General features: G+C 72.3%; 39 protein-coding genes. 22 read left to right on the top strand and 17 right to left on the bottom strand.

What is annotated here, in order from left to right; genetic code table 11:
• The 3 genes from GV126_RS37340 to GV126_RS21940 form a co-directional block, all read left to right on the top strand.
• A partial coding sequence (locus GV126_RS37340; RefSeq protein WP_328707346.1) for an SH3 domain-containing protein occupies positions 1-589 on the top strand: 589 nt, incomplete at its 5' end.
• Positions 586-1947, top strand: a complete 1362-nt coding sequence (locus GV126_RS21945; protein WP_159673969.1) for an FtsW/RodA/SpoVE family cell cycle protein — start codon at positions 586-588, stop codon at positions 1945-1947. The genes GV126_RS37340 and GV126_RS21945, both read left to right, overlap by 4 nt.
• Positions 1948-1996: 49 nt before the next feature.
• Positions 1997-3466, top strand: coding sequence for a penicillin-binding transpeptidase domain-containing protein (locus tag GV126_RS21940; RefSeq protein ID WP_159669528.1), 1470 nt, complete (start codon positions 1997-1999; stop codon positions 3464-3466).
• 169 nt (positions 3467-3635) lie between these two features.
• Here the strand turns inward: GV126_RS21940 and GV126_RS21935 are convergent, their stop codons facing one another.
• Both GV126_RS21935 and GV126_RS21930 read right to left on the bottom strand, forming a co-directional pair.
• The gene (locus GV126_RS21935) at positions 3636-4391 is read right to left on the bottom strand and encodes a hypothetical protein (RefSeq protein WP_236570064.1); all 756 of its coding nucleotides are present in this window, start codon (positions 4389-4391) and stop codon (positions 3636-3638) included.
• Positions 4392-4714: 323 nt separating this feature from the next.
• Positions 4715-5827: a ferritin-like domain-containing protein gene (locus tag GV126_RS21930; protein WP_159669522.1), complete on the bottom strand. Its 1113-nt coding sequence runs from the start codon at positions 5825-5827 to the stop codon at positions 4715-4717.
• 215 nt (positions 5828-6042) lie between these two features.
• On the opposite strand from GV126_RS21930, the gene GV126_RS21925 reads away from it, so the two are divergent.
• The 4 genes from GV126_RS21925 (at position 6043) to GV126_RS21910 (ending at position 9378) form a co-directional block, all read left to right on the top strand.
• A complete protein-coding gene (locus tag GV126_RS21925) occupies positions 6043-6981 on the top strand; it encodes an AurF N-oxygenase family protein (RefSeq protein WP_159669519.1) in 939 nt (312 codons plus the stop codon).
• A gap of 91 nt (positions 6982-7072) precedes the next feature.
• Entirely contained in the window at positions 7073-7717 is a 645-nt protein-coding gene (locus GV126_RS21920; protein ID WP_159669515.1) for a TetR/AcrR family transcriptional regulator, read from the top strand.
• Between the two features lie 55 nt (positions 7718-7772).
• Entirely contained in the window at positions 7773-8099 is a 327-nt protein-coding gene (locus tag GV126_RS21915) for a DUF8847 domain-containing protein (protein ID WP_159669512.1), read from the top strand.
• 115 nt (positions 8100-8214) lie between these two features.
• Positions 8215-9378, top strand: coding sequence for a C40 family peptidase (locus tag GV126_RS21910; protein ID WP_159669509.1), 1164 nt, complete (start codon positions 8215-8217; stop codon positions 9376-9378).
• Positions 9379-9423: 45 nt separating this feature from the next.
• On the opposite strand, the gene GV126_RS21905 is transcribed toward GV126_RS21910, so the two are convergent.
• Genes GV126_RS21905 through GV126_RS21885 form a run of 5 tightly spaced genes read right to left on the bottom strand, consistent with a single transcriptional unit; the run spans position 9424 to position 15291 of the window.
• A complete protein-coding gene (locus tag GV126_RS21905; protein WP_159669506.1) occupies positions 9424-10689 on the bottom strand; it encodes a styrene monooxygenase/indole monooxygenase family protein in 1266 nt (421 codons plus the stop codon).
• 40 nt (positions 10690-10729) lie between these two features.
• Positions 10730-11368, bottom strand: a complete 639-nt coding sequence (locus tag GV126_RS21900) for a GTP-binding protein (protein WP_159669503.1) — start codon at positions 11366-11368, stop codon at positions 10730-10732.
• On the bottom strand, positions 11349-11786 hold the full coding sequence (locus GV126_RS21895) for a DUF742 domain-containing protein (RefSeq protein WP_159669500.1): 438 nt from the start codon (positions 11784-11786) through the stop codon (positions 11349-11351). The genes GV126_RS21900 and GV126_RS21895 overlap by 20 nt, the downstream gene beginning before the upstream one ends.
• An 8-nt stretch (positions 11787-11794) precedes the next feature.
• A complete protein-coding gene (locus GV126_RS21890; RefSeq protein WP_028420329.1) occupies positions 11795-12298 on the bottom strand; it encodes a roadblock/LC7 domain-containing protein in 504 nt (167 codons plus the stop codon).
• On the bottom strand, positions 12295-15291 hold the full coding sequence (locus tag GV126_RS21885) for a sensor histidine kinase (RefSeq protein WP_159669497.1): 2997 nt from the start codon (positions 15289-15291) through the stop codon (positions 12295-12297). The genes GV126_RS21890 and GV126_RS21885 overlap by 4 nt, the downstream gene beginning before the upstream one ends.
• Positions 15292-15696: 405 nt before the next feature.
• Between GV126_RS21885 and GV126_RS21880 the strand changes: the two genes are divergently transcribed.
• A complete protein-coding gene (locus tag GV126_RS21880) occupies positions 15697-16485 on the top strand; it encodes a protein phosphatase 2C domain-containing protein (protein ID WP_159669494.1) in 789 nt (262 codons plus the stop codon).
• Positions 16486-16582: 97 nt separating this feature from the next.
• Here GV126_RS21880 and GV126_RS21875 read toward each other — a convergent pair whose 3' ends face one another.
• The gene (locus GV126_RS21875) at positions 16583-17077 is read right to left on the bottom strand and encodes a MarR family winged helix-turn-helix transcriptional regulator (protein ID WP_159669491.1); all 495 of its coding nucleotides are present in this window, start codon (positions 17075-17077) and stop codon (positions 16583-16585) included.
• A 279-nt stretch (positions 17078-17356) separates the two neighbouring features.
• Between GV126_RS21875 and GV126_RS21870 the strand changes: the two genes are divergently transcribed.
• A complete protein-coding gene (locus GV126_RS21870) occupies positions 17357-18175 on the top strand; it encodes a lysozyme (protein WP_159669488.1) in 819 nt (272 codons plus the stop codon).
• Positions 18176-18441: 266 nt separating this feature from the next.
• Here GV126_RS21870 and lon read toward each other — a convergent pair whose 3' ends face one another.
• On the bottom strand, positions 18442-20865 hold the full coding sequence (gene lon, locus GV126_RS21865) for an endopeptidase La (RefSeq protein ID WP_159669485.1): 2424 nt from the start codon (positions 20863-20865) through the stop codon (positions 18442-18444).
• 188 nt (positions 20866-21053) lie between these two features.
• Here lon and GV126_RS21860 point away from each other — a divergent pair, with 188 nt between their 5' ends.
• From GV126_RS21860 to GV126_RS21830, 7 genes are all read left to right on the top strand, one after another.
• Positions 21054-21731, top strand: a complete 678-nt coding sequence (locus tag GV126_RS21860) for a spermine/spermidine synthase domain-containing protein (RefSeq protein WP_159669482.1) — start codon at positions 21054-21056, stop codon at positions 21729-21731.
• Positions 21732-21853: 122 nt separating this feature from the next.
• Positions 21854-22591 (top strand): response regulator transcription factor, encoded by a 738-nt coding sequence (locus GV126_RS21855; protein WP_028420336.1) that lies wholly within the window; start codon positions 21854-21856, stop codon positions 22589-22591.
• On the top strand, positions 22588-23694 hold the full coding sequence (locus tag GV126_RS21850) for a sensor histidine kinase (protein ID WP_159669480.1): 1107 nt from the start codon (positions 22588-22590) through the stop codon (positions 23692-23694). The genes GV126_RS21855 and GV126_RS21850 overlap by 4 nt, the downstream gene beginning before the upstream one ends.
• Before the next feature lie 291 nt (positions 23695-23985).
• On the top strand, positions 23986-27828 hold the full coding sequence (locus tag GV126_RS21845; RefSeq protein WP_159669477.1) for a multifunctional oxoglutarate decarboxylase/oxoglutarate dehydrogenase thiamine pyrophosphate-binding subunit/dihydrolipoyllysine-residue succinyltransferase subunit: 3843 nt from the start codon (positions 23986-23988) through the stop codon (positions 27826-27828).
• A gap of 112 nt (positions 27829-27940) precedes the next feature.
• Positions 27941-28120, top strand: coding sequence for a DUF6104 family protein (locus tag GV126_RS21840; RefSeq protein WP_028420339.1), 180 nt, complete (start codon positions 27941-27943; stop codon positions 28118-28120).
• Positions 28121-28353: 233 nt separating this feature from the next.
• On the top strand, positions 28354-29316 hold the full coding sequence (locus tag GV126_RS21835; protein ID WP_159669474.1) for a DUF4097 family beta strand repeat-containing protein: 963 nt from the start codon (positions 28354-28356) through the stop codon (positions 29314-29316).
• Position 29317: 1 nt separating this feature from the next.
• Positions 29318-30355 (top strand): PadR family transcriptional regulator, encoded by a 1038-nt coding sequence (locus GV126_RS21830; protein WP_159669471.1) that lies wholly within the window; start codon positions 29318-29320, stop codon positions 30353-30355.
• A gap of 99 nt (positions 30356-30454) precedes the next feature.
• Here the strand turns inward: GV126_RS21830 and GV126_RS21825 are convergent, their stop codons facing one another.
• The 4 genes from GV126_RS21825 to GV126_RS21810 all read right to left on the bottom strand — a co-directional run bounded on the left by GV126_RS21825 (position 30455) and on the right by GV126_RS21810 (position 33764).
• Positions 30455-31012, bottom strand: a complete 558-nt coding sequence (locus GV126_RS21825; RefSeq protein WP_159669468.1) for a Clp protease N-terminal domain-containing protein — start codon at positions 31010-31012, stop codon at positions 30455-30457.
• Positions 31012-31221, bottom strand: a complete 210-nt coding sequence (locus GV126_RS21820) for a helix-turn-helix domain-containing protein (RefSeq protein ID WP_003997975.1) — start codon at positions 31219-31221, stop codon at positions 31012-31014. The genes GV126_RS21825 and GV126_RS21820 overlap by 1 nt, the downstream gene beginning before the upstream one ends.
• 106 nt (positions 31222-31327) lie before the next feature.
• Complete coding sequence (locus GV126_RS21815; protein WP_159669465.1) at positions 31328-32293, bottom strand: zinc-binding dehydrogenase; 966 nt, start codon at positions 32291-32293, stop codon at positions 31328-31330.
• A 250-nt stretch (positions 32294-32543) separates the two neighbouring features.
• The gene (locus GV126_RS21810; RefSeq protein ID WP_159669462.1) at positions 32544-33764 is read right to left on the bottom strand and encodes an NAD(P)-dependent malic enzyme; all 1221 of its coding nucleotides are present in this window, start codon (positions 33762-33764) and stop codon (positions 32544-32546) included.
• 549 nt (positions 33765-34313) lie between these two features.
• Here GV126_RS21810 and GV126_RS21805 point away from each other — a divergent pair.
• Genes GV126_RS21805 through GV126_RS21795 form a run of 3 tightly spaced genes read left to right on the top strand, consistent with a single transcriptional unit; the run spans position 34314 to position 37047 of the window.
• Complete coding sequence (locus tag GV126_RS21805; RefSeq protein WP_159669459.1) at positions 34314-35273, top strand: ABC transporter substrate-binding protein; 960 nt, start codon at positions 34314-34316, stop codon at positions 35271-35273.
• A gap of 32 nt (positions 35274-35305) precedes the next feature.
• Positions 35306-36244, top strand: a complete 939-nt coding sequence (locus GV126_RS21800; RefSeq protein WP_159669456.1) for an amino acid ABC transporter permease — start codon at positions 35306-35308, stop codon at positions 36242-36244.
• 50 nt (positions 36245-36294) lie between these two features.
• Positions 36295-37047 (top strand): amino acid ABC transporter ATP-binding protein, encoded by a 753-nt coding sequence (locus GV126_RS21795; RefSeq protein WP_159673967.1) that lies wholly within the window; start codon positions 36295-36297, stop codon positions 37045-37047.
• Between the two features lie 75 nt (positions 37048-37122).
• Here the strand turns inward: GV126_RS21795 and GV126_RS21790 are convergent, their stop codons facing one another.
• A complete protein-coding gene (locus GV126_RS21790) occupies positions 37123-37896 on the bottom strand; it encodes a class I SAM-dependent methyltransferase (RefSeq protein ID WP_159669453.1) in 774 nt (257 codons plus the stop codon).
• Between the two features lie 100 nt (positions 37897-37996).
• Between GV126_RS21790 and GV126_RS21785 the strand changes: the two genes are divergently transcribed.
• Positions 37997-38647 (top strand): CGNR zinc finger domain-containing protein, encoded by a 651-nt coding sequence (locus GV126_RS21785; protein ID WP_159669450.1) that lies wholly within the window; start codon positions 37997-37999, stop codon positions 38645-38647.
• On the opposite strand, the gene sodX is transcribed toward GV126_RS21785, so the two are convergent.
• On the bottom strand, positions 38530-38964 hold the full coding sequence (sodX, locus tag GV126_RS21780) for a nickel-type superoxide dismutase maturation protease (RefSeq protein ID WP_159673965.1): 435 nt from the start codon (positions 38962-38964) through the stop codon (positions 38530-38532). The genes GV126_RS21785 and sodX overlap by 118 nt on opposite strands.
• Before the next feature lie 145 nt (positions 38965-39109).
• Between sodX and sodN the strand changes: the two genes are divergently transcribed.
• Entirely contained in the window at positions 39110-39505 is a 396-nt protein-coding gene (gene sodN, locus GV126_RS21775) for a superoxide dismutase, Ni (RefSeq protein WP_014674929.1), read from the top strand.
• Between the two features lie 384 nt (positions 39506-39889).
• On the opposite strand, the gene GV126_RS21770 is transcribed toward sodN, so the two are convergent.
• Together GV126_RS21770 and GV126_RS21765 are read right to left on the bottom strand one after the other, a co-directional pair.
• Positions 39890-41059: a family 2 encapsulin nanocompartment cargo protein polyprenyl transferase gene (locus GV126_RS21770; protein WP_159669447.1), complete on the bottom strand. Its 1170-nt coding sequence runs from the start codon at positions 41057-41059 to the stop codon at positions 39890-39892.
• 118 nt (positions 41060-41177) lie between these two features.
• Complete coding sequence (locus GV126_RS21765) at positions 41178-42584, bottom strand: family 2B encapsulin nanocompartment shell protein (protein WP_159669444.1); 1407 nt, start codon at positions 42582-42584, stop codon at positions 41178-41180.
• A gap of 199 nt (positions 42585-42783) precedes the next feature.
• Between GV126_RS21765 and GV126_RS21760 the strand changes: the two genes are divergently transcribed.
• The gene (locus tag GV126_RS21760) at positions 42784-43701 is read left to right on the top strand and encodes a 1-aminocyclopropane-1-carboxylate deaminase/D-cysteine desulfhydrase (RefSeq protein WP_236570063.1); all 918 of its coding nucleotides are present in this window, start codon (positions 42784-42786) and stop codon (positions 43699-43701) included.
• The last annotated feature ends 58 nt before the right edge of the window (positions 43702-43759 follow it).

The following is a 43759-nucleotide window of genomic DNA, read 5'->3' as shown; positions in this document are numbered from 1 at the left end:
GTCCTGGACGCCGTGGCACGCGGGGTCTGCGCACAATGGTGAAGGCCGTAACCAGCAGGACCCGCGGGCCGCCGCCTCCGGGCACCGGCCCCGACCCGCCCACCCCGGGCGCCGGGACCCCCCCGCCGACCGGCCGCTCGGCGGCCACCCGGCGACCGCGCTGCGCGCCACCCTGACCGACGGCGCCCCGCCTGCGACGGACTCCTCGGCGCCGGCCTTCCCCCCCGCCGCGCCGCTCCGGCCCCGCCTGGCGCTGCGCCGCTGCGCCCCGCCGCCGCTGGCGCCTGGCGCCGCGGTTGCCGTGCCCGCCGCCGACGACACCCCCCTGCCCGGCACCGGCGCCGAGGACCCCCGCTTCTACCGCGGCCGGGTCACCGCGCGCGGCGGGCTCGCCCTGCGCACCAGCCCCGAGCGCGGCAGCAAGGTGATCCGAGTCGTCCCGCGGGGCGAGGAGGTGTGGATCCACTGCAAGACCGACGGCGAGAACGTCGACGGCAACCACCTGTGGTACCTCCTCGTCGACGGCGCCTGGGCCTGGGGCTCGGCCCGCTACATCGACAACATCGGGCCCGCGCCCCGCTGGTGCTGACACCCGCCAGGAGCGCGGCCGCGGCGCACCCGGCCGCGCCGGCCACCGCCCGCCTCCCCCGGCGCCGGGGCGTCGAACTCGCCCTCCTCGTGCTCGCCGTGCTGCTGTCCGTGTACGGCTACTGCGCCGTCGGCCTGGCCAAGTCCGGCACGATCCCGCCCGGCGCCGCCGGTTACGGCGCCGGGCTCGGCGGACTGGCCCTGCTCGCGCACTGCGCGGTCCGGCTGCGGGCGCCGTACGCCGACCCGCTGCCGCTGCCCATCGGGGTGCTGCTCAACGGACTGGGCCTGGTGCTGATCTACCGGCTCGACCTGGAGACGCCCGGCGAGAGCGCGGCGCCGGCCCAGCTGGTGTGGTCCACGCTGGGGGTGACCCTGTTCACGCTGGTCGTGGTCGTGCTGCGCGACTACCGCTGGCTGCAGCGCTACTCCTACGTGTGGGGCGCGGCCGCGCTCGCCCTGCTCGCACTGCCGATCCTCTTCCCGCCGATCAACGGCGCCCGGATCTGGATCCGGCTGGGCGGGCTGTCCATCCAGCCCGGCGAGTTTGCCAAGGTGCTGCTGGCGGTCTTCTTCGCCGCGTATCTCGCCGACCACCGCAACGCGCTGGCGTACACCGGCCGCCGGGTGTGGCGGCTGCAATTGCCCACCGGGCGGGTGCTCGGGCCGGTGGTGGCGATCTGGCTGCTCAGCGTCGGCGTGCTGGTGCTGGAACGGGACCTGGGCACCTCGCTGCTGTTCTTCGGGCTGTTCGTGGTGATGCTGTACGTCGCCACCGGCCGCACCGGCTGGATCGCTCTCGGGCTGCTGCTGGCCGCCGCCGGGGCGGTCGCCGTGGGCTGGCTGGAGCCGCACGTGCACAGCAGGGTGCAGGAGTGGCTGCACCCGTTCGCGTCCATCGAGGCGGGCCAAGGGCCGGGGCAGGTGGCCCAGTCGCTGTTCTCGTTCGCGGCCGGCGGGGTGCTCGGCACCGGGCTGGGCCTCGGCCACTCGATCCTGGTGGGCTTCGCCGCCAAGTCGGACTTCATCCTGGCCACCGCCGGGGAGGAACTGGGCCTGGCCGGGCTGTCGGGGGTGTTCCTGCTGTACGCCCTGCTGGTGGAGCGCGGCTACCGGGCGGGCCTGGCGCTGCGGGACCCGTTCGGGCGGCTGCTGGCGGTCGGGCTGGCCTCGATCGTCGCGCTGCAGGTGTTCGTGATCGCGGGCGGGGTGACCGGGCTGATCCCGCTGACCGGCATGGCGATGCCGTTCCTCGCCCAGGGCGGCTCGTCGGTCGTGACCAACTGGGCGATCGTGGCGCTGCTGATCCGGGTGAGCCATGTGGCGCGCCGGCAGTACGACGGGAAGCCGGCACCGTGAGCATCCGACGGCCGGGGCCGGGGCCGGGGACGGGCGGGGAGGGCGCGCGGTGACCCGGTACATCCGCCGTGCCGCCGCCTTCTGCGTGCTGCTGCTGGTGGCGCTGCTGGTCAACACGGCCTGGCTGCAGGTGCTGCAGGCCCCCTCCTACGGCGGCAACCCGGCCAACCGTCGCCCCACCATCGCCCGCTACGAACGGCCGCGCGGCCAGATCCTGGTCGGCGGCCGGGCGGTCACCGGCTCCCGGGACACCGGCGAGCAGCTGCGCTACGAACGCACCTACACCGACGGCCCGTTGTACGCGCCCGTCACCGGGTTCGCCTCGCAGCGCTACGGCACGACGTTCCTGGAGCACGCCGAGGACGCGGTGCTGTCGGGGACGGACCCGCTGGTGGCCGGGCTCCCGCTGTTCGCCGCCGGCCCGCGCGCCCCGCCGGCCGGCGGCGACGTGGTCACCACCATCGACCCGGGCGCGCAACGGGCCGCCTTCGACGGGCTGGGCGGGCGCAAGGGCGCGGTCGCGGCGGTGGAGCCGACGACGGGCCGGATCCTGGCGCTGGTGTCCACACCGTCCTACGACCCGGCCGAGCTGTCCGGGAACGGTCCCGCAGTGGCGGCGGCCTGGGCGCGGCTGACCGCCGACCCGGACCAGCCGCTGCTCAACCGGGCGGTGCGGCAGACGTATCCGCCCGGTTCGACGTTCAAGGTGGTCACCGCCGCGGCGGCGCTGGAGGCGGGCGTGGTGCGGGATCTGGACGCGCGGACCTGGTCACCGGACCCCTATCGGCTGCCCGGCAGCACCACGCGCCTGGTCAACGAGGGCGAGGGCTGCCGGAACGCCTCCCTGCGCCACGCCTTCGAGTGGTCGTGCAACACGGTGTTCGCGAAGCTGGGCGTGGACGTGGGCGCCGAGGCCATGAAGGAGACGGCGGAGCGGTTCGGCTTCAACGACTCCGGGCTGCGGATCCCGTTCTGGGTGGCGCCGAGCACGTTCGACGCGAGCGCGGACCGGGCGCAGCTGGCGCTGTCGTCGATCGGGCAGTTCAACACGCGGGCCACGCCGTTGCAGATGGCGATGGTGGCGGCGGCGGTCGCGGCCGGCGGGCAGGTGCCCACGCCGTATCTGGTGGAGCGGACCGTGCGGCCCGGCGGGGGCGTGGTGTCGGCGGCCGGATCGCGGCCGCTGCGGCAGGTGATGGGCCCGGCGACCGCGGCACGGCTGCGGGAGCTGATGTGCGACGTGGTCACCGACGGCACCGGGGGCAACGCCGCGATCCCGGGGGCGATCGTGGGCGGCAAGACCGGCACCGCGCAGCACGGCGTGGGCAACTCCGGGACGCCGTACGCCTGGTTCGTCTCCTGGGCGCAGGGCGCGCGGGACCTCTCCCCCCGGGTCGCGGTGGCCGTGGTGGTGGAGGACGCCGCCGCGCGGCGCGGGGACATCAGCGGCGGCGGCACCGCGGCGCCGATCGCGCGGGCGGTGATGGAGGCGGTCCTGCGCACGCCTCCGGCGCCGTGACGCCCACCCGGTGAGACGAGGGGCCGTCGAGGGACGGCGAGGGAGCGTCGAAGGACTTCGCAGGCGCGCTCGACCGGGCCGACGCGGACGCGGACACCCCGCTGCGCACCTCGCTCCCGCCCGGGTGCGTTCCCGTCCCGCGGGACGGGAACGGGCCCCGGGCCGGCCGTCAGCCGAGCGGCTTGACGCTCTCCGTGCGGACCTGGCGGGTGAGCCTGGCGTAGGACCCCAGGTCCACCTCCGAGGCGTCCTGGTGGAGCGTCTTGGCGGTCATCACCGCCACGATGGCCCCGGTGTTGCCGTCCGCCCAGACGCACGCCGGGTAGGTGAGGGTGGTGCCCAGCTTCTCCTGGGTGAGCACCTCGCAGCTGACCGTGGGCTCGCCGCTCTGCGTGAAGTCCTTCGGACCGGCGGCCAGGGTGACCCCGTCGGCGTCGGTGGCGCCCTTGAGCATGTCGCGGCGGGCCCTGTCGGTGTTCTTGAGGCGGCCGTACATGCCGGAGATCACCAGCGCGCCCTGGGTCTGGTCGCCGCCCTGGCTGTACTGGCCGACCACCGCGTGGATGTCCTTGGCGTCCCAGGCGCCGTCCGCCTCGTCCTCGATCTTCTGGCCCTCGGAGTCGGAGAGGTCCCGGGCGAGTTCGACCCGGCCGTCGATCGGCGTTTGGGGCGGGGTCAGCTTGTTCTCCCCCCCCGGGAACCCGCTGCCGCCCGCGTTCCCGACCGGCGCGAGCCCCCCGCCGCCGATCACGATCAGGCCGACGCCCCCGCCGACGATGCCGACGATCAGCCCGACCCGCCGCTTCTTCGGCGGCGGCCCCATCGGAGGGACACCCCAGCCCTGCGGCTGCGGCGGGTACGGAGCCTGGGCGTACGGGGTGCCGTACGGGGTGCCGTGCGGAGTGTTCTGGGGACCGGCCGGCACGGGCGGCTGCTGACCGTAGGGGCCCGGCGGCGGGGGCGACTGCTGCCCGTAGGGACCCGGCGGCGGGGGTGGCTGCTGTCCGTACGGCCCGGGTGCCGGAGGCGGCGGGGCGCCGTACGGGTTCTGAGGGCTCTGCGGGTGCTGAGGGTTCTGCGGCGGCGGAGGCATGGACACGCCAGAACGGTACTGCACACGGGTGAGGCGGCGGACGGGCTCCCCGGTCCTTCGCCGGGCGGCCTGTTGCGTGGGGCTGCACGGGGGGCCGGGGGTCGATCGCTGTGAGGCCGATGGTGAGGGGGACGACGCGCCCGTCGCACGAGTGATCAGTCCCCGGCGTCTTGGCCGGCCTCGATGGCCTCCTGGACCTCCGCCACGCGCTCCTTCTCCTCCGCCGCGAAGCGTTCCGCGTCCAGCTTCTCGGCGATCTCCTCGTCCTGGGCCATGAGCAGGTCCAGGCTGGAGTCGCCCAGCTCCAGAACGCCCATGTCCACGTAGGCCTGTTGCAGCCGCTTGCCCCACAGGCCGATGTCCCTCACGCAGGGCACGATGCGGCTGAACAGCAGCCGGCGGAAGAGCTGGAGGAACTCCGAGCGCTCGCTGAGCTGTTCGGCCTCGGCGCGGGGGATGCCGAAGTTCTCCAGGACCTCCACGCCGCGAAGGCGGTCGCGCATCAGGTAGCAGCCCTCGATGACGAACTCCTCACGTTCGCGCAGTTCGGCGTCGGTGAGCTGCCGGTAGTAGTCGCGCAGGGCCATGCGGCCGAAGGCCACGTGGCGCGCCTCGTCCTGCATGACGTAGGCGAGGATCTGCCGGGGCAGCGGCTTGTTCGTGGTGTCGCGGATCATGCCGAAGGCGGCCAGGGCCAGGCCCTCGATGAGCACCTGCATGCCCAGGTAGGGCATGTCCCAGCGGCTGTCGCGCAGGGTGTCGCCGAGCAGGGACCGGAGGTTGTCGTTGATCGGGTAGACCATCCCGATCTTCTCGTGCAGGAAGCGGCCGTAGATCTCGGCGTGCCGGGCCTCGTCCATGGTCTGGGTCGCCGAGTAGAACTTGGCGTCCAGGTCGGGCGCGGACTCCACGATCCGCGCGGCGCAGATCATCGCACCCTGCTCGCCGTGCAGGAACTGGCTGAACTGCCAGGAGGCGAAGTGCCGGCGCAGCTCGCCCTTGTCCCGGTCGGTCATCCGGTCCCAGTACGGAGTGCCGTAGAGGGTCATCGCCTCCTCGGGGGTGCCGAGCGGGTCGTGCGGATCGACCTCCAGGTCCCAGTCGATGCGCTTGAGCCCGTCCCACTGCTTGTCCTTGCCCTTCTGGTACAGGGCGAGCAGGCGGTCGCGGCCGTCGTCGTACTCCCAGCTGAAGCGGGCGTCCCCGCTCGCCGGTACCTGCCAGTGCGACGCGCCGGGGTCGTTCGCGTACAGGTCGAAGGTCGGCATACTCCGCAGGCTCACACGTAGACGGCGGGTCAACAAGTCGTGCGCAAGGGATTGACGGCCTTGCTGACACGCAGTCTCATAAGAGGCGGGCGACGTGACTGACGGGTAACCAGCCGTTCCCGCCACGACCGGCCCGGCCCCGCACGCGTGCCCGCCTGCACCACACCGGCCCGCCCCCTGCACCGACCAGACCCCGTACGACGAGGTGGACAGCCATGACGACCGTGACGGAAACCGACGCGCTCGCCGGACTGCGCGACGCCCTCGGCGCGCTCAAGGACCGCGAGCAGGTCGCCGAGCGGCTGCTCGACTCCTCCGCCAAGCACTCCTTCGACCCGGACAAGGAACTGGACTGGGACGCGCCCTTCGAGGAGGGCAAGTGGTTCTGGCCGCCGGAGCTGGTGTCCCTGTACGACACACCGCTGTGGAAGCGGATGAGCGAGGAGCAGCGGATCCTGCTCTCCCAGCACGAGGCCGCCGCGCTCGCCTCGCTCGGCATCTGGTTCGAGCTGATCCTGATGCAGCTGCTCGTGCGGCACATCTACGACAAGCCCGCCACCAGCGCCCACGTGCGCTACGCCCTCACCGAGATCGAGGACGAGTGCCGCCACTCCAAGATGTTCGCCCGGGTGATATCCCGCGGCGGCACGCCCTGGTACCCGGTGAGCCGGGTGCACCAGAACCTCGGCCGGCTCTTCAAGACCATCTCCACCACGCCCGGCTCCTTCACCGCCACCCTGCTCGGCGAGGAGGTCCTGGACTGGATGCAGCGCCTGACCTTCCCCGACGAGCGGGTGCAGCCGCTGATCCGCGGGGTGACGCGCATCCACGTGGTGGAGGAGGCGCGGCACGTGCGCTACGCCCGTGAGGAGCTGCGCCGGCAGATGCTGACCGCGCCGCGGTGGTCGAAGGAGTTCACCCGGGTCACCTCCGGCGAGTTCGCGCGGGTGTTCTCGGTGGCCTTCATCAACCCCGAGGTGTACACGAACGTGGGACTGGACAAGCGGGAGGCCATGGCGCAGGTCAAGGCCAGCGCGCACCGGCGGGAGATCATGCAGACCGGCGCCAAGCGGCTCACCGACTTCCTGGACGACATCGGCGTCCTGCGGGGCGTGGGACGGCAGCTGTGGCGGTCCTCGGGGCTGCTGGCGTAGCCGGATGCCGCAGGAGGCGGGCGTGAGGTGGGGGCGGGCGGCGATCGGACCGCACGGCCGGCCGGGCCGTGCGGCGATTACGCTGCCGGTCATGAGCCCTGCCGCCCCGACCCCCGCCTACCGCCGCCTGAGCGTCGAGGAACGCCGCGCCCAGCTGCTGGAGGCGGCCCTGTCCCTCTTCGCGCACCGGGCGCCGGAGGAGGTGTCGCTGGACGACGTGGCGGAGGCCGCCGGGGTGTCGCGGCCGCTGGTGTACCGGTACTTCCCCGGCGGCAAGCAGCAGCTGTACGAGGCCGCGCTGCGCTCGGCCGCCGAGGAGCTGCGGCACTGCTTCGACGAGCCGCACGAGGGGCCGCTGCCGGCCCGGCTGGCCCGCGCCCTGGACCGCTACCTGACGTTCGTCGACTCGCACGACGCCGGGTTCACCGCGCTGCTCCAGGGCGGCAGCGTGGTGGAGACCTCCCGCACCAGCGCCATCGTGGACGGCGTGCGCCGGGCCGCCGCCGAGCACATCCTCAGCCACCTGGGCGTCAGCGACCCGGGACCGCGGCTGCGGATGACCGTGCGGATGTGGATCACGGCCGTGGAGGCCGCGTCGCTGATCTGGCTGGACGAGGACAAGCAGCCGCCCGCCGAGGAGCTGCGGGACTGGCTGGTGGAGCAGTTCACGGCCGTGCTGACGGTGACCGCGGCCCGGGACGAGCAGACCGCGGCGCTGCTGCACGCGCTGACGTGACCCCCTCGCCCGCCGGTGCCCGCGGACCCGCCGCCGGATGGCTGACACTGGGGGCGTGAAGAGCGAAGACACCCCGTTCGAGGGCGGCCCCATGGACGGGCGGGTGCTGCCCGTGCTGGTGGGCCCCACCGGGAACCCCCCGAAGACGTACCGCATCCCGGTGCCGGACGCGGCCGGCGGACCGCCCACCGTACTGGTCTACCGCCGGGTGCCGCGTGGGCACAGCAAGAGGCTCGGGCTGCCGCGCGGCTGGAAGTACACGTTCGACCCCGAGGGGCGCGGCGGCGGCCGGCCGAAGTGGCCGTGGTCCAAGCCGGAGCCCCGCACCGGCCGGGCACCCGGGAACGGGTCGGAGGGCAAGCCGACAGACACGGGCGAGTGAGCATGATGCGCCACACGGCCGACAAAAGGCGCACAGAGCCACACATAGTCCGTTCATACGTCGAATCCTCACGGTGCGGGAGCGGAGAGGCCGCTCCCGTGACGGAGGTGATGACGTGTCAGGACGCGTCCTGCGTCTGGTGTGCACGACGGCGGTGGCGGCACAGGCCGCCCTCGCGCCGGTGACCGCCACGGCCGTACCACAGCCGCAGCCGCAGCCGACCCCGCACGCCCGGCCCGCGCAGCCGGCACTGCCGACACAGTTCGGCCGGCCCGCGCCGCCGGCCGAGCCCGCGCAGCCCGGAGAGCCGGCCCGGCCCGCCCGGCTGTCCGTCGCGCAGGCGCTGACGGATCTGCGGAAGCTGTACCGGCTGGCCGCGCAGGCCACCGACACCTACAACGCCACCGCCGTGCAACTGGCCCGGCAGCGCGCCGAGGCGGTACGGCTGGCCACCGCCCTCGCCCGCGCCCGGGTCGCCCTCGACAAGAGCCTGAAGGACGCCGGCCGGCTCGCCCGGGAGCAGTACCAGGGCGGCAACGACTTCTCCCCGTACCTCAGGCTGCTGCTGGCCCGCGACCCGCAGGCCGCACTGGAGGACGGGCATCTGATCGGGCAGGTGGCCCGGCAGCGGGCGCAGACGGTGCGGCGCCTGGCCGACAACGAGAAGAAGGCGGCCTACCTGGCCCAGCGGGCGCGCGCCGCCTACGACGAGCGGCTGGCCCTCGCCCGGCGCCAGCAGCTGGCCCGCGACGACGTGCGGCGCCGGCTGGGCCAGGTGGAGAAGCTGCTCGCCGGGCTCAGCGCGCAGCAGTTGGCGGAACTCGCCGCGTTCGAGCAGGCGGGGGCCGGCCGGGCACAGGCCCGGCTGACCGCCGCCGGGGCGCTCGGCCCGGACGCCGCCCCGACCGAGGCGGGCGAGAAGGCGGTGCGCTACGCGCTGCGGCAGCTGGGCAAGCCCTACCAGTGGGGTGCGACGGGCCCGGCGGCCTACGACTGCTCGGGCCTGACCTCGCGGGCCTGGGCGCAGGCCGGCACGCCGATCCCCCGCACCAGCCAGGAACAGTGGGCCCGGCTGCCGCGGGTGCCGCTGAACCGGCTGCGCCCCGGCGACCTGGTCGTGTACTTCCCCGAGGCCACCCACGTGGCCCTCTACCTGGGCGGCGGCCGGGTGGTGCAGGCACCGCGGCCCGGGTCGCGGATCAAGGTGTCACCGCTGGCCTCCAACCCGGTGCTGGGCGCGGTGCGGCCGGATCCCGGCGGGGCGCCGCTGGAGCGGTAGGTGCCGCCGCGGCTCCCCGCCGCCGCGCTTGCCGGGCGCGGTCCGTCAGGCGGCCTCGCCCGCGCCCGTGACCTCGGCCAGGTAGGCCTGGGTCTTGTCCGGGTCGTAGAAGAAGTTCTCGAAGTCGGCGGGGTTGTTGAAGCCGTTGGCGAACCGGTCGGCGACCGGCTGGAGCTGACCGGCGGCGCCGATCAGGTTCAGGACGTGCTCCGGCGGCGGGGCGAGCATGGTGTTCGTCCACTTGGTGACGTGCTGGGCGGTGTTCCAGTAGCGGTCGAACGTCTGCTGCATCCACTCCTCGTCGAACGGCTTGTCGCCGTGCTCGAGGATCGAGGCGAGGTAGGCGGCGGCGCACTTGGACGCCGAGTTGGACCCCTGGCCGGTGATCGGGTCGTTGGCGACGACGACGTCCGCCACACCCAGGACCAGGCCGCCGCCGGGCAGCCGGCCGATCGGCTTGCGCACGGTCGGGGCGTACCGGCCGGCCAGCGTGCCGCCGGCGTCCGTCAGCTCGACCTTGCCGGCCCGGGCGTGCTCCCAGGGGACGTAGCGGGCCATCAGGTCCAAGGTGAGCGACAGGTGCTCGGCCGGGTCCTTGACGCCCTTGAAGACGTCCAGGGGGCCGCCGGGGATGCCCTCCCAGAACAGGATGTCGGCGCGGCCGGAGAGCGTGTAGGTCGGCATGATGAACAGCTCGCCGACGCCCGGGACCAGGTTGCAGCGGACCGCGTCGAACTCCGGGTGCTCCGGGCGCGGGCCCAGGCCGTGCACGTACGCCACCGCCAGCGCGCGCTGCGGCTCGCTGTACGGGGAGCGGGAGGCGTCGCGCTCGAACATCGACACCAGCTCGCCCTTGCCGGCCGAGACCAGCACGAGGTCGTAGGCGCGGGAGAAGTAGTCGAGGTCGCCGACCGCGGCGCCGTGGATGACCAGCTGGCCGCCGCGCTGGGCGAACGTCTCCATCCAGCCGGCCATCTTCACCCGCTGGTCCACCGACTGCGCGTACCCGTCGAGCCGGCCGACCCAGTCGATCGCGCGGGCCGCGGGGCCCTCGTTCCACGAGCCGGGCGCGGCGACCGAGACGCCCAGGCCCTCGATCCTGGGGGCCTGGGACTCCCAGAAGTTCAGCTGCAGGTCGCGCTCGTGCTGGAGCGCGGTGTGGAACATGCACTGCGTCGACATGACCCGGCCGGAGCGGATCTCGTCCGCGGTCCGGTTGGACATCAGGGTGACCTCGTACCCGTGCGACTGGAGGCCGAGGGCGAGCTGGAGACCGGACTGGCCGGCCCCCACGACGAGTATCTTGCGCATGCGGGTGGTGCCTCCTACGACTTCTGGACTGCTCGAAGGATCATTCGGGGGTTTCCTCGAGTGCGTGGGCCACGAGGGCCAGCAGGGTCTCGATCACCGAGATCCGGCGCCGCGCGTCCATGATCATGACAGGTATGTGCGGGGGGACGGTGAGCGCCTCCCGTACGTCCTCCGGCTCGAACAGCTCGCTGCCGTCGAAGTGGTTGACGGCGACGACGTACGGCAGGCCGCAGCTCTCGAAGTAGTCCAGGGCCGGGAAACAGTCCTTCAGCCGGCGGGTGTCGGCCATGACGACGGCGCCGATCGCGCCGCGCACCAGGTCGTCCCACATGAACCAGAACCGCTGCTGGCCCGGCGTGCCGAACAGGTACAGCACCAGATCGTCGTCGAGCGTGATCCGGCCGAAGTCCATGGCCACGGTGGTGGTCAGCTTGCCCGGCGTGGCGGTGAGGTCGTCGGTCTCCTGGCTCGCCTCGGTCATCAGCGCCTCCGTCTGCAGGGGCGTGATCTCCGAGACGGAGCTGACCAACGTGGTCTTGCCGACGCCGAAGCCGCCGGCCACCACGATCTTCGTGGCGATCGGGGCACGGCTGCGGTCCGTCTGCCAGGGCTGCAAGGTCTCGTCGGGCTCGACGAGTGGGGCGACGCCGCGGGCGGCGTCAGAGACGGCGGAGTCCACTCAGCACCCTTTCCAGCAGAGCGCGGTCCGGACGACCGGTGCCGTGACCGGTCCCGGTGCCGTACACACGGATCTTTCCCTGGTCCGCGAGGTCGCTGAGGAGCACGCGGACCACACCGAGCGGCATCTTCAGCAGCGCGGCGATCTCGGCCACCGTGCGCATGCGGCGGCACAGCTCGACGATGGCCCGCATCTCCGGCATGACCCGGGCGGACAGCGGCGCACTGGTCAGCTCCTTGCGCTCCTCGGGAGCCTCCAGCGCCGCCACGAACGTCTCCACCAGCAGGACGTGCCCGAAGCGGGTCCGGCCGCCGGTGAGCGAGTACGGGCGGACCCGGGCGGGTTTTCGGTCCCCGCCGCGGACCGGCAGCTGCTGTTTGCCCGGACGGCCCATCGGGCCGGGCAGGGGACTGCTCATCGCACTGCTCATCGGGTACTCCCGGCCGAGTCGGACTCCAGGGATTTGCGCAGCTCGCTGCGGAGTTCGGGGGTGAGGACGTGACCGGCGCGGCCGACGAACAGCGCCATGTGGTACGCCACCACGCTCATGTCGCAGTCCGCCGAGCCGTGCACGCCGAGCAGCGAGCCGTCGCTGATCGACATCACGAGCAGGCTGCCCTCTTCCATGGCGACCATGGTGTGCTTGACCGTGCCGCCGTCCATCAGCTTGGCCGCGCCGACGGTCAGGCTGCCGATGCCGGAGACGATGGTGGCGAGGTCGGCCGCCGAGCCGCGCGGGCCGCCGCGGCTCTCGCCGCGGGCCGCGCGGGCCTGTTCGACCTGGGCCTGGTCGGAGGAGAGGAGCAGCAGGCCGTCGGAGGAGACCACGGCGACGGACTCGATGCCGGGAACCTCCTCGACGAGGTTGGTCAGCAGCCAGTGCAGGTTGCGGGCCTCACTGCTCAGTCCGAAGGTAGTGGGCGCTGTCAACTGCTTGCCTCCTCGACTGTGCCCCCCGTGGCTTCATCGGCTGATGGGTGACCGGCCGGCGTGATGGGTGCCGGCCGTCGGGTCTGGGCCGTGCGTTCCGCGATCTCCGCCTCCACGTCCCGGTATCCCGCCTGCGCTCCCTTGCGGAAGCCGCCCAGGCGGCGGCGCAGCGCCTCGGCGTCCACCGACCCGGTGCGGCGACGGGGCGCCTGCGCGGGCGCGGTGATCTTCGGGGTGCGCTTGGGCAGCCCCTTGGCGGTGACCTGCTCCTCCGGCGCGCGTGCGTGCTCGGTGTCGGTCTCGGGCTCCGCCTCGGTCGCGTGTCCGGCCGGGGTCCCGTACGCGCCCGTGGCACCGCCGTCGGCGGCCTCCCGGCCCGCGGGCCGCTTCGCCTGGGACGGGAGCAGCAGCTCCATCGTCGTCTCGGCCGGGGACTCCGCGGGCACGGCCCGTTCCTCGGACGCCGGCTGTCCCTCGGACACCGGCCGTTCCTCCGGCGCCGCCCGTCCGCCGGGCACCGACGTCTCCTCGGTGGCCACCGGATTCCCGCGGGCGACCGAATCCTCGAAGGCCCTCGAACCCCCGGACGGCTCCGTTTCCCCGGACACCGCCGCTTCCCCGGTCGCGGCCCGCTCGCCGGAGACCGCGGTCTCCTCGGGCGCCCCCCGCTCGCCGGTGGCCGCCGCTTGCCCGGCCGCCTCCGACTGCCGTACCGCCTTCTCCGCCAGCGCCACGAGCGGGTCGCCGTCGTGGGCGCGGGCGTGCAGCACGTTGGAGTTGACCTCGGCGTTCGCGCCGGGCAGGGAGAACGTCTGGGTCTGGGTGCTGCCGGGGCCGGGCCCGGCCGGGGCCGGCACCGCGGAGGCGGGGGCCGCGGCCAGGACCTGCTGGGGCACCACCACGACCGCCGCGGTGCCGCCCTGCTTCTGCTCGCGCAGCTGGACGCGCACGCCGTGCCGGTGGGCCAGGCGCGCGACCACGTACAGACCGAGGCCCAGGCCGTCCTCGCCCTCCTGGTCGTAGGGGGCGTCGGGGTCGAAGTCGGCGAGGCGGGCGTTGAGGCGGGCCATGCGGTCGCCGGCCATGCCGATGCCCTCGTCCTGGACGGACAGCATGATCTCGCCGTTCTCCAGGAGCCAGCCGGAGACCTCGACCGGCTGGTCCGGCGGGGAGAACGAGGTGGCGTTCTCCATGAGTTCGGCCAGCAGGTGGGACAGGTCGTCGGCGGCGAAGCCGGCCACGTGGGCGTGCGGCGGCAGCGCGGCGATGCGGACGCGCTCGTAGCGCTCGATCTCGCTGACCGCGGCCCGCACCACGTCGACCAGCGGGACCGGCCCGGCGTGCTGCTGGACGTGCTCGGTGCCGGCCAGGACGAGCAGGTTCTCGTTGTGCCGGCGCATGACCGTGGCGAAGTGGTCGAGCTTGAACAGGGTGGCCAGGCGGTCGGGGTCCTGCTCGCGGTCCTCCAGGCCCTCGATGACGCCGAGCTGACGCTCGACCAGGCCGAGGGTGCGCAGGGCCAGGTTGACGAACGTGGAGCCGATGCTGGCGCGCAGCCGCCGCAGCTCGGCGGTGCTCTCGGCGAGTTCGGCGCGCAGTTCCTCGCGGGCGTCGGCCATCTTCTGCCGCGGGCCGACCAGGGGCTTGCGGTCGGCCTCCGGGGTGGCGACCCGCTCGGCGGGGGCGACCGCCTGCGCGTGCAGGGTGTTGACGGAGCGGACGACCTGCGCGAACTCGTCGTTGCGGCCGGTGAAGCGGATCGGCTCCTCGGCGGCGGCGTCCGCGGCGCCGGCCAGGCGGGCCGAGCCGAGGCGGAGCACGGCGAGCGGGCGGGTCAGGGTGCGGGCCAGGGCGGTGCAGACGCCGAGGGCGACCAGCAGCACGGCGCCCAGCACGGCGATGCGCAGCTCCAGCGCGGTGACGTCGTCGTCGCGGAGCTTCGCCAGGTCCTTGGTGCGGTGGTCGTACAGGGAGGACTCCGCGCCGCGCATCAGGTCGATGCGGGCGGTCAGCGCGGTGTCCAGCTTCTTGGTGCTGGTGTTCAGGTCCGAGTCGGACAGCTCCGGCCGGGCCGTGAGCCGGTCGAGGTACTTCTCGGCGGCGTCCGCCTCGGGCCCGGTGACGGTGGAGTCGTAGGAGGCGCGGACCGCCTCGGGCGCGGTCTCGCGGAACTGGGCGAGGGCCGCGTCGGAGCGGACCCGGGCCTGCTGCGCGGCGGCGCTGAGGGCGTCGCGCTGATCGGCGTCGGACTTCGACGAGCCGGCCTGCTGGGTGGGCAGGCCGGTGACCGGGTCGATGACGGTCTGCGTGGTGTGCGGCACGTTCAGGGCCGCGAGCAGCAACCCGCGAGCGGCGGCGGCCTGCTGGACAGCGGTGTCGAGGTCGGCCAGGGCGTGCGCTCCGGAGCCCGCGCGCGCCGGCATCTGCTCGGCCAGCTGTTCGGCCAGCCGGTGCAGGTCGGCGATGGTGGCGGAGTACGCCTGGTGGGCCTGCAGGGCGCTGCTCTGCCCGGTGAGGGCCGCGCGCCGCACGGCGGCGATGCCGTCGAGGTCCTTGCGCAGCCAGGCGGGCGTGTCGGTGTTCGCACGCAGTTCCTCGACCTGGCGGTCCACGCGGGTGCTGCGCTGCTCCGAGGGCGCCTGGGACTTGGGGCGGCCGGCGGCGAGATAGGAGGTGACCTCGTCGCGTTCGTCGGCCAGGGAGTGGGCGAGGGCGAGCGCGTCCTGGGTCTGCCCGGCGAGGGTGACCAGGTCCTGGGAGTCGCTCAGCTGCCCGGAGGCGCCGATCACGGCGGGGGCGCCGGCCCCGGCCACGGCTGCGGCGACGACCGCGACGGCGATGACGAGACGGTTGCGCACATGGGTGGGACGGCCCTTGCCGACGGCAGGGGCGGGGGCGGCGGAAGGGGTGCCGGGCGTCCGTTCAGGACCCCCCGCGGTGGCCGTCTGCTTGCCTGTGCGCCGAGGCCGCTTCTTCTGCACCGGTGCTCGCATTCCTGTACTCGAGTACTTCTGGGCCCGGGTGGCACTCCGTCGGCTGGTGCGACGGGCGCGTACACCCTCCCCCGGCTCCTTCACTGCGTGTGAGCAGGGGGACCTGCATCGGTTTCCGACCCTCCCAGTGCCGGTGGGCAGTGGGCCCGCATCGTCCGACCGGCCACCCGAAGGAGTGAACCTCGGAGGGGAGTTGGCGGGCAAGTTCCGGCGGCGCGTGCCCGCGGGTCGTGCGGCGGGCCGGTTGGACGCCGGGCCACAGGCTTTGGCAATATTCGCCGCCACACCTTGCCGGAGTGCGCTATTCCACCCCAAATCAGGCGCGTGACCTGCCGACAGTCGTCATTTCGAAGGCGGTCGGCGGTCTTTGGTGAACCTTGTGAAGGGGTCGTGCAGACTGGCCGAATGCGTACCGAGGTTGTTTCCGAGCCGGGCCGCGCCGACCGCGCGAACGAGGACTTCGCCGCTGTCGCGGTTCCCGCTTCCGGACAGGGCGGCTGCCTGGTCGTCCTGGACGGCGTGACGCCCCCGGCGACCGGGACGGGGTGTCTGCATTCGGTCCCGTGGTTCACGGCCCGGCTCGGCGGCTCACTGACCGAACTGACCGTTTCCGCCCCAGATCTGACGCTGCGGGAGATACTCGAGCGGGCGATCGCCCGAACCGCCGACGCACACGCGTCGACCTGTGACCTTTCTCACTCGCGGACCCCTCAGGCAACCGTGGTGCTGGCCCGCTGGTTGTCCGACGCGGTCGAGTACCTGGTCCTGTCCGACTCGGTGCTGCTGGTGGAACGCGCCGACGGCTCGGTCGCCCCCGTCCTGGACGACCGGCTGGCCCGGCTGCCCCGGTCGGCGCTCGCCACCGACGCGCTCGTCGACGCCACGCTGCGCAACAAGGAGGGCGGCTTCTTCACGGCGGCGGCCGACCCCTCGGTGGCCGGCCGGGCGGTGACGGGCACGCTGCCGCGCGACGAGGTGCGCGCCCTGGCCGCGCTGACGGACGGCGCGGCACGGTGGGTGGAGACGTTCGGCGAGGGGGACTGGGCGCAGTGCCTGGCGCTGGTGCGCAAGGAGGGCGCAGGCGGGCTGGTGGAGCGCGTACGGGCGCTGGAGACGGCGGACCACCGGGAACGGGCCCGCCTCGGCCGCGGCAAGACGCACGACGACGCGACGGTGGTGTACGCGGAGCTGTGACCGCTCGGGCGCCGGGCCCCGGCGCACCGGGCCGGGTGAACGCCGGGCGGGTCTGCTTGCCGTCCGGCGGTGACGGCGGGCCGGGCGAATCGCGCGGCTACTTGTCCATGACCGCGTTCAGCTCGTGCAGGAGCCTGGCCAGCTCGGCGACCTCGTGGCGGTCCCAGTGGGCGAGCTGGCTGACGTAGCGGCGCCGGCGGGCCTCGCGCACCTGGCCCACCCGGCGGCGTCCCTCGTCGGTGAGCGCCACCAGCCAGGCGCGCCCGTCCGCGGGGTCGGGCTCGCGGCCCACCAGGCCCAGCTCCTCCAGGGCGCGCAGCTGACGGGACATGGTGGCCTTGCCGACGCCGATGTATCCGGCGAGCGCGGTGGCGCGCTGGCTGCCGCACTCCTCCAGCCGGATGAGCAGCCCGTAGGCGGCGGGCTCCAGGTCCGGGTGGACCTCGCGGGCCATCTCCCCCTGGTTGGCGCGGGCACGCCGCAGCAGCACCGTCAGCTCCCGCTCCAGGGCCAGGAACGGCCGGTCCGCACCGCTCGGCGCCGTCTGGCCGGACGCGGCGTCACGCCCGGCGTCTTTTGCCTCTTCCTGCACGTCAGCCCCTGCCCGAAGTTTCCCGATGCTGAAAGTTTCCGCCCGTCGCCCCCATCGCCGCAGCTCCGTCAGTATTTCGCAGGCGTAGACCAACGGCAGCCCCCGCCCCCTCTTCCCAGGCGTCGGTCTACGTGCGTAGCGTCTTACCCGGTGTCAATGGCATGCTCACGTCAGCACGGTTCCCGGCGGGTCTTCCTTGATCCGCTCTGCCTCCGTGCGACCGTGGATCATGCCCGCGTTTTCCCCCACCGAGCATCACCCAACTTTCGGAGGCACGTCATGCCCGTGCACAGATCCGGAACGGCCCGCGTACGTCGGCTGACCGTCGCGGGAGCCCTGCTCGCAGCCTTCTCGTTCGCGTTCACCGTTCCGTCCTCGGCCGACACCACCCCCGCCCGCGGCTCCGCCTACATGGGCATGGGCGTCCTGGCGCACGACGGCCGCAGCGGCACGCCCACCACCAGCGACGCCACCCAGACGGAGGGCGTCGACGTCTCCGGCTACCAGGGCAACGTCGCCTGGTCCACGCTGTGGAGCAGCGGCGTCAAGTGGGCCTACACGAAGGCGACCGAGGGCACGTACTACACGAACCCCTACTTCACCCAGCAGTACAACGGCTCGTACAACGTCGGCATGATCCGCGGCGCGTACCACTTCGCGACCCCGGACACCACCAGCGGCGCCACCCAGGCCAACTACTTCGTCGACCACGGCGGCGGCTGGTCGCGCGACGGCAAGACCCTGCCCGGGGCCCTCGACATCGAGTGGAACCCCTACGGCGACGCCTGCTACGGCAAGTCCGCCAGCGCGATGGTCAGCTGGATCGCCGACTTCCTCAACACCTACAAGGCCCGCACGGGCCGGGACGCCGTCATCTACACGGCCACCAGCTGGTGGACCCAGTGCACCGGCAACTACGGCGGCTTCGCCTCCAACAACCCCCTGTGGATCGCCCGCTACGCCTCGACGGTCGGCACCCTGCCGGCGGGCTGGAGCTACTACACGATGTGGCAGTACACCTCCTCCGGCCCGACCGTCGGCGACCACGACAAGTTCAACGGCGCACTGGACCGGGTGCAGGCGCTCGCCAACGGCTGAGCACCACCCCACCGGCCGGGGGCCCGGGGGTCGCCCCCCGGACCAGCACAGCAACGGCGCACCGGACCGGGTGCAGGCGCTCGCCAACGGCTGAGCACCACCCCACCGGCCGGGGGCCCGGGGGTCGCCCCCCGGACCAGCACAGCAACGGCGCACCGGACCGGGTGCAGACGCTCGCCGACGGCTGAGTCCCTCCCTGACCGTGCGCGGCGAAGGCCCGGGCCTCCCTCACGGGGCCCGGGCCTTCCTTCATCCGGCCGCGTCCGTCACGCCGCGACCGGAACCTCCGGCTCCGCGCCGCTCGTCGCGGGCGCGAGGGCCAGCTCCAGGACCTGGCGGACGTCGGTGACGGTGTGGACGTCGAGCTTGTCCAGCACCTCCGCGGGGACGTCGTCCAGGTCGGGCTCGTTGCGCTTGGGGATGATCACCGTGGTGACGCCCGCGCGGTGCGCCGCGAGCAGCTTCTGCTTCACCCCGCCGATCGGCAGCACGCGCCCGGTCAGCGAGACCTCGCCGGTCATCGCCACGTCGGTGCGGACCAGCCGGCCGGACAGCAGCGAGGCCAGCGCGGTGGTCATGGTGATGCCGGCGCTCGGGCCGTCCTTGGGCACCGCGCCCGCCGGGAAGTGGATGTGCACGCCCCGGTCCTTCAGGTCGCCCACCGGCAGCTCCAGCTCGGCGCCGTGGCTGCGCAGGAAGCTCAGCGCGATCTGCGCGGACTCCTTCATGACGTCGCCCAGCTGCCCGGTGAGCGTCAGTCCCGCCGCGCCGGTCTCCGGGTCGGCCAGGGACGCCTCGACGTACAGCACGTCGCCGCCCGCGCCGGTCACGGCCAGTCCCGTCGCCACACCGGGCACGGACGTGCGGCGCTCGGCGGGGTCCTGGGCGGACTCGGGCACGTGGTGCGGACGCCCGATCAGGCCGCGCAGGTCGGCGTCGGTGATGGTGAACGGCAGCTCCCGCTCGCCCAGTTCGTGCTGGGCCGCCACCTTGCGCAGCAGCCGCGCGATGGACCGCTCCAGGGTGCGCACGCCCGCCTCGCGGGTGTACTCCCCGGCGAGCTTGCGCAGCGCGCTCTCGTCGATGGTGACCTCGTCCTTGTCCAGGCCGGCCCGCTCCAGCTGGCGCGGCAGCAGGTGGTCCCGGGCGATGACGATCTTCTCGTCCTCGGTGTAGCCGTCCAGCCGCACGATCTCCATGCGGTCGGCCAGCGCCTCCGGGATGGCCTCCAGCACGTTGGCGGTGGCGAGGAAGACGACGTCGGAGAGGTCCAGCTCCACCTCCAGGTAGTGGTCCCGGAAGGTGTGGTTCTGCGCCGGGTCCAGCACCTCCAGCAGGGCCGCGGCCGGGTCGCCGCGGAAGTCGGAGCCGACCTTGTCGATCTCGTCCAGCAGGACCACCGGGTTCATCGACCCGGCCTCCTTGATGGCGCGGACGATCCGGCCGGGCAGCGCGCCGACGTAGGTGCGGCGGTGACCGCGGATCTCCGCCTCGTCCCGCACACCGCCGAGGGCGACGCGGACGAACTTGCGTCCCATGGCGTGGGCGACGGACTCGCCGAGGGAGGTCTTGCCGACGCCGGGCGGGCCGACGAGCGCGAGCACGGCACCGCCGCGCCGCCCGCCGATCACGCCCAGACCGCGCTCGCTGCGCCGCTTGCGCACGGCCAGGTACTCGGTGATGCGTTCCTTGACATCCTGCAGGCCGGCGTGCTCGGCGTCCAGGATCGCCTTGGCGCCCTGGATGTCGTAGGCGTCCTCGGTCCGCTCGTTCCAGGGCATCTCCAGGACGGTGTCCAGCCAGGTGCGGATCCAGGACCCCTCCGGGGACTGGTCACTGGCCCGCTCCAGCTTGTCGACCTCCTTCAGCGCGGCCTCGCGGACCTTCTCGGGCAGGTCGGCGGCCTCGACGCGGGCCCGGTAGTCGTCGGACTCCTCGCCGTCCTTGTCGCCGTTCAGCTCGCGCAGCTCCTTGCGGACGGCCTCCAGCTGGCGGCGCAGCAGGAACTCGCGCTGCTGCTTGTCGACGCCCTCCTGGACGTCCTTGGCGATGGTCTCGGCGACCTCCTGCTCGGCGAGGTGGTCGCGCAGCTGCTGGGTGGCGAGCTTGAGGCGGGCCACCGGGTCGGGGGTCTCCAGCAGCTCGACCTTCTGCTCGGTGGTGAGGAACGGCGAGTAGCCGGAGTTGTCGGCGAGCGCGGAGACGTCGTCGATGGCCTGCACCCGGTCCACGACCTGCCAGGCGCCGCGCTTGCGCAGCCAGGCGGTGGCCAGGGCCTTGTACTCCTTGACCAGCTCCGTCACCTGGCCGGGCAGCGGATCGGGCACGTTCTCCTCGATCCGCGTGCCCTCGACCCACAGCGCCGCGCCCGGCCCGGTGGTCCCGGCGCCGATCCGCACCCGGTCGCGGCCGCGGATCAGGGCGCCCGGGTCGCCGTCGGCCAGCCGCCCGACCTGCTCGACCGTGCCGAGCACGCCGGTCTTGGCGTAGGTGCCCTCGATGCGCGGCACCAGCAGCACCCTGGGCTTGCCGGGCTCGGACCGGGCGGCGGCCTGGGCGGCCTCCACCGCGGCGCGCACCTCGGCGTCGCTCAGGTCCAGCGGGACCACCATTCCGGGCAGCACGACCTCGTCGTCGAGCGGCAGCACGGGCAGGGTGAGCGATGTGAACGGCGCGGACTCAGCAGCCATGATCTCCCCTTCGGCAGTCAAGTTGAGCTATGCCGACTCAATGCTCCGCAGTCCCGGGATGTTCCCCACCCCGTGTTCGCTCTGAGCGATCAGGGGGAGACAGTGCGCATATGACAGATAAGGGAGCTATCACCACAGGCGGGATATTCACCTGATCCGGCGGCCGGAGGTGCGGCAGGATGCGCCCCATGACCGCCTCGTACGAGACTCCTGTGGTGCTGGACCGGCGCGAGGGCCCCCATGGCGAGGTCGTGCTGCGCCGGCACGGTTCGCTGCTGCAGATCATCGCCAACGGCTGCTTCCTGATGGACACCTCCGACGGCCGGTCCGAGCGGCTGCTGGTCGACGCCGCCCTGGCGGCGCTGGACGACCGGCCCGGGCCGCGCGTGCTGATCGGCGGCCTCGGCGTCGGCTTCTCCCTCGCCCACGCCGCCCGCCAGGAGCGCTGGGGAGCGATCACCGTGGTCGAGCGGGAACGCGCGATCGTCGACTGGCACCGCGCCGGCCCGCTCGCCGACCTGACCGCCGAGGCGCTCGCCGACCCGCGCACCGAGGTCGTCGAAGCCGATCTCCTGACCTACGTCAATGAGACATCCGCCACGTTCGACGCGCTGTGCCTGGACATCGACAACGGCCCCGACTGGACCGTCACCGAGGACAACCGCGGACTGTACGCACCGGCCGGACTCGCAAGCTGCGCAAGGGTGTTGAGGCCCGGCGGAGTGCTCGCGGTGTGGTCCGCGAAGCCGTCTCCGGAATTTGAAGGAACCTTGCAGAATGTCGGGTTCCAGCAGGTGCGCACCGAAGAGATCCCCGTTGCCCGGGGCGTTCCGGACGTCGTCCACCTCGGCGTCCGACCTGGATAGCAAAGGCCCGCTGACTCCCCGTACGCTGCTGCCCTGACGCCGATCATTCAAGCGTCAATCGCAACCACGCGCAGTCAAGGAATCACCCCACGGATTCCGGAAGCACACCTCAGGGGCGGGCGATGGAGCAGACACACACCTCGCACAACGGCACGACGGCGGGTCCCGGCGCGCAGCGCCGGGTCCTGGTGGTCGAGGACGACCAGACCATCATGGACGCCATCGCCACCCGCCTGCGCGCCGAGGGATTCCTCGTGCAAACGGCGGGCGACGGCCCGGCCGCCGTCGACGTCGCGGAGGCCTGGCAGCCCGACCTGCTGATCCTCGACGTGATGCTCCCCGGCTTCGACGGCCTGGAGGTCTGCCGCCGTGTGCAGGCCCAGCGGCCGGTGCCGGTGCTGATGCTCACGGCGCGGGACGACGAGACCGACATGCTGGTCGGGCTCGGGGTCGGGGCCGACGACTACATGACCAAGCCGTTCTCGATGCGGGAGCTGGCCGCGCGCGTGCACGTGCTGCTGCGCCGGGTGGAGCGGGCCGCGCTGGCCGCGGCGACGCCGCGCAGCGGCATCCTGCGCCTGGGCGAACTGGAGATCGACCACGCCCAGCGCCGGGTGCGGGTACGCAGCCAGGACGTGCACCTGACGCCGACGGAGTTCGACCTGCTGGTGTGCCTGGCGAACACCCCGCGCGCGGTGCTCTCCCGTGAGCAGCTGCTGGCCGAGGTGTGGGACTGGGCGGACGCCTCCGGCACCCGGACCGTCGACAGCCACATCAAGGCGCTGCGGCGGAAGATCGGCGCCGAGCGGATCCGCACGGTGCACGGCGTGGGCTACGCCCTGGAGACGCCGACCCCATGAGCGACGGGCCGGCCGCACGGAGGGGCCAGGGGCAACCCTGGGGTGGCGTACGCCCGTTCTCGATCAAGACCAAGCTGGGCGCGCTGGTCGTCATCTCGGTGCTGATCACCACGGGTCTGTCGATGATCGCGGTGCACACCAAGACCGAGCTGCGCTTCATCATGGTCTTCTCGATGATCGCCACCCTTCTGATCACGCAGTTCGTGGCGCACTCGCTCACCGCGCCGCTGGACGAGATGAACGCGGTGGCGCGGTCCATCTCGCACGGTGACTACACGCGCCGGGTGCGCGAGAACCGCCGCGACGAGCTGGGCGACCTGGCCCAGACGATCAATCGCATGGCGGACGAGCTGGCCGCCCAGGACCAGCAGCGCAAGGAACTGGTGGCGAATGTCTCGCACGAGCTGCGCACGCCCATCGCGGGCCTGCGCGCCGTGCTGGAGAACATCGTGGACGGGGTCACCGAGGCCGACCCCGAGACGATGCGCACGGCGCTGAAGCAGACGGAGCGGCTGGGCCGGCTGGTGGAGACGCTGCTGGACCTCTCCCGCCTGGACAACGGTGTGGTGCCGCTGAAGACCCGGCGGTTCGAGGTGTGGCCGTACCTGGCGGGCGTGCTGAAGGAGGCCAACATGGTGGCCGCCGTGCGCGCCGGCATCGCCTCCGGCTCGGGCGGCCACACCCGTACCGACGTGCATCTGAGCCTGGACGTCTCGCCGCCGGAGCTGACGGCGCACGCCGACCCCGAGCGCCTCCACCAGGTGGTCGCCAACCTCATCGACAACGCCGTCAAGCACAGCCCGCCGCACGGGCGCGTGACGGTCAAGGCGCGGCGCGGGCCGCAGGAGGAGTCGCTGGAGCTGGAGGTGCTCGACGAGGGGCCGGGCATCCCCCGCTCGGAGTGGCACCGCGTCTTCGAACGGTTCAACCGGGGCGCGGTCAGCCGGCCGCACGGCCCCGGGAGCGACGGTGGCACCGGGCTCGGCCTGGCGATCGCCCGCTGGGCGGTGGACCTGCACGGTGGCCGGATCGGTGTGGCCGAATCCGAGCGCGGCTGCCGGATCCTCGTCACCCTTCCAGGGCTTCCCTCATCACCAAGTTGACGTAAAGTTCGATCCGGAACCACAAGATCCACAACCGTCCGCGCAGCCGGACACGTGTGATCAGGTGAGATCAGGCAGGGGCCTGCACCCGGACCGGGTCAGGCCCGGGTACCCCCTTCCCTTTCGGGGGCGAACCACGGTTGTTTCCCGCCATTTCAAGCCCCGAAACACAGCTTTCGATGTGACTTACACGACGATGAACGGGCTCGACCTGACCTTCACCGTCGGAGAGGCGTAGCCTTTATTCCCGCTGTCCATCACCTTGTGAAGCGGAAGAGGGCGGTTGCCGCCGTGTCGCCACAGTCCCCCAGTAACTCGAGCATCTCCACCGAGACCGACCAAGCAGGGAAGAACCCCGCGGCCGCATTCGGTGCCAACGAGTGGCTCGTCGACGAGATCTATCAGCAGTACCTCCAGGACCCGAACTCCGTAGACCGCGCCTGGTGGGACTTCTTCGCCGACTACAAGCCAGGAGCAGCGGCCGCTGACTCCTCGGCCCCGACGGCTCCTGCGGCCGCGGGGGCCGCAGGCACCACCACGGCTCCCCCGGCGCCCGCGGCTCCGGCCGCGCCCGCCGCCGCTCAGCCCGCGCCCGCCGCCCAGGCCCCGGCCGCGCCCGCCCAGGCCGCCGCTCCGGCCCCGGCGAAGCCCGCCGCCCAGGCCCCGGCGCCCGCGAAGCCCGCCGCCGCCAAGCCCAAGCCCGGTGCGAGCACCGGCTCCACCGGAGCGGCTGACGCCGCGCGATCGTCTGCGACCGAGGCCCCGGCCGGCCCCGAGTACGTCACGCTGCGCGGCCCGTCCGCGGCGGTCGCCAAGAACATGAACGCCTCCCTGGAGCTGCCCACGGCCACGTCCGTGCGCGCGGTCCCGGTGAAGCTGCTGTTCGACAACCGCATCGTCATCAACAACCACCTCAAGCGGGCCCGGGGCGGGAAGATCTCCTTCACCCACCTCATCGGCTACGCGATGGTGCAGGCCATCAAGGCCATGCCGTCGATGAACTGGTCGTACGGCGAGAAGGACGGCAAGCCGACCCTCATCAAGCCGCCGCACATCAACCTCGGCCTGGCCATCGACCTGGTGAAGCCCAACGGCGACCGCCAGCTCGTCGTCGCCGCCATCAAGAAGGCCGAGACGCTGAACTTCTTCGAGTTCTGGCAGGCCTACGAGGACATCGTCCGCCGCGCCCGCGAGGGCAAGCTGACGATGGACGACTTCACCGGCGTCACCGTCTCGCTGACCAACCCCGGCGGCCTGGGCACCGTGCACTCCGTGCCGCGCCTGATGCCCGGCCAGTCGGTGATCATGGGCGTCGGCTCCATGGACTACCCGGCGGAGTTCCAGGGCACCAGCCAGGACACCCTGAACAAGCTCGGCATCTCCAAGGTCATGACGCTCACGTCGACCTACGACCACCGGGTGATCCAGGGCGCCGCCTCCGGCGAGTTCCTGCGCCTGGTCGCCAACCTGCTGCTGGGCGAGAACAACTTCTACGACGAGATCTTCGAGGCGCTGCGCATCCCCTACGAGCCGGTCCGCTGGCTCAAGGACATCGACGCCTCCCACGACGACGACGTCACCAAGGCCGCCCGCGTCTTCGAGCTGATCCACTCCTACCGGGTCCGCGGCCACGTCATGGCCGACACCGACCCGCTGGAGTACAAGCAGCGCAAGCACCCCGACCTGGACATCGTCGAGCACGGCCTCACCCTGTGGGACCTGGAGCGCGAGTTCGCCGTCGGCGGCTTCGCCGGCAAGTCGATGATGAAGCTGCGCGACATCCTCGGCGTGCTGCGCGACTCGTACTGCCGCACGGTCGGCATCGAGTTCATGCACATCCAGGACCCCAAGCAGCGCAAGTGGATCCAGGACCGCGTCGAGCGCCCGCACTCCAAGATGGAGCGCGAGGAGCAGCTGCGCATCCTGCGCCGCCTGAACGCCGCCGAGGCGTTCGAGACGTTCCTGCAGACGAAGTACGTCGGCCAGAAGCGCTTCTCCCTGGAGGGCGGCGAGTCCGTCATCCCGCTGCTGGACGCGGTCATCGACTCCGCGGCCGAGTCCCGCCTGGACGAGGTCGTCATCGGCATGGCCCACCGCGGCCGCCTGAACGTGCTGGCCAACATCGTCGGCAAGTCCTACGCGCAGATCTTCCGCGAGTTCGAGGGCAACCTCGACCCGAAGTCGATGCACGGCTCCGGCGACGTGAAGTACCACCTGGGCGCCGAGGGCACCTTCACCGGCCTGGACGGCGAGCAGATCAAGGTCTCCCTGGTCGCGAACCCCTCCCACCTGGAGGCGGTCGACCCGGTCCTGGAGGGCGTCGCCCGCGCCAAGCAGGACATCATCAACAAGGGCGGCACGGACTTCACCGTCCTGCCGGTGGCGATCCACGGCGACGCGGCCTTCGCGGGCCAGGGCGTGGTGGCCGAGACCCTGAACATGTCGCAGCTGCGCGGCTACCGCACCGGCGGCACCGTGCACATCGTCATCAACAACCAGGTCGGCTTCACCGCCGCCCCGGAGTCCTCCCGCTCGTCGATGTACGCGACGGACGTGGCGAGGATGATCGAGGCCCCGATCTTCCACGTCAACGGCGACGACCCCGAGGCCGTCGTGCGCGTGGCGCGGCTCGCCTTCGAGTTCCGCCAGGCGTTCAACAAGGACGTGGTGATCGACCTCATCTGCTACCGCCGCCGCGGTCACAACGAGTCGGACAACCCGGCCTTCACCCAGCCGCTGATGTACGACCTGATCGACAAGAAGCGCTCGGTGCGCAAGCTGTACACCGAGTCCCTGATCGGTCGCGGCGACATCACCCTGGAAGAGGCCGAGCAGGCGCTGCAGGACTACCAGGGCCAGCTGGAGAAGGTCTTCACCGAGGTCCGCGAGGCCACCTCGCAGCCGGTCGGCGCCGCCGCCCCGGAGCCGCAGGACGGCTTCCCGGTCGCGGTCCCCACGGCCGTGTCCACCGAGGTCGTCAAGCGCATCGCCGAGTCCCAGGTCAACATCCCCGACCACATCACCGTCCACCCGCGGCTGCTGCCGCAGCTGCAGCGCCGGGCGGCCATGGTCGAGGACGGCACGATCGACTGGGGCATGGGCGAGACCCTCGCCATCGGCTCGCTGCTGCTGGAGGGCGTCCCGGTCCGGCTGTCCGGCCAGGACTCCCGCCGCGGCACCTTCGGCCAGCGCCACGCGGTGATCATCGACCGGGAGACCGGCGAGGACTACACCCCGCTGCTGTACCTGTCCGAGGACCAGGCCCGCTACAACGTCTACGACTCGCTGCTCAGCGAGTACGCGGCGATGGGCTTCGAGTACGGCTACTCGCTGGCCCGCCCGGACGCGCTGGTGATGTGGGAGGCCCAGTTCGGCGACTTCGCCAACGGCGCCCAGACGGTGGTGGACGAGTTCATCTCCTCCGCCGAGCAGAAGTGGGGCCAGACCTCCGGCGTCGTCCTGCTGCTCCCGCACGGCTACGAGGGCCAGGGCCCGGACCACTCCTCGGCCCGCCCCGAGCGGTTCCTGCAGCTGTGCGCGCAGAACAACATGACGGTCGCGATGCCGACCCTGCCGTCGAACTACTTCCACCTCCTGCGGTGGCAGGTGCACAACCCGCACCACAAGCCGCTGGTCGTCTTCACCCCGAAGTCGATGCTGCGCCTGAAGGCCGCGGCCTCGAAGGCGGAGGAGTTCACCTCGGGCCAGTTCCGCCCGGTCATCGGCGACGCCTCGGCCGAGCCGAACGCGGTGCGCAAGGTCGTCTTCTGCGCCGGCAAGGTCTACTACGACCTCGAGGCCGAGCGGAAGAAGCGCGGCGTGACGGACACGGCGATCATCCGCCTCGAGCGGCTGTACCCGCTGCCGGGTGCCGAGCTGCAGGCGGAGGTCAACAAGTACCCGAACGCCGAGAAGTACCTGTGGGTCCAGGAAGAGCCGGCGAACCAGGGTGCCTGGCCGTTCATCGCGCTCAACCTGATCGACCACCTGGACCTGGCGGTCGGCGCGGACATCCCGGCGAGCGAGCGCCTGCGCCGCATCTCCCGCCCGCACAGCTCCTCCCCGGCCGTGGGGTCCGCCAAGCGGCACCAGGCGGAGCAGGAGCAGTTGGTGCGCGAGGTGTTCGAGGCGTAGTCGCCGCCCTCGCGGGCCGTACGTGACCGGGCCGCACCCCCGCCGACGGGGGTGCGGCCCGGCCGTTTCCGGGGTGCGATGCGGGTCCGCGCGCGCACTTATCCTTGACCTCATGTACTTCACTGACCGTGGCATCGAAGAGCTGGAGAAGCGGCGGGGCGAGGAGGAGATCACCTTCGAGTGGCTCGCCGAGCAGCTGCGGACCTTCGTCGACCTGAACCCGGACTTCGAGGTCCCGGTGGAGCGGCTGGCGACCTGGCTGGCCCGCCTGGACGACGAGGACGACGAGTAGAGCGCCGGGGGACCACCGGGCAGACGGACAGTATGGAGCGCCCCTGCGGGGGCGCTTTCGCGTTCGCGATGTGTCGTGACTGCCCTTGACTTCCTCCCGGCGCGATATATCGTGTATTGCAGGGGACGCGATATGGCGTGTCGACCCTGTGCCGCGTCGCCGCCGGTCCTGCCCCCGGTCCTGTCTCCGGCCTGCTCACCGCGTGGCCCGGTCCGTCCCAGGAGGTCTGCCCCATGTCCGAGTGGTCCGTAGGCGAGCCGGCGAAGCTCACCTTCGACGAGCCCGTGACCCAGCTCAACGTCCGCATCGTCCAGGGCACGGTCAACGTGGTGGGCACGGACGAGGCCACCGCCCGCCTGGAGGTCTCCGCGATCGACGGGCCGCCCCTGGTGGTCACCCAGCAGGGCGGGACGCTGACGGTGGCGTACGAGGACCTGCCCTGGAAGGGCTTCCTGAAGTGGCTGGACCGCAAGGGCTGGCGGCGCAGCGCCGTCGTGTCCCTGGCCGTCCCGGCGAGCACCCGGGTCGAGGTGGGCGTGGTCGGCGCCGCCGCCGTGGTGTCCGGCATCGACGGCGCCACCGAGGTGAAGGGCGTCTCCGGCGACACCACCCTGGTGGGCCTGACGGGCCCGGTCCGCGCGGACACGGTCTCGGGCAGCGTGGAGGCACAGGCCCTCTCGGGAGACCTGCGGTTCAACTCGGTCTCCGGGGACCTGACCGTGGTCGAGGGCGCCGGCTCCTCGGTCCGGGCGGACTCGGTGAGCGGCTCGATGATCGTCGACCTGGACCCGGCGGGCCGTCCCACCGACGTCAGCCTGACGAGTGTCTCCGGTGAGATCGCCATCCGGCTGCCCCACCCGGTGGACACGCAGGTGGAGGCGAACACCGCGAGCGGCACGGTGTCCAACGCCTTCGAGGACCTGCGGGTCGGCGGCCAGTGGGGCGCCAAGCGGATCACCGGCCGGCTGGGCACCGGCCGCGGCAGGCTGAAGGCGACGACGGTCTCCGGTTCCATCGCCCTGCTGCGGCGCCCGCCGGCGGAGGAGGAGCCCTGGGAGGCCGCCCCGGACGCCGCCCCCGGCGGCAGCACGCCGGCCCCCGGGAGCGGCCCCCGCTCCGACGGCCCGACCGCAGGCACGGCCGCCGACCCGACCGACGGCACGATCGACGGCCCGACCGACAAGAAGGTGCTCTGACATGCCTCCCGTCTTCGCTCACGGCCGCCTCCGCCTGTACCTGCTCAAGCTGCTGGACGAGGCCCCGCGCCACGGCTACGAGGTGATCCGCCTCCTGGAGGAGCGCTTCCAGGGCCTGTACGCGCCCTCGGCGGGCACCGTCTACCCCCGGCTGGCCAAGCTGGAGGCCGAGGGTCTGGTCACCCACACCACCGAGGGCGGCCGCAAGGTGTACGCCATCACGGACGCGGGCCGCGCCGAACTGGCCGACCGCAGCGGTGAACTGGCCGACCTGGAGCTGGAGATCCGCGAGTCGGTCGCCGAGCTGGCCGCCGAGATCCGCGCCGATGTGCGCGGCGCCGCGGGTGACCTCCGCCGCGAGATGCGCGCGGCCGCCTCGCAGGCCCGGCAGGGCGCCGGCGGCACCGGCTCCGGGGAGTACGGCGGCATGGACGAGAGGGAGTCCTGGCGTGCCGCGAAGGAGGAGATGCGGCGCGTCAAGCAGGAGTGGAAGGAGCAGGCCCGGCGCGCCAAGGACGAGAGCCGCCGGGCGCGCGAGGAGGCCCAGCGGGCCCGCCGCCAGGCCAAGGAGGCGCAGGAGCGGGCGCGGGCCCAGGCGCAGGAGGAGCTGCAGCGCATCGCCCGCCGGATCCAGCAGCAGGTGCAGGACCACTTCGCCCGGGGCGACTGGCCGCTGGGGGTGCGGGAGGGCCTGTCCGAACTGGCCAAGGAGTTCGGCGACTTCGGCAAGGACTTCGGGAAGGATCTCGGCAAGGACTTCGGTTTCGGCCGTCCGGCGAACGGCGCCCGGGCGTCGCGTCCCGAGTACTCCGGGACCCCGGAGGACTTCCCCGCCGGGTACGAACCGGCCTGGGCGCACGAGGACCTCACCGGCGACCCGGCCCGCGACCTGGACCGGCTGCTGGACCGCTTCCGGGACGACACCCGCGACGCGGCCCGCGACCACGGCGTCACCGCCGACCAACTCCGCGAGGCCCGGCAGCACTTGTCCACCGCCGCCGCCCGCATCGGAGGACTGCTGCGCACCCCGAAGGCCTGACGCGAAGGCGAGGCCGACCATCCAGCGGCGGCTTTCTCGGCGGCCCTTTCTCGGCGGCCCGCCCTCCCGCTCCTGCCCTCGCGGGCCGGCCCCGCCGCCTCAGCCGGCCTTCGCCTCTCCCTCGCCGTACAGCACCCGGGTCACCGACGCGTACGTCACCCCGTGGTCGGCCAGTACCTCGGCCGGCACGCCCGGCAGGACGGTGAGCGCCAGCAGCAGGTGCTCGTCGCCGATGCGCCGGTCATGGCGGGCGAGGGCGAGGCGCAGGGACTTCTCCAGTACGTTCCGGGCCGACCGGCCGAAGCCGGGCCGCCGCCCGGGCCGGTCCCTCCGGTCGCCGGACATCGCCCCGACGCCGTGCGCCTCCTCCACGCGGGCCACGATCTCCGACACATCGATCCCCAGCCCCGCCAGCGCGTCCGCGTCGGCCCGGGTCAGCCCGGCCCGCCGCCGCGCCTCGGCCAGGGCCCGCCGCACCGGCTCCCGCCGCTCGGCGAGCCCGAGGGCGGCGAGCACGAAGGAGGCCCGGCTGCCCTCGCGCTCCAGCAGGGCGAGCAGCACATGCTCGGCGTCGACGCTCTGCGCTCCGTCCGCCTCGGCCCGGGCGAGCGCCCTCTTGACCACGTCCCGGGCGTCCCTGGTGAATCGCTCGAACATCAACGCCTCCCGTACTTCTTGTGCACGGCCTGCCGGCTCACCCCGAGTTCGGCGGCGATCTCCTGCCAGGACCAGCCCTGGTTGCGGGCGCTGCGCACCTGCACCGCCTCCAACTGCTCCAGCAGCCGGCGCAGCGCGGCGACGGCCCGCAGCCCGACCCGCGGATCGCGGTCTCCCGCCCGCTCGGCGAGATCTGTCGCTTCGGTCATGATGTCAACGTAGGTTGACACCCGGTGCTTGTCAATGAAAGTTGACAGGACAGGCCGGAAAAAGGCGGGCCCGGTCGCCCGGGCCCGCCTGACGGCGCCGCGCCTCTCAGGAGGCGGTGAGCACGATCTTGCCGAACTGGCCGCCGGACTCCATCCGTTCGAACCCCTCGCGGGCCCGGTCCAGCGGAAGGATCTCGTCGATGACGGGACGGACACCGGTCGAGGCGCAGAAGGAGAGCAGGTCCTCCAGCTCGTCCTTGGTGCCCATCGTCGAGCCGACCACCTTCAGCTCCAGGAAGAAGATGCGGGTCAGCTCGGCGTGGGAGGGCCGGTCGCCGCTCGTGGCACCGGAGATGACGATCGTGCCGCCGGGGCGCAGCGACTTCACCGAGTGGGACCAGGTGGCCGCGCCCACGGTCTCGATCACGGCGTCCACCCGCTGCGGCAGCCGCGCCCCCGTCTCGACGGCCTCCACGGCGCCCAGTTCCAGGGCCCGCTTGCGCTTGGCCTCGTCCCGGCTGGTGGCGAACACCTTCAGGCCCGCGGCCTTGCCGAGCACGATCGCGGCGGTGGCGACGCCGCCGCCGGCGCCCTGCACGAGCACCGAGTCACCGGGACGCACCCCGGCGTTGGTGAACAGCATCCGGTAGGCGGTCAGCCAGGCCGTGGGCAGACAGGCGGCCTCCTCGAAGGAGAGCCCCTTGGGCTTGGGCAGCAGGTTCCAGGTGGGCACCGCGACCTGCTCGGCGAAGGTGCCCTGATAGCGCTCGGTCAGGATGGACCGGGGCTCGTTCGGCCCGACCCCGTGCCCGCTCTGTCCGATGACGGAGTGCAGCACGACCTCGTTGCCGTCCTCGTCGACGCCGGCGGCGTCGCAGCCGAGGATCATCGGCAGCTTGTCCTCGGACAGGCCGACGCCCTTCAGGGACCACAGGTCGTGGTGGTTCAGGGAGGCGGCCCTGACGTCGATGGTGCTCCAGCCGGGGCGGGCCTCGGGGGCCGGGCGCTCCCCCGTCTCCAGTCCGTTCAGCGGCTGGTCGCGGTCGATTCGGGCGGCGTAGACAGCGAACATGACCTTGACGATAGGGGTGCCGACGCGCCTGCGGAACCTCGCCACCCTGTGACACACACCCTCTTGCCAAGCCCGCCGCTCACACCGCGCCGCCTCACGCGCGACCGAGCAGCCCCGCCCGGGCACGCGGAGCAGTCCCGCCGGCGATGTCGAGCAGTCCGCCCGGGGACGCGGAACGGCCCCGCCCGTGCGGGCGGGGCCGTTCGGGTCAGGCGGAAAGGCCGACCGGGCCCGTGCGGTCGGGCCGGGGTCAGCGCCGGGCCACGCCCTCGGCGCGGGCCGCCGCCGCGACCGCCGCCGTCACGGCGGGGGCGACCCGCTCGTCGAACGGCGAGGGGATCACGTAGTCCGCGGCGAGGTCGTCCCCGACGACCCCGGCCAGCGCCTCGGCGGCGGCGATCTTCATGCCCTCGGTGATCCGGGTCGCCCGGACCTGCAGCGCGCCCGCGAAGATGCCGGGGAACGCCAGGACGTTGTTGATCTGGTTGGGGAAGTCCGACCGCCCGGTGGCCACGACCGCCGCGTACTTGTGCGCGACGTCCGGGTGCACCTCCGGGTTCGGGTTGGCCATGGCGAAGACGAACGCGCCCTCGGCCATCGACGCCACGGCCTCCTCGGGCACCGTGCCGCCGGAGACGCCGATGAACACGTCCGCGCCGGCCAGCGCGTCCTGAAGGGACCCGCTCAGCCCGGCCTTGTTGGTGAAGGAGGCCAGTTCCCGCTTGACCGGGGTCAGGTCGTCCCGGCCCGCCGAGACGATGCCCTTGCGGTCGGTGACCGCGACGTCCCCGATGCCGGCCTCCACCAGCATCTTGGCGATCGCGACCCCGGCCGCGCCCGCGCCGGAGATGACGGCCCGCAGGTCGCCGATGGTGCGCCCGCTCAGCCGCGCCGCGTTGCGCAGCGCCGCGAGCGTCACGACCGCCGTGCCGTGCTGGTCGTCGTGGAAGACCGGGATGTCCAGGCGCTCCTGGAGCTTGCGCTCGATCTCGAAGCAGCGGGGCGCCGAGATGTCCTCCAGGTTGATGCCGCCGAACGACGGCGCCAGACGCACCACGGTGTCGACGATCTCGTCGGTGTCGGTGCAGTCGAGTGCGATCGGCACCGCGTCCACGCCGCCGAACTGCTTGAACAGAATCGCCTTGCCCTCCATCACCGGAAGGGAGGCCTGAGGACCGATGTCCCCGAGTCCCAGCACGGCCGTGCCGTCGGTGACGACGGCGACCACGGACGACTTCCACGTGTAGTCGTGCACCAGCTCGGGCTGCTCGGCGATGGCGGTGCACACCCGCGCGACGCCGGGCGTGTACGCCAGGGACAGGTCGTCCTTGTCGCGGACCGGCACGGTGGCCTGCACGGCCATCTTGCCGCCGCGGTGCAGCGCGAAGGCCGGATCGAAGGAATCGAGCGGCTCTGCCCCGCCGTCCTGGTCCGTACTGTCGCTGCGAGGATTGACGATCTCCGCTGCCACTTTCTTTCTACCCCTTAATGATTCATGGATTGAGGGTGGCCACTCCTGGTGAGGAGTGGGCGGGACCGCGTACGACCCAGTCGGTGATGCGTTCGGGCACGTACGCGACGGGCGCGCCGCACACGCGCCCTGAGCCCCGGATGAGGGGTGTAAAGAACCTTCATACCGGACGGACGGCGCCGACGACGAGTCGATAACGCGAAGGTCACATGACGGCGAGCCGACACATGGCTCAATATGGGGACAAGTCCCGGCCGATGGCGCGACACAGGCTCAAGGCGGCTCAAAAACACCGCTCCGACGGCCCACATCCCGAGATCAACAGAAGATCTTCCGGCGGGAATGGGATGTTCCCGCAGAGCGTCCCGCGGCAGCGGACGGCGATGCGCGGTTCCGAGGCCACCCGTTATGCGATTTTGACATCGCGATTGCCCTGAATGGCGCAGACCGAATGGCAAGATGCGTCAATCACACGAGGTCGCGACACCCGAAGGCGTGTGCTGTCGTCGACCGATCGGCAACTCCACCCACCCGCCGGAGGAACCCACCATGACCGCACGCTCCACCCGTCGTCCGACCGCCGCGCAGTCCCGTCTGGCCGTGGTCGGTGCGATCGCGGTCGCAGGCGCCCTGACGCTGACCGGCTGCGGTGACCAGACCAAGGACAAGGACACGTCCCCCGGCAGCTCGTCCGCCGCCTCGGCACCGCTGGCCGACAAGCTCCCGGCGGATATCCGCGACAAGGGCGTCATCAAGGTCGGCTCGGACATCGCCTACGCGCCGGTCGAGTTCAAGGACAAGTCCGGCAAGGTCGTCGGCCTCGACCCGGACATCGCGGCCGCCCTGGGCAAGCAGCTCGGTGTCACGTTCGAGTTCGACAACGGCACCTTCGACGCGCTGCTCACCGGTCTGCGCTCCGGCCGCTACAAGGTCGCCATGTCGGCGATGACCGACAACAAGAGCCGCCAGCAGGGCGTGGACCCGACCACGGGCAAGAAGGTCGGCGAGGGCGTGGACTTCGTGGACTACCTGCAGGCCGGCGTCTCCCTCTACACCCGCAAGGGCGACACCGAGTCCATCACCACCTGGTCCGACCTGTGCGGCAAGAAGCTCGCGGTGGAGCGGGGCACCGTCTCGGAGGACCTCGCCAAGACCGAGGCCAAGAAGTGCCCGGGCGGCAAGAAGCTCACCATCGAGGCCTTCGACGACAACCAGCAGGCCGAGACCCGGCTGCGCTCGGGCGGCGCGGACGCGGTGTCCGCAGACTTCCCGGTCGCGGCGTACGCGGTGAAGACCTCCGGCGGCGGCAAGGACTTCCAGATCGTCGGCGAGCAGGTCGAGGCCGCCCCCTACGGCATCGCCGTCAGCAAGGAGGACACCCAGCTGCGCGACGCGCTGCAGGCCGCGATGAACGCGATCATCAAGAGCGGCGAGTACCAGAAGATCCTCGAGAAGTGGGGCGCCCAGGACGGCGCCGTCAAGGAGTCCGTCATCAACGGCGGCAAGTGACCGCGCCGAGCGGGCACTGAAAGGCATCACCCGTGACTGCTGACATCGACAAGACGGCGGGGCCCAAGGACACGCCCCCGGCCGGACCGCAGCCCGTCAAGGCCATTCCGGTCCGCCACTACGGACGGTACGTCGCCGCCCTGGTCGCGCTCGCCCTGCTGGCCGCGATCGTGTACGCGTTCAGCCAGGGCAAGATCAACTGGCATGCCGTTCCCGACTACTTCTTCGACCACCGGATCATCACCGGCGTCGGCAAGACCCTCCTGCTGACGGTGCTGTCGATGCTGATCGGCATCGTCGGCGGCATCGTGCTGGCCGTGATGCGCCTGTCGAAGAACCCGGTGACCTCGGGGATCGCCTGGTTCTACATCTGGTTCTTCCGCGGCACGCCGGTGCTGGTCCAGCTGTTCCTGTGGTTCAACCTGGGCCTGGTCTTCGAGTACATCAACCTGATGCCGCTCTACAAGGACTACTGGTCGAACTTCATGACGCCGCTGCTGACGGCGCTGCTCGGCCTGGGCCTGAACGAGGCGGCGTACATGGCGGAGATCTGCCGCGCCGGACTGCTCGCCGTCGACGAGGGCCAGACCGAGGCCGCCCACGCGCTGGGCATGAGCCACGGCAAGACCCTGCGCCGGATCATCATCCCGCAGGCCATGCGGGTGATCGTGCCGCCGACCGGCAACGAGGTCATCAACATGCTGAAGACCACCTCGCTGGTCGCGGCCGTGCAGTACCCGGAGCTGTTCCGCTACGCCCAGGACATCGGCCAGGTCTCCGGCGCCCCGGTGGAGATGTACTTCCTCGCCGCCGCCTGGTACCTGATCATGACCTCGGTGCTGAGCGTCGGCCAGTACTACATCGAGCGGTACTACGCCCGCGGCTCCAGCCGCCAGCTGCCGCCCACGCCGTGGCAGAAGGTGAAGGCGAACGTGTTTTCCCTCGGCCGGCCCAAGGGAGGCATGGCATGACCGACAAGCTCACCAAGCAGGACGCGCCCGTGCGCCGCACCGACGTGCCGATGGTCAAGGCCGAGGGCGTGCACAAGTCCTTCGGCCAGGTCGAGGTCCTCAAGGGCATCGACTTGGAGGTCAGGCCGGGCGAGGTGTTCTGCCTCATCGGTCCCTCCGGCTCCGGCAAGTCGACCTTCCTGCGCTGCATCAACCACCTGGAGAAGATCAACGCCGGCCGGCTGTACGTCGACGGCGAGCTGGTCGGCTACCGCCAGCAGGGCGACAAGCTCTACGAGCTGCGCGACCGCGAGGTCGCCATGAAGCGCCGGGACATCGGCATGGTCTTCCAGCGCTTCAACCTCTTCCCGCACATGACGGCCGTGGAGAACGTCATGGAGGCGCCGGTCCAGGTCAAGGGCGCCCGGCGGGCCGACGCGCACCACCGCGCGATGAGCCTGCTGGAGCGCGTGGGCCTGGCCGACCGGGCCGGGCACTACCCCTCGCAGCTGTCCGGCGGGCAGCAGCAGCGCGTGGCCATCGCCCGGGCGCTGGCCATGGACCCCAAGCTCATGCTGTTCGACGAGCCGACCTCGGCGCTCGACCCCGAGCTGGTCGGCGACGTCCTGGACGTCATGCGGGACCTGGCCGAGTCCGGCATGACGATGGTCGTGGTCACCCATGAGATGGGCTTCGCCCGCGAGGTCGGCGACAGCCTGGTGTTCATGGACGAGGGCGTGGTGGTCGAGTCCGGCCGTCCGCGGGACGTGCTGACCAACCCGCAGCACGAGCGGACGCAGTCGTTCCTGTCGAAGGTGCTGTAGCCGACCCGCCCGATCGAGCGGCGCGAAGGGGCGGTACGGACTTCCCGTACCGCCCCTTTCCGTGTCCCGGTGCCCCTACTTCAGCGCCAGCAGCAGCGTGTCGGACGGCGAGCACCACACCGGCCGGGCCTCCGCGAAGCCCTTCTCCCGCAGGACGCCCGCGTGCCAGGCGGCGGAGGGCGTGTCGCCGTCGGCGTGCTCGCCGTAGATCTCGAAGCGGCAGGCCGTGGGCTCGGCCAGCACCGGGTCCTTCGCGGCCAGCTGCCACCACTCGGCCCAGTCCAGGGCGCCGTCCTTCTTGGCCCGCTCCATCCGCGCGTGCCGCTGGGCGCGCTCGGCCGCGTTGATCCGGGGGGTGGTCTCGTCGATCATGTGGTCGGCGTTCATGAAGACACCGCCGTCCCGGACGAGGTCCGCGATCTGCCCGTAGAGGGCGGCGAGGGGTTCGCGGTGCAGCCAGTGCAGGGCCGTGGCGGTCAGCACGGCGTCGTAGGAGTCGTACGGCAGCTTCGCCGTCCAGTCGGGGTCCTTCAGGTCGGCGGTGACGAAGGCGACCCGCTCGTCGCCCTCGAAGGTGCCGCGCGCGATGGCGAGGAGCGCCGGGTCGAGGTCGACTCCGGTGCTCGTGGCCTCGGGGAACCGGCTCAGCAGGCGGGCGGTGATGCTGCCGGTGCCGCAGGCCAGGTCCAGGACGCGCGGCGCGGTGCCGACCAGCGCCTCCACCATGTCCAGCATGATCCGGAAGCGGTCCTCGCGGTCGGGCATGTACCACTCCTGCTGCCGGTCCCAGCTGTTCTGCCAGGCCCGCCAGTCCGCTCCGGCGGTGGTGCCCGCGCTCGTGTCCGTCATCGTTCCCCTCCTGGACGCCTACGGCGTAATACCCTGAAAGCACGACCGGCCGTTACAAGACCGCGCTCGCCACCTTAAGGCGAATGGGTAAGGACTACAAGTGGAACTGGCCTATTACTCGGATTATGCCGTGCGGCTCGTCAACAGCGAGGAACCCGCGCGGGGCAAGGACACCCTGACGTCGGTGGAGGCCGTGCGGGAGCTGTTCGGCGTCAACGCCTCGGCGGCACGCCGCGCCACCGAGGCCGACGTGACCCGCTTCCGTTCGGTGCGCAGCCGGCTGCGGGCCGTCTTCGAGGCGGCCGACCAGGGCGACGAGACCCTGGCGGTGGCGCTGCTGAACTCGCTGCTGCTGGAGTTCCCGGTCAGCCCGCAGATCTCCGGGCACGACCAGCGCGACGAGGACGGCCGCCCGCTGTGGCACATGCACCTGGCCGACCATCCGTCCAACGCCACCTCCGGGTACGCCGCGATCGCCGCGATGGGCCTGGCGTTCCACCTCACCGAGTACGGCGTGGACCGCCTCGGCCTGTGCCAGGCGGCTCCGTGCCGCAACGCCTACCTGGACACCTCCACCAACCGCTCGCGCCGCTACTGCTCCGACCGCTGTGCCACCCGCGCCAACGTCGCCGCCTACCGGGCCCGCAAACGCCTGGAGGCCGACCGGTCGGACAGCACGGGCCGGGCCGCCGACAGCGCCCAGCGCACCAGCGCCAGCGGGGAACGCCGAGCCGAGGTGCGCGGCCGGTAACGGAACCACACCTTCCCGAGCACCAGCTCCTCCGGCACGGTCCCGTAGTCGGTGCTGTCGCCCCCCGCGTACGCGTTGTCGCCCAGCACCCACCAGCCGCCCTCGCGCCGCTCGGCCGCACGCTTGACGACCAGCAGGTCCTGCTGGAAGGGATGGCGCAGGACGACCACGTCACCCGGCCGGATCCGGGCCCCGTACTGCACCACGAGCCGGTCCCCGTGGTACAGCGTGGGCACCATGGACGGCCCGGTCACCTCCGCCAGGCCGAAGGGCAGTACGGCAGCCCTGCGCTCGGTCTCCTGCGACAGCTCCGGCATCGCCGGCACCTCCCCGGTCCGTTCCTCCACCAGTCTCAGTCTGACCCTGGACTTTTGTCCTAAGCCCTAGGGGGCACTCGCGAAAACACGCCTTGCAGGGAGTAATGTCCCACCTGAGAAGACGATCACGAGGAAGGAATGCTCCATGCTTTCCCGCCTGTTTGCCCCCAAGGTCAAGGTCAGCGCCCACTGCGACCTGCCCTGCGGCGTGTACGACCCGGCCCAGGCCCGCATCGAGGCGGAGTCGGTGAAGGCCGTCCAGGAGAAGATGGCCGGCAACGACGACCCGCACTTCCAGGCCCGCGCCACGGTCATCAAGGAGCAGCGCGCCGAGCTGGCCAAGCACCACGTGTCGGTCCTGTGGAGCGACTACTTCAAGGCTCCGCACTTCGAGAAGTACCCGGAGCTGCACCAGCTGGTCAACGACACCCTGAAGGCGCTCTCCGCCGCCAAGGCCTCCACCGACCCGGCCACGGGCCAGAAGGCGCTGGACTACATCGCCCAGATCGACAAGATCTTCTGGGAGACCAAGAAGGCCTGACGGGGCGTCACTCCGCCTTGACCTGCAATTCCTTTGCGTTGCAGCGTCTTTCCACCGCACCCGGCCGCTCCCGGGCGCCGCATCCGGCGCTTCGGGAGGGGGCCGGGTGCGGTCGTTCGTGCCCGGGGCCGCCCGCTACGTACCGGTGCCTGCGCCGGGCCGGTGGCAGCGGCGCCCGCTGCCACCGGCCCGGCGCACAGGTGAGGCGGGTCCCGCCCCCCGTGGGGCAGCGCGGAACCCGCCGACGACCACCCTGCCCGCCGGACCGGAGACCGGAGCACCCGGCGGCCGTACGGGGTCAGGAACCGTACGGCCGTGGCGGGTGCTCCGGGGTCTTGGCCGTGCCGGACCGCTGCGCGCGGGCCTGCCCAGCCGGTGCGGCGCTCAGCTGGTGCGGCGGGTCACGAACTCCGCCAGGGCGGGCAGGCCGCCCGCGGCCGCGGGGTCCGGGACCGCGCGGGCCAGGTCGTGGACGGCCCGCGCCATCCGGTCGGCCGCCTCGGACTGGGCCCAGTCCCGGCCCCCGGCGCGCTCCACCACCAGCGCCGTGCTCTCCTCCTCGCCCTCACGGTGCGGCCGGGCGTAGATCTCCGCGAGTTCGGTGGCCTCGGGTGTGCCCGAGGTCAGCGCGGCGACGACCGGCAGGGACTTCTTGCGGGCCGCGAGGTCCGCTCCGCAGGGTTTGCCGGTGCGGGCGGGGTCGCCCCATATGCCGATCACGTCGTCGATGAGCTGGAACGCGAGCCCCGCCTGCCGGCCGAACGCGTCCAGCGCCTCCACCTCCTCCTCGCCCGCCCCCGCGTACAGCGCGCCGACCGCACAGGCGCACCCGAGCAGCGCGCCCGTCTTGGCCTCGGCCATGGCGAGCACTTCGGTGAGCGTGACGTCCCGGGGGTCGCGCCGCTCCAGGGCCGTGTCGGCGTGCTGGCCGGCGCACAGCTCGACGACGCAGGCCGCGAGCCGGGCGGCGGCCGCCGGGGACGCCGGGTGCCGGTCCTCGGCGAGCAGGCGCAGGGCCAGCGCCTGCAGGGCGTCCCCGGCGAGGATGGCGTCGGCGTCGCCGAACACCGTCCACGCAGTGGGGCGGTGCCGGCGGGTGGTGTCGCGGTCCATCACGTCGTCGTGCAGCAACGTGAAGTTGTGCACCAGCTCCACCGCGGCGGCGGCCCGTGCCGCGTCCGCCCGCGCCGGGGCCCCGCCCAGTGCGGTGGCCGCGGCGAGCACCAGTGCCGGGCGGATCGCCTTGCCCGCGGGGCCGGCCGTCGGTGTGCCGTCGGCCTGCTCCCACCCGAAGTGGTAGCGCGCGATGCGGCGCATCGAGTCCGGCAACGAGGCGACGGCTGCCCGCAGTTCGGGATCCACCTCCGCCCGGGCACCCTCCAGGATCACCGCGGCGTCGTGCCCGTCGGCCGCACCTCCCGGACCGTCGGCGGCACGGTCCGCGGGCTGCCGGGGGAACGGCTCGGCGGGGGCCGCCGCGTGGGGCGGTGGGCCGCCCACGGCGGGCTGCGCGCCGGCTGGGCACCGTGTCGTCTCCGTCATGAACTCGGCCATCCGCTCCCCCTCGGAGAATCCGCGAACCAGGGCGCCCGGCCGGCCGGGGCCGGGCGGGCACCCCGGGGATCTACCCGGCCCGGCCCGTGCGGACACCGCGGTCCGGTCGCGGCCGGTGTCAGCGCCAACGGCCGACCTCGATGTTCTCCAGGACCCCGAGCGCGTCCGGCACCAGCACCGCCGCCGAGAAGTACGCGGTCACCAGGTACTTGATGATCGCCTGCTCGTTGATGCCCATGAACCGCACCGACAGGCTCGGCTCGATCTCGTCCGGGATGCCCTTGGCGCGCAGCCCGATGACGCCCTGGTCCTCCTCGCCGGTACGCATGGCGATGATCGAGCTGGTGCGGGCCTCGGTCACCGGGATCTTGTTGCACGGGAAGATCGGCACTCCGCGCCACGTGGGGATGCGGTTGCCGCCGATGTCGATGGTCTCGGGGACCAGGCCCCTCTTGTTCAGCTCGCGGCCGAACGCGGCGATCGCGCGCGGGTGGGCGAGGAACAGCTTGGTGCCCCGGCGGCGGCTGAGCAGCTCGTCCATGTCGTCGGGGCTGGGCACCCCGTCGTGCGGCTGGATGCGCTGGTCGTACTCGCAGTTGTGCAGCAGGCCGAACTCGGGGTTGTTGACGAGTTCGTGCTCCTGGCGTTCCTTCAGCGCCTCGACGGTCAGGCGGAGCTGCTGCTCCGTCTGGTTCATCGGCTGGTTGTAGAGGTCGGCCACGCGCGTGTGGATGCGCAGGACGGTCTGGGCGATGCTCAGTTCGTACTCGCGGGGCCTGGCCTCGTAGTCGACGAACGTGTGCGGGATGTCCGGCTCGCCGCTGTGACCCGCGGCGAGTTCGACTTCCTTCTCGCCGTACTTGTTGGTGCGCTGCCCCGGGATGGAGCGCAGCCGCCGCAGGTGCTCGCGCAGCGAGTCGGCGCGCTCGGCGACCTGCTGGAAGTCGTGCCGGGACAGGACGAGGACGGTGCACGCGGTGTCCGCGCGGACCGTGTACTCCCAGATGGCGTCCGGGTCGAGCAGGGCCTGCTCGCCGAAGTGCGCGCCGTCGGCCAGGACGCCGAGGACCTGGTCGTCGCCGTAGGGGCCGGTGCCGACCTTCTCGACCCTGCCGTGCGCCAGCAGGTAGACCTCCTCGGCCTGGTTGCCGAAGGAGGCGATCACCTGGCCGGCGCCGATCTCGCGCTGCCGGCAGCGCTGGGCGAGTTCGGAGAGCACCTCGTCGTCCTCGTACCCTCGCAGGGCGGGCAGTTCGCCGAGTTCGGCGGGGATCACCTCGACACGGTCGCCGGTCTTCACGAACGTGATCCGGCCGTCGCCGACGGCGTAGGTGAGTCGCCGGTTCACCCGGTACGTGCCGCCCTGGATGTCGACCCACGGCAGCATGCGCAGCAGCCAGCGGGAGCTGATCTCCTGCATCTGGGGTACGGACTTGGTGGTGGTGGCCAGGTTCCGCGCGGCCGCCGTGCCGAGGCTCTGCTGCGGCCGGCCCTGCTCCGAACGGACCTCTTCGCCTACCGACATAGAGAATTGCCCTCCCGCTCATGCCCGGCACGATCGGCGCCGGCATCGATTTGCGGGTGCCACACTTCCATCACCCACCGTGCTCGTGCTATTACACGAAAGAGCGGGAATGGATCAGCTCGCGGCGGGGCAGACATCAGGGTCCCGCCCGGGCGGACCGCCGGGCGCGGGACACCGCGGCCCCGGACACAATGGCCAGGTGAGCAGCTCCACCGTCCCCGACCTCGCCGCGCTCGGCCCCCGGCTCCCCTCCCCCGTGCAGGAGGTGGCCGACGACCGCTTCGCCCGGCGCGGTCTGCGTCTGCTGCTCAAGCGGGACGACCTGATCCATCCCGAGCTGAGCGGCAACAAGTGGCGCAAGCTCGTCCCGAACCTGCGGGCGGCGGCGGGCCGCCGGATCGTCACGTTCGGCGGCGCCTACTCCAACCACCTGCGGGCCACCGCGGCAGCCGGCCGCCTGCTCGGTGTGGAGACCATCGGCGTGGTCCGCGGCCAGGAGCTGGCCGACCGCCCCCTGAACCCCTCCCTGGCCCGCTGCGCGGCCGACGGGATGCGGCTGCACTTCGTGGACCGCTCGACGTACCGCCGCAAGGCCGAGCCGGACACCCTGGCGGCCGTGCTGCGCGCGGTGGGGGCCGAGGACGCCCACGTCGTGCCCGAGGGCGGCAGCAACGCCCTCGCCGTCCACGGCTGCCGGGCGCTCGGCGCGGAACTGGGCGAGTGTGCGGACGTCGTGGCCGTCGCCTGCGGCACCGGCGGGACCCTCGCCGGGCTGGCCGCCGGGCTGCCCGAGGGCCGCCGCGCACTGGGGATATCCGTCCTCAAGGGCGGCTTCCTGACCGCCGCGACACAGGCCCTGCAGGAGCAGGCTTTCGGTGCCCGCCGCGGCACCTGGTCGCTGGACGACCGCTTCCACTGCGGCGGCTACGCCCGCACCACCCCCGAACTGGACGCGTTCGCCGAGGACTTCGCCGACCGCCACGGCGTGCCCGTCGAGCGCCTCTACGTCGCCAAGCTGCTGTACGCCCTGGTCGCCCTGGCCGACGAGGGCGCCTTCCCGCGCGGGACGACGATCGCCGCGGTCGTCACGGGCCGCCCGTTCCCGGAACACACCTGAGCCGCGCGGTGGCCGAGCCCTGCGGTCCTCGGGGCGGCCCGCCGGGCCACGCGCGCCT

It is taken from the genome of Streptomyces mexicanus, from assembly GCF_902506575.1.
In the GTDB taxonomy this organism is placed as follows: Bacteria; Actinomycetota; Actinomycetes; order Streptomycetales; family Streptomycetaceae; genus Streptomyces; species Streptomyces mexicanus.
Note: the sequence above shows the minus strand (reverse complement) of the source record. Positions and strands in the feature narration are given on the sequence as shown.

Coding starts and splice junctions, on each gene's coding strand:
- GV126_RS21870 (WP_159669488.1), top strand. CDS start 17,357: ATGCCCGTGCACAGATCCGGAACGGCCCGCGTACGTCGGCTGACCGTC.
- GV126_RS21920 (WP_159669515.1), top strand. CDS start 7,073: ATGAGCCCTGCCGCCCCGACCCCCGCCTACCGCCGCCTGAGCGTCGAG.
- sodN (WP_014674929.1), top strand. CDS start 39,110: ATGCTTTCCCGCCTGTTTGCCCCCAAGGTCAAGGTCAGCGCCCACTGC.
- GV126_RS21885 (WP_159669497.1), bottom strand. CDS start 15,291: ATGCGAGCACCGGTGCAGAAGAAGCGGCCTCGGCGCACAGGCAAGCAG.
- GV126_RS21820 (WP_003997975.1), bottom strand. CDS start 31,221: ATGACCGAAGCGACAGATCTCGCCGAGCGGGCGGGAGACCGCGATCCG.
- GV126_RS21765 (WP_159669444.1), bottom strand. CDS start 42,584: ATGTCGGTAGGCGAAGAGGTCCGTTCGGAGCAGGGCCGGCCGCAGCAG.
- GV126_RS21815 (WP_159669465.1), bottom strand. CDS start 32,293: ATGTTCGCTGTCTACGCCGCCCGAATCGACCGCGACCAGCCGCTGAAC.
- sodX (WP_159673965.1), bottom strand. CDS start 38,964: ATGCCGGAGCTGTCGCAGGAGACCGAGCGCAGGGCTGCCGTACTGCCC.
- GV126_RS21930 (WP_159669522.1), bottom strand. CDS start 5,827: ATGCCGACCTTCGACCTGTACGCGAACGACCCCGGCGCGTCGCACTGG.
- GV126_RS21835 (WP_159669474.1), top strand. CDS start 28,354: ATGTCCGAGTGGTCCGTAGGCGAGCCGGCGAAGCTCACCTTCGACGAG.
- GV126_RS21905 (WP_159669506.1), bottom strand. CDS start 10,689: ATGCGCAAGATACTCGTCGTGGGGGCCGGCCAGTCCGGTCTCCAGCTC.
- lon (WP_159669485.1), bottom strand. CDS start 20,865: ATGGCTGCTGAGTCCGCGCCGTTCACATCGCTCACCCTGCCCGTGCTG.
- GV126_RS21795 (WP_159673967.1), top strand. CDS start 36,295: ATGGTCAAGGCCGAGGGCGTGCACAAGTCCTTCGGCCAGGTCGAGGTC.
- GV126_RS21770 (WP_159669447.1), bottom strand. CDS start 41,059: ATGGCCGAGTTCATGACGGAGACGACACGGTGCCCAGCCGGCGCGCAG.
- GV126_RS21790 (WP_159669453.1), bottom strand. CDS start 37,896: ATGACGGACACGAGCGCGGGCACCACCGCCGGAGCGGACTGGCGGGCC.
- GV126_RS21880 (WP_159669494.1), top strand. CDS start 15,697: ATGCGTACCGAGGTTGTTTCCGAGCCGGGCCGCGCCGACCGCGCGAAC.
- GV126_RS21850 (WP_159669480.1), top strand. CDS start 22,588: ATGAGCGACGGGCCGGCCGCACGGAGGGGCCAGGGGCAACCCTGGGGT.
- GV126_RS21830 (WP_159669471.1), top strand. CDS start 29,318: ATGCCTCCCGTCTTCGCTCACGGCCGCCTCCGCCTGTACCTGCTCAAG.
- GV126_RS21805 (WP_159669459.1), top strand. CDS start 34,314: ATGACCGCACGCTCCACCCGTCGTCCGACCGCCGCGCAGTCCCGTCTG.
- GV126_RS21925 (WP_159669519.1), top strand. CDS start 6,043: ATGACGACCGTGACGGAAACCGACGCGCTCGCCGGACTGCGCGACGCC.
- GV126_RS21855 (WP_028420336.1), top strand. CDS start 21,854: ATGGAGCAGACACACACCTCGCACAACGGCACGACGGCGGGTCCCGGC.
- GV126_RS21840 (WP_028420339.1), top strand. CDS start 27,941: ATGTACTTCACTGACCGTGGCATCGAAGAGCTGGAGAAGCGGCGGGGC.
- GV126_RS21825 (WP_159669468.1), bottom strand. CDS start 31,012: ATGTTCGAGCGATTCACCAGGGACGCCCGGGACGTGGTCAAGAGGGCG.
- GV126_RS21895 (WP_159669500.1), bottom strand. CDS start 11,786: ATGAGCAGTCCCCTGCCCGGCCCGATGGGCCGTCCGGGCAAACAGCAG.
- GV126_RS21860 (WP_159669482.1), top strand. CDS start 21,054: ATGACCGCCTCGTACGAGACTCCTGTGGTGCTGGACCGGCGCGAGGGC.